This window comes from Trueperella sp. HMSC08B05, from assembly GCF_001808405.1.
In the GTDB taxonomy this organism is placed as follows: Bacteria; Actinomycetota; Actinomycetes; order Actinomycetales; family Actinomycetaceae; genus Trueperella; species Trueperella bernardiae.
Genome location: NZ_KV793230.1, coordinates 56,605 through 114,275 on the forward strand (window position 1 = coordinate 56,605; position 57,671 = coordinate 114,275).

Sequence of the window (57,671 nt, forward strand, 5' to 3'; positions counted from 1 at the left end):
TTGCCGGAGAACTCCCCGGCGCTCTCGTCACGCGCGGTGGTCGCCACCTGGAGCAGACGCACGCGGTCGGCGTCGGACGCGGCGATGTCCGCGTAGTACTCGGCCTGGCGGGCCACCTCGGCACCAGTGCCCACGAAAGTGGCCTCGGCGGGAAGCTCGGCGGCGCCGGCCGCGAATCGGGCGAGGTCCTCGCGGGCACTCGCCCAACGGTCGTTGAGGAGCACGGCCTTCTTCGCGTCGAAGGCGGGCGCCACCTGGGATACCCAGTTCGCGCCGAGCTCGGCGCTCACGGCCTCCACCACGGCCTCGTCGCTGGCCTCGTTAGCCGCAACGGGGGCGGCGTCGCCGAGGCGGGCCAGCAGGTCGCGGGCGTTGTCGGCGAGGATGGTGGTGATGTGGGAGGAGAAGGCGTCGAGTGCCGCGGAATCCACGACCCCGCCGCTCGCCCCGCCTGCGCTCGGCTTGACCACGTTCACCCCGCGCAGGGCGCCCACGCGTTCCACGGCGGCGTCGATGAGGGAGTCGACCTCGGCGGCTGTGGCGGGTGAACCGGGCAGACCGGCCAGCTCCCCGCCGCGGGCGGACTTGCCCTCGCGGGTCTCGAGCAGTAGCACCGCGGTGGTCCACGCACCCCAGCCGTGGCCAAGCGCCCATGCCTCGCGGACGCGGGCGCCCACACGGTCGGGCTTGACGCCGGCCGCGCCAAACAGCTTGCGCAACCTGTCGCCGATCGCATCGGACAGGACGGGCCCGAAGGGCTTGTAGTTGTGGGCGAGCTTGTTGACCGTGGCCGACAGCTCGGCCACGCTCGCGTCCGCCGCACCGTCGATGGCCGTGAGGCCGAGTTCGGCGGACATGTCCATGAGCACCTGGTTGCGCTTGGAGGACACGCCGTTCGTCAGCGACTCCACCGTGTCGGCCGCACCCACCTGGTCGAGGTTGATCTTGTTCGACTCCGCCAGCAGCACCGTAATCGCGTCCGCCGCCGCGAACGCCAGGTCCTCCGGCGACGCCGTGGCCGCACCTACCTGCGCGGGTGCGGCGTGCGGTTCGGGTGCGGGCTGGGTCGGCTCGGGAGCCACGGGGACCTGCGTTGCGGGGGCCTCGCCAGCCTGCGCCTGTGCCTCCGCGATCTCATCTGCCGCTTCGGGCTCGGCCGCGACCGCTTGGTCGGTGAAGTAGACGGGGGCGGCATCGCGCTGGACGTTGGCCACCGCCACGGAGGCCGAGGCGTGGCGCGGCTGGGCGAGGGTCTTGGCGGCGAGGTTAGCCAGCGTCGGTGCGGCCCCAAGGCCGACCTCCACGAAGCTCTCCACGCCGGCCCCGTCCGGGCGCGGGGTAAAGAGGTAGTCCTGGGTTTCGATCCAGCGCACCGGGGAGGCGAACTGCCAGGCCAGGAGCTCGACCAGCAGCTCGCGCGTGATCGTCCCCGCCTCGGAGGCGAGGTCGACGTCGTCCCAGCGCTCGCGCAGAGCCCGCACCGAGTCGGCAGGCACCACCTCGAGGATAGAGTCAAGGAAGTCGGCGGTCAGCTCGAAGGGGCGGGCCACGAGGTTGGGGATGTAGCGCCCCACGAGCACCGCCGGGTCGATCTGCTCCGGCAGGAGGCCCTGCAGGAGCTCGCGGAAGTCCGCCACCCCGCCGCGCAGCACACTGGAGTGGAACGGTACGTCGATGCCGGGCACGAGCATGAAGGGCCTGCGCCCGCCGGCCTCCTCGGTTCGGCGTTCGGCGTCGGCCGCGAGCGCGGCCAGGCCCGCCACCGTGCCGGCGATCGAGTACTGTTCGCCGGCCAAGTTGTAGTTGACGATCTCGATGAACTCCCCGCTCGCCTCGGCGATCGAGGCGACGTAGGCGGCCACGTCGGCGTCGCCCACCCCGAACTGGTTGGGGCGCAGAGCGGCCATCTGGTAGTTCGAGCGGCCCTCGGCATCGCGCGGCACGAGGTTGTGCATGGTCGAGCCGCGGTGGAAGACGATCTCGATGACGGTCTCGAGCGGGAAGATGCCGGCGTAGGCGGACAGGGCGTTGTACTCGCCAAGCGAGTGGCCCGCAAGGTAGGCGCCCTCCACGAGCACGCCGGCCTCGCGCAGGCGCTCGCTCTGGGCGAAGGCAACGGTCGCGAGTGCCACCTGAGTGAACTGGGTCAGGTTGAGCACGCCCTGCGGGTGGCGGTAGGCCACGCCGCCGGCGATGATCTCGGTGGGGTTGTCGCGCACGATTGTCAGGATCGAGAAGCCGAGCGCGGAGCGGGTGTGGGCATCGGCGCGCTCCCACACGTCGCGGGCGGCTGGCGAGGTGGCGCGCTCGTCGAGCGTCATGCCCTGGCTCTGCACTCCCTGGCCCGGGTAGACGTAGGCGGTGACGGCCGGGGTGACGTGGGCCGAGGCGACGGAGACCACGTTCTTGTTCACGCGGCAGGTCACCTCGAGGATGAGCCCGCCGGCGTCAACCACCCCCACGCGCTCCACGCTGATCTCCACCTCGTCGTTCAGGTCCACGGTGCCGTACATGCGGTAGGTCCACCCGGCGATGTGCCAGCGCTTGCCGTCCTCGCCCGTGGCGCTGACCGCGTGCTGGGCCGCGGCGCACAGCCACATCCCGTGCACGAGCGGCGCGTCCATGCCGGCCACCTTCGCGGCCCGGTAGGAGGTGTGGATGGGGTTATAGTCGCCCGAAACCATTGCAAACGGCGTCATGTCCGCCGGCGCGGTCACGGTGACATGGCGCAGCAGCGAGCGCGGCGTGTCACGGATCTCGCGCTCCACCTCGCCCGCGTACGGCGGGTCGGCGGGCAGGTCCGTGCCGAACACTCGCCCGCGGATCGCGAAGCGCTCGGTGAACGCGCCCACCCGCTCCCCGTCGTGGCTGAGCTCGGTTTCGACGACAACAACCCGGCCCGAGCTCGACTCGGTCAGCGACGTGCAACGCGAGCGCGCGTCAAGGTGGTCAAGGCCCGCGAGCCGATCGGTATCGAGGTCCTCGGTGTGGTCGAGGTGGACCGCGTTGAGCAGGCCCTCGATGACGGGGTAGTCCCCCACGAAAGCCGAGCCGAGGGCGGCGTAGATAGAGGGCCAACACATGCCAAGCACCGCCGAGGGCACGATCGGCGCGAGCTTGTAGCCGGGCAGGTCGGCAGTGACGCCGGCGTGCAGGGCGCCAAGTTCGGGGCGCAAGGAGAAGCGGTAGTGGGCCTCGCCGAACTGTGAATCAGCCGAGTCGGTGATGGCGGGCAGCTCGCCGATGTGGTCGCCCAGCACGTTCTGCGCCCCCACACCGGCCGTAACCGCGAGGAGAGCGAACATGGCCGCGGGCAGCCGCTCGTCGTCGACCACCGGGATCGCGCCGGTCGAGGCGCCGGCCGGGATGCGGAACGGCACGCGCAACTCGCGCACGGCGTGCTGGCGGACCCCGCTGCCATCCCACAGGGTGTCGAGGTGGATGACCATGTCATAGCCGGCGTCGGTGGCCACGATGTCGTAGTTCTCGACCACGCGGGCGGGGTTGGTGATGACATGGCCGTGCCAGGAGATCTTCTCCGCCCCGCGCAGGTAGTCCTCCACCGTGGCAAACGCGCGCGAGAAGCGGCGCTCACCCGCCTCGCCCCCGAGCGCCTCAATCGTGGCGTCCTCGTAGCGGGCGAGGATCGTGGCCACGGGCTCGTTGACCGTGGCGATGCCGGCCACCGACACCGGGCCGGGGATGATGCGCACCTGATCGGCGGTGTAGCGCGGATCGTGGGACTGCCACAGGCCGTCCGTGCCCCACGAGCGCAACAGATCAGCGTCAATGATCGACACGAAGGGCACCGGCTTGGGGTACTTGCGGCACAGCTCCACGAACCAGGCCGCATCGAAGGTGGTGACCTCCACGCGCTCGGCGTCGGGGTAGGCGGCCACAATCTTGTCGATGGCCGCGGCCGGGTCGGCGACCGCCTCCACGCTATCGAACATCGACACGAGCTCGCCGGAGTCCTGGGGCGAGAGGCGGGCCTCCACGCGCTGGGCCAGCTCGAAGAAGCGCTGGGCCCACGACGGGTCGGTGAACGGGTAGGACAGCTCGGCGAAGCGGCGCAGCACCTCGGCGTACGTCATGTCCTCCAGGTCGCCGAAGTAAGGCTTGGCGGTGGCGTCGATCGCCCCGATGATTTCGGCGCGGCGGGTGACGAGCGCCTCGGGGTCGGAGGCAACCTCCACGATGAGCCGGGCGGCGCGCGAGGCGGAGTTCTCGATCTCATACATGTCCGCCAACAGGTGCGACAGGCCGGAGGTCACCCCACCGTCCACGGCGCCCTGGCCCACCCATCCGGCGTTGCGATCCACGGGAACGCCGGCGGTGTCGACGAGGAGCTGCTTGACGTCGTCGTTGGTCTTGGCCTCACGCGCGGTCATCGCGGCAGTGCCGATCATGATCGCGTCCACGGGCATGGGCACCGGGCCATGCTCGAGCGCCCACGTGCCGGTGAGGAAGCCTGCGGCGCGTTCGGGCACGCCCAGACCGCCGCCCACGATGAGCACCGTGTTGTCCTGCGCGCGGATCTCGGCATAGGTGTCGAGCAGCAGCTGATCGAGGTCCTCCCACGAGTGGTGGCCTCCGGCGTGCCCGTCCTCGACCATGATGAGGATCGGGGCGGTGGTGGCGCGGGCGATCTTCAGCACCTGGCGGATCTGCCCGATCGTGCCGGGCTTGAAGGCCACGTACGTAAATCCTTCGCCGCGCAGGCGCTCGACCAGCTCCACGCCCTCCTCGGTCTCGGGAATGCCGGCCGAGATCACGACCCCGTCCAGCGGGGCTCCACTTTGGCGGTTACGGGAGACGATGTGCTGGGTGCCGAACTGGAGGTTCCACAGGTAGCGGTCCATGAACATCGCGTTGAACTGGGCGGTGCGGCCCTCCTCGAGCCCGGCAACCAGCCCGGCGAGGTTCTTCTCGAAGACCTCCTCCGTGACCTGCCCGCCTCCAGCCATCTCCACCCAGTATCCGGCGTTCGCGGCGGCGGCCACGATCTCGGGTTCCACGGTGGTGGGGGTCATGCCGGCGAGCAGCACGGGGGCACGGCCGGTCAGGCGCGTGAAGCGGGTGTCGACCACCACGCGCCCGTCGTCGATCATGGCGAGCTTCGGGGCGAACGCGGACCAGTCCTCTCCCGGCACCCAGGCATCCTTCGTGGCAAGCGCGTCGCGCGCGTCAGCAGAGCCCGCGTTCACGACGCCGATGCCCCGCCCACGCGCGTTGTCCCGCGTGATTCGGGCCAGGCCCGTGCCGGGGCCAAGGTCGACCACCCAGCCAACGCCCTTAGTTGCCTCGGCAAAGACACTGTCCCAGTCAAGGCGGTCGGTGAGGACGGCGGCGGCCAGGCGCTCGACGTCGTGCATGTCGATGGGATCGGTGGCATCCTCGGCCCAGCCGCAGGCCCGCACCCAGGCGAGCACCTGCTCGAGCGCGGGCGCGAGCAGGGCGGAGTGGAAGGGCGCGGAGACGTCGAGGAACTCGGTGATCGGGGTCAGGGCAGCGCCGCCGATCGTCTTCTCGGTGCGAGCCTTGGCCTCGGCACTGGCGAGGGCGTCGAGGTCGCGGCGCACTGCCTCAAGCGAGGCGGGCAAGCCGGCCAGGGTGAAGGAGGTGGCCGTGTTGCGGATGGCGATCTGGGCGCCGTGACGGGCGGCCACCTCGGACAGCACACGCTCGGGCACGTCGCGCACGGCCAACATCGGGGTGAGCTCGCCGAAGCGGGAGGCACCCTCAGCACGGGTGGCCTGGGTGGCCGCGGCGCCAATCAGGCGGGCCAGGGCGAGGACGTGGGCCTTGTGCTCGGAGGCGAGCATGTGAACGGCGAGCACGCCCTGCGAGTGGCCAACCACCGCCTGCGGCTGCGCGCCGAGCGGGAGGTCGAGGTAGGAACCATACTGGGCCAGCAAGATGCCGGGCACGGAGGCGAAGGCCTCGCCCGAGGTGGTGGCCAGCAGGTCGAGCGGGCCGGCGCAGATGCGGGTCAGCTCGGGCAACACCGAGGCCAGCAGCTCCTCGGCGCGGGCCTGAAGCCGCTCGAGGGTGTCGCGGATCGCCGGATCCTCGGCCGCCTCGGCGAGGGCGGCACGCCACGGGGTGGCCTGGCCGGCGAACTGGAGGACGTAGGGGTCATGAATCTCGTACATGTTTCTCCTTGGGCTACATCGGCATGTTGCCGTGTCGGGCAGGGCCCTGGTGGATGGTGGTTTTGGACTGGAGGGCCTCGAGCGAGACCGCGATGGTGGAGCGGGTGGCGTTCGGGGCAATGATGCCATCGAGCTCGCCGCGTGCCACGGACAGGTAGGGGTTGACGTTCTCGCGGGTGTAGCGGGCGGACAGCTCGGCGAACACCTCGTCGCCACGACCCTCAGCCTCGGCGGCCTTAAGCTCACGGCGGTGGACGATCGCCACGGCGCCGTCGGCCCCGAGCACCGCGATTTCGGCGCCGGGCCAGGCGTAGACGAGGTCCCCGCCCAACGACTTGGAGCCCATGACGATGTAGGCCCCTCCGTAGGCTTTACGCAGTATGACGGTCACCAGCGGCACCGAGGCGGTGGCATAAGACCAGATGAGCTTCGCGCCGCGGCGAATAATACCGGCTTGCTCCTGCTCGGTGCCCGGCCGGTAGCCCGGCACGTCCACCAGCGTGACCACGGGGATCTTGAAGGCGTCGCAGAACTGAACGAAGCGGGCCGCCTTCTCCGAAGCGTCCACGTCGAGCGTGCCGGCGTCGTGCAGTGGTTGGTTCGCCACGATCCCCACCGAGCGGCCCTCGATGCAGGCGAAGCCGATCACGATGTTGCGGGCGAAGAACTCCTGGATCTGCACGAACTCGCCATAGTCCACGATTGCTTCGATAACTTCGACGACGTCGTAGGGCACCTTCGTCGATTCGGGTACCAGGGCCGACAGGTCCGCGGGGGCCGCAGGCGCGAGCGCCAGGTCGAAGTCGTAGGCGGGGACCTGGTCGTCGCAGTTGGCTGGCAGGTAGGTGAGAAGCGTGCGGGTGTAGTCGAGCGCGTCCTCCTCGTCCTCGGCCAGGTAGTGGGCCACGCCGGACTGGAAGTTGTGGACCTGCGCCCCGCCGAGGTCGGCGAAGGAGACGTCCTCGCCCGTCGTCGCCCGCACCACGTCCGGGCCGGTGACGAACATGTGCGAGGTCTCGCGGGTCATGATAATGAAGTCGGTCAAGGCCGGGGAGTACACCGCTCCCCCAGCGCACGGGCCGAGGATCAACGAGATCTGCGGGATAACGCCGGAGGCGGCGCACGTGCGCTTGAAGATGCGTCCGTACTGGCCAAGGGCCACCACGCCGTCCTGGATGCGCGCGCCGCCCGAATCCATGATCCCGATCACGGGGATACGCAGGGACAGTGCCTTGTCAATCGTGGCGATGATCTTGTTACCCTCGGCCTCGCCGAGCGTGCCGCCCTGCACCGAGAAGTCCTGGGCGTAGACGGCCACGCGCCGCCCGCCGATCGTGCCCAGCCCGCACACCACCGCCGCGCCGGCAAAGCCCTGGGCCACATTCCCGCCCACGAACTGGCCGATCTCGGAAAAACTGCCCTCGTCCAGGAGGGTGGCGATGCGCTCGCGGGCCGTGAGCTTTGACTTGGCGTGCTGGCGCTCGAGCGCCTTGCCCTCCGCCTTCACCGAGAGCGAGGCGGCGTAGGCGATGAAGGCCTCCCGGTCGATCTCGCGCGAGGTAGTGTCAATCGTTAAGGATTCGTCAACAATGTGAGACATGGTCACTCCTTCTCTTCGGGGGTGATGGTCAGCAGGGCGGTGCCGGCCGCCACGTTCGAGCCGGCCTCCACGGCCACGTCCTCCACTCGGCCGGCCAGCGGGGCATAGACGTAGCTCTCCATCTTCATGGACTCGAGCACCACCAGCAGGTCTCCTTCGGCGACGACGGCACCCGGCTCCGTCACCACCCGCACCACGATCGCCTGGATCGGCGAGCGGACGTCGCCGCTGGCCGCCTCTCCAGCCTCTGGCACCGTCCTGGAGCGAGAGGAGCGGCGCAGGGGCTGAGGACGCGGGGTTTGGGGCGCTCCCTGGGCGAACATGCCTTTGGGCACGGTGAGGGTGGCCTGACGCCCGTCGATCTCGATGGTAAAGGTCTGCCGCTCGGCGGGCGCCTCCGCGGGGGCGGGCGCCGGCGTCGTGCCAGCGTGCTCGGCATGCTCGGCGTTCCAGGCGGGGAGGAAGGACTCCTCGAACCAGCGCGTGGAGTAGTGGAGGGCGGCGAAGTCGGGGTCGGCGATGATGTCACGGTAGAGCGGGACCGGGGTGGCCAGCCCGTCCAGGCGGAACTCGCCGAGTGCGCGCAGGGAACGGGCGATGGCGGCGTCGCGCGTGGGAGCAGTGACGATGACCTTGGCGAGCATCGAGTCGAAACCGGAGGTAACGACGTCGCCGGCCACCACCCCGGTCTCGATACGAACGCCGTGGCCGAGCGGCCAGGTGAGGGCCGCGACGGTGCCCTGCGAGGGTTGCATGTCGCGCGCCGGGTCCTCGCACGTGATGCGGAACTCGAAGGAATGCGCGCGCGGGGATGGGACCGGGCTGATGGCCTCGCCGCGGGCGATACGGATCTGCTCGGCCACAAGATCAAGGCCCGTGATCTCCTCGGACACCGTGTGCTCCACCTGCAAGCGCGGGTTGACCTCGAGGAAGAAGATCTCCTCCCCCACGAGGAACTCGCACGTGCCCAGCCCCACGAAGCCGGCCCCGTCGAACAGGGCTTGCGAGTAGCGCTCGAGCGTCGCCTCCTGTTCGGTCGTGAGCCCAGGCGCGGGGGCCTCCTCGATGAGCTTTTGGTTGCGGCGCTGGACCGAGCAGTCACGCGTGGAGACCACGGCGAAGTTGCCGTGGACGTCGCGCATGCACTGAGTCTCTACGTGCCGTGCGGTCTCGAGGAACTTCTCCACAAACACGCCCTGCGGGTCGGGGCCGGCGGCCTGGAAGAAGTGGTCGAGCCCGGCGTCGTCGCGAATGATGGTGATGCCGCGCCCACCGCCCCCGTCGGCCTTCTTCGTTACGACCGGGTAGCCCCAGCGGGCCACAAAGTCCTCCACCTCGGCCCGGCCGCTGATCTGCTCGGAGATACCCGGCACCGGCTGGACGCCAACGCGCTCGGCCAGCTGGCGAGCGCTGATCTTGTCCCCCAGCTCGCGCAGCGTGTCCGCCGACGGCCCAATCCACGTCAGGCCCGCAGCCACGACGGCCTCGGCGAACTCTGGACTTTCGGAGAGGAAGCCGTAGCCGGGGTGGACGGCGGCGGCGCCGGTGGCGCGCGCGAGCTCGATGAGCTTGTCACCGTTCATGTAGGTCTCGGCCAGCGTGTCGCCACCGAGTGCGTGGGCCTCACCGGACGCGCGCGTAAACGGGGTGTCGAAGTCGGCGTCCGCGTAGCCGACCACGGTGTCGATTCCCAGCTCCGTAGCCGTGCGGATCACGCGCAGGGCGATCTCGGAGCGGTTGGCGATGAGGATCTTCATTGAGGTCCTTTCTGTCAGCAGTTGTGCTCGGCGAACATGGCCACCTCGTGCGGGTAGACCCGAATGCGTGCGGGGGTGGCCACCTCGGGTCGAGCGCTGGGCGCGGGGACGCTGGTGGACGCGGGGGCGGTGGCGGCGGTGAGGATGAGCTCGCCGTCCGGCCCGATCTCGTCAACGACGCCGGTGCGGCCCGCCACGCTCACCTGCTGCCCGCGCTGGGCGAGGTGGACGTTGAGCTCGGCGATGATGGGCGCAGTGGCGGGGGCGTTCGGATCGGCGGCGAAGGCTTCGACCCGCGCCGCGAGCTCGGCAAGGTAGCGATCGAGGAGGATGCCGGCGGGGTCGGCGTCGTCGGGACGGAGGCCCTCGGCGGGAAGGAGGCCCTCGGCGGCAAGCGAGGTGGCGCCCTCAAATAGCTCGTCGCCCTCCTGGAAGACGTTGGCGCCCACGCCAATCGCGGCGCTTAGCTCCCCGCGCGCGGCGGACATGTCGGCGTAGAACTCCCCAAGCACGCCGCAGATCTTGCGGCCGCGGATGACCACATCGTTGGGGAACTTGACCTTCGCGGGCGCGCCGAAGTCGGCGAGGGCCGCGCGCATCGACAGCGCGCCGATGAGGGTGAGGAAGCCGCCGCGCTCGCGCAGGGCGGCAGTGGCGGGAAGAACCACGAGCGTGGAGGCGAGCAGCGAGCGGCCCGCGCCCGACTCCCACGTGCGGCCCAGGCGGCCGCGGCCGCGGATCTGGACGTCGGCACGGATCGTGGTCAGGTGCGGGGCGTGCGCGAGGGTGCCCAGCACGTCCTGAGTGGAGGTGACGCTCCGGCGGTGGTCAACGAGGCCAATCATGTGGACAGACTAACGCAAGTTACCCAACGGTAGGGTAAGTTAGCGACTCGTTGTCCATCGTGTGGTCGGGCACCTGACGCCCTGGTGCGGGAAGATGCGGGCGCCCGTGATCATTGTTACTAAACCGTAACTTGCGACGCGTCGGCGCGTTTTGGCACCAAGGGCAGGGGCTGCGGAGGGGCTACTCTCCTGGGCGCCCCTCATCGCTCGGCCAGATTAAAAAACTTTGGACGATTCCGGGGCGATCTGCGCATATACGAAGATCGCCCCGGAATCGTCCAGTGTTTTCAAACGCCCGGCGCTCCTACCCCTCGCGGTAGACCACTCCCATCGAGCTTGCCGGGTAGTGCCACGTCAGCGTCCCTGGCGGGGCGACCGCAAGGCACGTGCCGCATTCGAGACAGGCGGCGTATTCCACCGCAACCTCGCCGTTTTCTTCCGAGTACACGTGGGCCGGACACACGTTGACCAACAGCTTCGCCGCGCCGGTCTCACGCACGCGCTCCTGGTTGACCACGATGTGGGGATTGCCCTCGTCAATCTCGTAGACGTTCATCGCCAAACGATCATTGATCGTTCCCGGTTCGAAGCTTGCCATCTTACATCGACCTCACAGCACTGATACCGAGTTTCGCAAGCCCCGCCAGGGATAGGCGAGACCTCTTCACCGCGCCCATGACGACCTTGAGCAGCGGCTTACGCGGCGTGAGGTCGTGGTTGTAGACGCCGTGGAGGACGTCTGCGACCAGCTCCCCCACGTCCCCGTACATCGCCGGGTTTTCGAGGAAGTCCGGGGCCTTGGCATAGGTGTCCATGTCCTTGCCGACGAACGAGGCGTTGTACTCCTCGACATACTTCCCCAGCGCCTCGGCAGAGAAATCCTTGGCCTTGAGCGCGTCGGAAATCACCGAGGCCGCGGCGCGGGCCGAGCCTGCCGCGAGATCCATGCCGCGCACGGTAAAGCCCGTGTTCAGCGTGAATCCCGCGGCGTCTCCGATGACGAGGAGTCCGCGGTGGACCAGGTCGTGCTGCATCTTCTTCCCGCCCTCGGCCACCAGGTGGCACCCGTATTCGAGGAGCTCGCCGTCCTTGAGGAACGGCGCGATCGCCGGGTGGGTGAGGAAGTGGTCGTGCAAATCGGAGGAGCTCTTGCCCGACTTCTCGAGGTCGTCGAGGCGGGCCACGATACCAATCGAGATGGAGTCGCGGTTGGTGTACATGAAGCCGCCTCCGGCCACGCCCTGGGTGCAATCACCCACGACGGCGTACGCCGCGCCCTCGTCGCCCGTCAGGTTGAAGCGCTCCGCGATCACCTCCGGGTCGAGGGCGATGACCGACTTGACGCCCACGGCCAGGTTCTCCTTCGGCTCCTTGGCGCGGATGCCCGCATACTGGGAGAGGAAGGAGTTGACGCCGTCGGCTGCCACCACGACATGAGCGCGTAGCTCGTCCTCGCCGGCGCGCACGCCCACGAACTGGCCGCCGTCGCGAACCAGTTCGTCGACCTTGACGCCGGGCATGACGGTCACGCCCACGTTCTCGCACTGCTCGGCGAGCCACGGATCGAACTTCGCGCGAAGCACCGTCACGGCGTTGACCGGTTCGCTCAGTCGGCCGTCCCAGTAGTCAATGTTGACGAAGTTGTCCTTGTTGAGGAAACTCAGGCAATTGCGCGTGATGACGCGCTCGATGGGTGCCTCCTCGAGGAAGTTATCGAAGATCTCCTGCATGACGCGGCAGTAGAACACGCCGCCGGACAGGTTCTTCGACCCCGGCTCGACACCGCGCTCGATCAGCAAAACCTCATAGCCGTCTTTGGCGAGCAGGTAGGAACAGACTGATCCTGCCACGCCGCCGCCGACCACAATGACGTCGAAATCCACCTCTGCCATGGCTACAGCGCTTCGGTCAGGGCCGGCAGCACCGAGTACAGGTCGCCCACGATGCCGTAGTCGGCCTGCTCGAAGTAGGGTGCGTTCTTGTCCGAGTTCACGACGACGACCGTCTTGGCCTCGTTCATGCCCGCGGTGTGCTGGATCTGGCCGGAGATGCCGGCGGCGAGGTAGAGGTCGGGGGTCACGTGCTGACCGGATACGCCCACGTAGCGGTCGCGCCCGAGCCAGTTGTTGCCCTCGGCGATCGGCCGCGAGCAGGCCACTTCTGCACCCATCTTGGAGGCGAGGTCGAAGGCCAGCTTGAGGTCGTCCTCATTCTTGAAGCCGCGGCCCACAGCCACGATCTTCTTCGCCGCGCCGAGGTTGACCGACTTGGTCTCGGCGCTCTCGGTGGCGCTCACGCGCAGATCGGCGGCGTCGGCAGCCAGCGGATCTCCGGCCACGGGCTCGCCCTCAACCGGCGCGCCTCCCGAGACGAGGACGACGGCGGGGGCTCCGATCTCCTCCTCGACAATGCCGCCGAAGCGGGCGGCGAGCACCTTGCCATCGCGCACGCCCTTGGCGCCGGTGACGACGGGCAGGCCTGCCGCCGCGGCGATCGCGCCGGCAAACACGCGCCCGGCCGGGGTGGCGGGCAGGAAGACGAAGCCGGTGGTGTCGACGTGGGCGGCGAGGCCGGCAGCGACGGCCTCCTCCGGGACGCCCTCGCCCAGCGCCACGTCGGCGTGGGCCATCGGCAGGTCGGGAGAACCGACAGAGATGACGGCGGCCTCACCGGGCAGTTCGTTCGCCCAGGCAAGCATCGTCGAGACGTTGGAATTCAAAGCAATAATGGTCGACATGTGTTCTCTCCTTTACAAAATACCGTCGGCCTTGAGCGCGTCGATCAGCTGCGCCGCCGCGTTGTCTCCCTCAAAAACCATCTTCTTGCGCTCGCGCATCTCAGGCTGGCGAGCCGCCTGGACGTTGCGGCCCACCTCCGCCACCGTGAGGTCGGCCAGGGCAACGGTCTCCAGCGGCTTCTTGCCCGCCGCAAGGATCTCCTTCATCGACGCGGCCTTGACCTCGACCGCGTCCGTGGCCGCGCTCAGCACCACGGGCCCGGAGGTTTCGACCGTCCGGGTACCGGACTCGGTGCGCTGGCGGATCTTCACGCCGTCGCCGGCCGTCTCAACCGAGAGGACTTCGAGCAGGCAGGGCCAGCCGAGCGCGCCCGCGAGGAGCGGACCCATGACGCCGGCGCCCTCGTCCACCGAAGCGTCGCCGGTGAAGACGGCCTTGACGTCATCGACCCTCTTGACCAGCTCGGCGAGAGCCGCAGCGGTCTGCGTGTTCGACCAGTCCGCGGTCGCGTCGTCGGCCACCACGAGCGCGCGGTCGAGCCCCTTGGACAGGGCGTTCTTCTTGGCCAGCGACGAGGCGACGTCCGCCCCGCCCACGCACACGCCGACGACCTCGCCGGCGCCCTCGGCGGCGAGGCTCTTGGCGAGCTCCACCGCGACCGGGTCGTATTCGGACACCGCCTTCTTCACTCGCGCCCAATCGACGACGCCGTCGGAACTGACCTTCGCGTCCTGCGGATTACCCGCGTACTTGTATGCCACGATGATGGACATTTCCACTCCTTCTGTGATTTTCGGTAGTTGTCAGCACCCGCGAAGGTGCCTGTCTTGCTATTTGGTCTGTTGTCGGTTCTTGGTAAGGGTTAGACTGTCTGTACTTTTCCAACGACGGGAAGAAGGGAGTGACCTCGTTGTCGATAACGGCGCCTCAGGAAGAAGCGACGCTCTCTCTTCACGAGCGCGTCTACGACGCCGCCCTCCTGCTTTACGGCGAAACCGGCTGGAGCGGCTTTAATCTGACGAAGGTCGCCGAACGCGCACGCGTTGGGAAGTCCTCGCTGTACTCGCGCTGGCCTACCGCCGAAACCCTGTTGCTCACGGCGTTTCATCACGCCTATCCCCGCCGCCAGTTCACGGGGAAGACCCTGTACGACGTGCTCTTCGAGGAAATTGACGCGCGCATGCACGCCTACCTCGGCCGATACTCTGCCGCCATCCGCCGACTCATCGTCGAGGCGCCCACGGATGTACCCGTGGTCCAGCAAGCGTGCCGGTACGTCTGCACCGACCCGCTGGAGACCCTGCGCCAAGGCTTGTGGTACTACAAGAAGGCAGGCGAGATCCCGTCTGACGTGTCGATCGTGCGCTTGGTGGACGCCATCGAGGGTTCCGTGCTCCTGCGCTCCATCTGGCTTCCGCCCAACGATGTTGACTGCTTCCTGGAAAGGATTCCTGAGTACGCTCATGACCTGATCACTGACCTCCTTCCTCATCTTGACTTCGTGCCCCGGCCCGTCAGGTCGGCCGGCGAGCTTGGGGTGTATGACACCGGGTCGATGTCATACCAAATACGGATTTCGTAGCTTTTCTGTTCCCATCGTGGTTGGCTGCCCGTGCCCAGGGAGCACCCGGATGTCGTCGGGCAGGGTGCCCAGCTTCTTGAGCGACGTGAGCAGGTCGCGCCTGTTTGCCCGCGCGTACTGCGTGGAGCCGATCCCGTTGGAAAAGAGCGTGTCGCCCGTGTAGAGCACCTCGTTGTCGGCGTCGAGGAGGCAGATCGATCCTGGCGTGTGGCCCGGTGTGGCGATCACGTGGAGCCTGCCGCCCGACCAGCTGAAGATCGTCTCATCGTCCCACTCGGCCGTCACCTCCTCGACCGCGTAGTCCGAGCCCTCGTCGGCGAACCCGGACAGTCGGGGGTCAGCTGCGCCGACGGCGTCGTGCACGCCAATGTAGACGGGAGCCCCCGTGGCGGCGACCAATTCGTTGACTGCCCCGATGTGGTCGGAGTGGCAGTGCGTGAGGAGGATGGCCTCCAGCTTGCGCTCCCCCAGGGCGCGAAGGAGTACCTCGGGTTCAGCTCCCGGGTCGATCATGACGACGCCGGAGTCGGACTGCAACAGGTAGCAGTTCGCCTTCCACGAGCCCACCACCCGCACATCGATGCTGTACATTACCGTTCCTTCCACTCGCTCGAACCGGCCTCGGTCAGGGTGAGGCCGCGGGTCTCGGGCGCCCACGCGATCGAGACGATGAGGCCAATGAGCGAGATCAGCGCGCCGGCGACCATCATCGGGCCATTGCCGTAGGTGGACAGCAAGCCGGGCAGGACGAAGATCGAGATCACGGTAGAGATGCGTGAGAAGGCCATCGCCGTGCCCATCGCTGAAGCCCGAATTGAGGTCGGGAAGATCTCGTTCGGGTAGAGCCACTGCAGATTGCCGGGCCCGCCCGACGCCAAGGCGTAGATGCCGAAAACAATGATGACGAAGGCCATCGAGGTGGCGGGCACGACGCCCAGGATGGCGAGGGCGCCCGTCATGATGACGAAGGACCAGATGCACAGCGGGCGGCGGCCCCAGTACTCCGCGAGGAACATCGCAGGGATCGTTCCGAGCATGAAGAACGTGCCGATGACCAGCTCCCCGATGAGGGCAGCCCTGCCCTCGCCCAGACCGAAGGCGGCGATGATATCCGGGCCGTAGGTGTAGACCGCGAACATCGGGATGGCCTGGCACAGCCAAATGATCCCGACGAAGATCATGCGCTTGAAGTAGGGCCGGCGGAAGATCGCGGAGTAGGACGTATGCTCGGCCACCTCGTCCTCGATCACCACGTTCTGGCCGAAGGTTTCGCGTACGATCCTCGCCGCGTCCTCGTGGCGCCCCTTCGACATGAGCCACCGCGGCGATTCCGGGATCGACCAGCGGCCAAGAAGGATGACGACGCACGGGATGACCGACGAGCCGAGCATCCACCGCCAACCGTTGTCGATGTCAAGCAGGAAGTAGCCCACCAGGTACGAGGCGTTCGCGCCGAGGTACCACACGGCCGCGAGGAAACCCATCGTGATCGCCCGATACCTGCGCGGGGTGAATTCGGCGATGATGGACGTGGCAATGGGGTAATCCGCGCCAACGGCCACGCCGATAAGGAAACGCAAAAGGACCACCATGAGTGGGCCGCTCACGAACATGCACAGGACCGAGAGCACCGCAATGGACATCACGTCGATGATGAACATCCGCTTTCGGCCAATGAGGTCCGTCAAGTAACCACCGAAGATGGCGCCAAAGAAAAGACCAACGAGGGCGGCAACGCCGATCATTCCCTTCCAGGTATCGTCAATACCCAGGTCGGGAACCATCTTGAGCAAGGCCACGCCGATGATCGCGTGGACGTAGCCCTCCAGGAACGGGCCACCGGCAGAAAACGCGGTGAGCCGCACGAGGAATGGCGACATCCCGATATCGTCGAGGCTGACTTTTTGCTCGTTGTTCACGGTTACTCCTTTCTTTGGCTCGACCCACTCATGGGATCCAACGCGTTCTACCCTTCGAATTCGATGATTCCCCAGTTCAGGTGCGGCTTCGCGCCCGTCTCTTCGACGTCGACGTCGACCAGGCGGAAGCGCAGTTCGCCGGGACCGACCTTCCACAGCTGGGTCTTCAGCGTGGTGCCCGGGTGGACGGGCGAGGTGATGCGGGTCTTGAAACGCTTGATGCGCTCCGGTTCGCCCGGCATGAACTCGTTGATCGCGTGGCGCATGACAATGCCCGCATACGAGATCGCGTGGAGGATCGGGCGCGGTTCGCCGTTGGCTGCCGCGTAATCCCAGTCGATATGCTGCGGGTGGTAGTCACCCGACAGGCGGTAGATCAGCGCCTGGTTCTCAGGAATGCGCTCGGCCACCTCGACATCCGGCTCGCGCTCGGGCATGTCAACGATGTCCTTCGGCGCGGCCGGGCCGCCCCAGCCGCCGTCGTAAATGAGGCAGTCCCAGGACTCGTTCGTGAACAGGAGGTTGCCGTCCGAATCGTAGGTGTCGCCGATATGCTGGGCGAGCAGGCCCCGCCCCTCACCGCGGTCGTAGAGTCCTTCGAGCTTGACCTTGGTCTGCACGGTGTCGGCCATCTTCGTGATCGGCTGGTGGAAGCGGATGTCGAACCCCCAGTGCAGGGAGCCGGCGTAGTTATAGCCGTAGTCGATGGTCCGGGTCACTTCCGAATCAACAATGAGCATGGCTCCAAACATCGGCAGGACCTTGAGCTGCGGGTTGCGCTCGTCCTTCTCGTTGAGGTACTCCAGGCCATCGCGGCCGTCAATTCCCGCACCGCAACCCAGGGCAAATAGCTCAAGATCACGGAAGGTGTATTCGCGGATGAACGGACCAAAGGTCTGTCCAACCATCTCGGTCTTGATCGTCATTGTTCAATTCCTTTCACTGTATCTACTTGAGTTCTGACTTGAGGACTTTTCCGTACGTGCCGCGCGGAAGGGCGTCGAGGAAGGTGATAACGGTGGGGATCTTGAAGTAGGCCAAATAGCTCCGGCAAAACTCGGTGAGGTCATCGACGTCGATCCTGGCCCCGGGCTCGGCGACAATCGCGGCCTTGACGGCCTGATCCCTAATCGAGTCCTCGACGCCGACCACCGCCACCTCAGCGATTCCCGGGTAACGGGCGAGGACCGATTCGACCTCGGCGCACGAGATGTTCTCCCCCGAGCGCTTGATGATGTCGGTGTGACGGTCGGTGAAGTAGATCCACCCCTCCTCATCGACGTAACCGAAATCGCCGGTGCGCAGCCAGCCGTCCACGAGGGTCTGCGCCGTGAGCTCGGGCTTCTTCCAGTAGCCCGCCATGAGCGACACGCCGGGCACCCCCTGGATCTGGATCTCGCCCACCTGGCCGGGCCCGAGCTCGCCGTCGTCACCCATGATCCGCGCGTTGTAGCCGGGGCCGACACGGCCGATCGATGGCCAGTTGCGGGGCCCGGTGGGATAGTCCGTCACCACCCCCACCAGGTCCTCGGTCGAGCCGTAGTTGTTGAGCAGGCGCACGTTGAAGCGAGCTTCGAAACGCTCCTTGTCCGCGGCTGACATGGGCAGGAAGTAGTGGACCTCCCGCACGTCGTGCTCGGTCTCACCCGGGCTCACCGGCTGAGCCATCATGGTCTTCGCCATCATGGCCATGGCCTGCACGAGGGTCCCGCCATGCTTGCGCACCTGCGTCCAGAAGCGCCTGGCCGAGTATCGGCGCAGCAGGACCAGCGTGGCACCCGCCGTCACAACAGGTGCCAGCGCGCTGAGCTGCATGTTGACGTGGCTTGCCGCCATCGTCGTCACGTACCTGTCGGTTTCGCGCATCTGGAGTTGCCAGTTGACGTAGTACCCCGAGAAGACGAAGTTCTGCTCGGTGATCATCACGCCCTTCGGCGCCGACGTCGTCCCTGACGTGTAGAGGATCTCCATGATCGGCATCGGTTCAACGCGCCGAGCGGGAGCGGTGATGGCCTGGGTCTGCTTGAGCTGTGTGAAGCACACATCGACACAGTCTCCCCCAACCACGATCGTGTCGAGCCCCTCGCCGTAAGCCGGGTCGAAATCCAAGAAGCACTGCTCGATCACGAGCGTGTGCGCATCGCAATCGGCCATGATCGTCCTGGCTTCTTCCACGGTGTACTCCGGGTGGATCGGCACGTAGATCGCGCCGATCCGGCACAGTGCGAAGATGCACTCGATGAGCTCGGGGCAGTTGTTGAGCTGGACGGCAACCGCGTCACCGGCCCCGATTCCCCGGGACAAGAACAGATTGGAGGTGCGGTTGATCTCCTCGTCGAACTCCCGGTAGGTCCAGGTCCGCACGGTATCGCACGCGTGGTCTTCGTAGACGAGAAACTCCGCCTGCGGCCGCAACCGCACCTGGCTGTCCCAGATGTCAAACAACGTCAGCCCCTGCGCTTGAGTAATCACCTCACACCTCCAATCTGTTCATCGTGTCCGCGCTCGCTAGTTGGCGAACTTGACCTTGCCCGACTTCGCGAACCGCTCGATGTCCTCCTCGGAGAAGCCGGCCCGCTCGAGGACGTCTCGCGTGTCCCCGCCGAGCGGGGGCATCGGCCGCCAGAATCCGCCAGGATTACGCGCAAACTTCGGCACGGTGTTCAAGCCGCGCACCTTCACGCCATCCGCGTTCTCCCACTCGATGAAGTTCTCACGCTTGGCCACATGGTCTTCCGCGAGGATGTCTTCGAACTCCATCACCACCTGGGCGGCGATGCGGTGGGCGGAAAAGTCGCGCTCGACGTCGTAGCGCTTTTGAGTCTTGAGGTACTCGGTGAGGCGCTCCTGGATGAGATCCGCCTTCGGCCCGTCAAGCCACAGCGCGGAGGTATCCTCCGGGTACTCCTCGGTTCCCCACAGCTCGCCCAGGCCGATGGTCTCGAGCAGGTACTTGTTCTGGTCGACTCCGTAGCAGCACAGTCCGAGGAACCCGTCCTCGCACTCGTAGATGCCAATCGCGCACAGATTCTGATGGCGGCCACCCGGGCGCGGGTACTTCACGCCGTCGTTGAGGTAATCCATCATGTAGTAGGTACCCACGCGCAGCGCCGTCTCATACATGGCAAGATCGATCGATTCGCCCTGGCCCGTGATCTGGGCCTTGTGCAAGGCCGCGAGCGCGGAGGAGACCACCATGAGCGAGTTGACGTAGTCGGCAGTGTACGGGTGGAGGTTGGTGGGCAGCTCGGGAGTGCCGTTTTGGGCGACGAGGCCCGCGTAGGCGGCGACCGTCAGGTCGTAGGCCGCGGCGTTGACCTTCTGCTCATCACCCCAGTGCCCGAAGCCGGACACGTGAACGATGACGAGCTTGGGGTTGATCTCCCACAGCCACTCGTCGGTGATCCCCTTGCGCGCCCACGCGGGGCCCTTGGAGGATTCGATGAAGATGTCGGCGTCCTTGACGAGCCTGGCGATGATCTCCTTGCCTTCATCGGAGAAGGGGTGGAGGGAAATCGAGCGCTGGTTGCGACGTTCCATCTCCTTGACCCACTTCGTGTCGCGCACGGAATCACCGGTCCAGATGTTCTCCATCCAGGTGACGTCTGCTCCCCACTCGGCCATGATCTCGGCGGCGGACGGGGCTGCGATTTCCACGGCGGAGTACAGGACCTTGACGTCGTCAAGTACTCCGAACGAGGGCTTCACGGTTTCCATGATGACTTCCTTCCTCGGTCCTTTAGCGGTATTCCTTGAGAGCGGCGCGGCCGGCGGCGAGGATCATCATCTCGTCCGTGCCACCCGACACGCGGTCCACGCGGATGTCGCGGTAGAAACGCTGGACGCGGTGCTCGCCGGTGATGCCAACTCCGGACAGGATCTGCAGCGCCTGGTCGATGACCATCGAAGAGGCCTGCGAGCAGTAGTACTTGGCCATCGAGCAGTCACCCCGGCCGAGGCGGCCGTTGTCGTGCTTCCACGCGATTTCGTAGAGCATGTTGCGCATGTTGGTGATGGCGATCATCATGTCGGCCATCTTCAGCTGGATGAGCTGGGTGCGCCCGATGGCTTCCTTGCCCTGGATGCGCTGGTTGGCGTACTTGGCCGCGTCTTCGAATGCGCAGTAGGCCTGGCCGTAGTTGGTCAGGGCCACGAGGAAACGCTCGAGATCGAAGTCCTGGACGCCGCGCTTAAACGCGCCGCCCTCGGTGCCGAAGAAGTCGGACTCGTCGAGCTCGACGTCGTCGAAGTAGACCTCGGCGAGCGAGTCCATGCGCAGGCCGAGCTTCTTGAGCGGCTCGCGCGTAATCCCGGCCTTCGTCATGTCGACGAAGAACTCCGAGTAGACGGACATGTCCTCTGCGTTGCGCGCCATGACCACCAGGTAGGGAACCTTCATGCCGGAGGTCTGGAAGGTCTTGTGACCGTTGAGGTAGATCTTGCCGTCCCGGCGCGTGTAGGTGGTCCGCATGTCGTCCCAGTTCGAACCCGCGCTCGGCTCGGTCATGGCGTAGTTCAGCATCTGCTTGCCAGAGCCGAGGAACTCGAACATGGTGGCCTTCTGTTCCTCACTGCCCTCGCGGATGATCGTGCCCCAGCCCGGCAGCTGGTAGAGCACGTACGTGGGGCCGCCCATGCGCCCGAGCGCCTCGTAGACCGCGGTCAGCTCCTGCCAGCCGAGCCCAAGCCCCTCGTACTCCTCGGGCAGGAGGATGCGATCGAAGCCGAGTTCGCACAGGGCCTCAACCCACTCCTGCGGGTATTCCTTGTTCTCGTCACACTCATTGAAGTACGTCTCCCATGCGCGCGACTCCATGAGCTCGACGAACGTGTCGGCCATCAGTTGCTGTTCTTCTGTCAATGAGAAATCCATTGTTCCTACTTTCCAGTTGGGTGGGTTGGTGAAGGGATCGATGTAAAGAATGTGCCGCCATGCGCCATCACCTGGCGTGCCGCATCTAGCATTCGCCCGTGGTGGAGGAATGCGTGGATCACTCCGGGCACGACCTCGAGTTCGTGGCTCACGCCCTGCGTCTCGTAGATCTTTGCCAGCAACCGCGAGTCGTCGAGGAGCGGATCGAGCTCCGCTGCGCAGATGTAAGCCGGCGGAAGGCCTTCGAGGTCGGCGTTGAAGATGTTGAGGTAGGGCGAATCGAGGTCGGCCTCGCGCGTGATGTACAGCTGCTTGTACATGGAGAAGTCCTCCGGCGTCAGGCCGTCCCACACGCCTCCGTAGAGGCGGATGGACACGCTATCCTTCAGCCCGAACCAGCCGTAGTACAGCAGGAAGCAGCGCACGCCGCCGGCGTCGTTCATCACGTCGCGCAGGTAGAGGTAGGTCGCAATCGACATGTTCGCCCCGCCGGAATCGCCAGCGAAGGAGATGTCTCCGCTATCGAGGTCCCATGTCTTGGCGTGAGAGCGCACGTATTGGACCACCTGCGCGCATTCCTCGATGGCCTGCGGGAACTTGGCTTCCGGGGAGAGCGTGTAGTCGATCGCGACGACGGCCGCGCCCGCTTCGTCGGCGATGTTGCGGCAAATGCGATCGTGGGTGTCGAGGTTGCCGAGGGCGAATCCGCCTCCGTGGATGTAGAAGATGATGGGGAGCGTGCCGTCAGTGGGCCGGTAGATGCGCACCCCAACCTCGCCGTGCGACGTGGGGATGCCAGCATCCTCGGTCGAGGCCATCGCGGGCCCACCCTCGTTCCAGAACCGGCGTTCCGTGAGGTACCCTTCCCGCATCTGCGCGAGGGTTTGGCCGGGTGCGTACAGGCCAGCAGCAATCTGGTCCTGCTTGGCAATCGCCGCGCCCATCGCCTTGCTCCACAGAGCAGGCACATCGAGTCTTTTCATGACAATCTAGCCCTCGAGGTCCTCGCTGGCGTCCGCGACGACGCCCTCATCGACGCCGACCAGGTCAGCGGCTTCCTCCAGCGAAATACCCTGGGCCTCCGCGGCCGCTGTCAGCTGGGCGGCCTCAAGCTTCTTCTCGTTCTTCTTCACGTAGAAGTGGAGGAGGAAAGAGAACGCGGTGGCGAGAATCGCCGCACCGGCGAGGATCATGAAGATCTCCACGTAGGCATCGTTGCCCTTGTTATCGATGAGGGCTCCGAACCAAATGGAGGAGAACGTATCCGGGGCAAAGCCGATCACCGACAGGACGCCCGTCGCCGTACCGAAGATCGTGAGCGGGACCTTGCCCTCGGTCAGTGCCGAGGAAACGATGCCGAACACGCCGTTGGCAATGAAGCCGAGCAGGATTGCGATGATTGCGGCGACGACAGCCATCGCGGCTCCCGCCGGGAGGAAGGCGATCGTCACGAGGGCGATGACGGCGACCACCGAGCCCCAGCCAATAACGCGGGTCGGGCTACCCGCGCCCTTGGCAAGGAAGCCGAAGGCCGGGCCGGACAGGAGGGTGACGCCGTACTGGCGGACGATTGACACGAGCGAGACGATGCCGATCGAGGCACCCATAACCGAGGAGAGGTAGGGGGTGGTGTAGGTGACGCCCGTGTAGTAGAAGTACACGAAGAACATGATCGCCGCGGCCATCCACACCACGGGGCTCTTCAGCGCCATGCCCACCTCGGAGAGGTTGAATCCCTGAGAGCTGTCGGCAATCTCGCCTTCGAACTTGGGGATGAGGAAAGACAGAAGGCCGAGCACAAAGATGAGCACGCCCAGGAAGATGAGCATCCACCGCATCGAGTCCGTGGCACTGGCGATGTACTTGATAAACAGAAGGCAGATGAGGCCAACCGCTAGGCCAGCAGCGCCGTACAGGCCGTAGGAAATACCGATGTTCTTCGAGTACTCTTCTTCCTCCGAGATGAGGCGAACCAGCTTGAAGCGAATACCCCACCAGATGAGAATCGTCGAGATACCCATTCCCACGAAGACCATCATGAGCGTTCCCACCGACGGCAACGTGGCGTAGACGAAAGTCAGTGCCGCTGTCAGCATGAAGCCGACCCAGGACAGCGTGCGCACGCGCACCTTGTCCGCGATCACGCCCGAGGGGAAGTAGCAGATCAGCGCAGTGATCGCGTAAGCCGAGAGGAACTGGCCGAGCTGGGCATTTGTGACGTCAAGCGCCTCCATCAGCGGATCGTAGAAGACATTCTTGAGGTAGGCAGGGGTGTAGATGATCGAGCTACCCATGGAGACGAGGGTCAGGAGGAAGAACCGCCGCCCGCGGGACAAGTCCTGTGCTCGTACTTCGTTTTTCTTGTTCATTGTGTCAACTCTCTAGGCGATGGAGCAGGTAATAATTCCGGCCAACTTCACTGTTGGTGGATGACGAATCACCGATTGACCTGTGTACCTACGACCCTACGGGAGCAAAAATGTGATTAACGGCCCAAAGCTCCCAGGATTACGGACGGAACCCGTCCACCCCTAGAAACTCCTGCAATAAAGCCAAATTGGAGGCGTTCAAGACTTGGCGCAAAGCCAGGAGGCAGGATTTGACAAACACGCGTGTGGCCCCGAATCCGTTGCGGATTCGGGGCCACACGCGAGTAAGAAATACTCGCCCTAGAGTAAGTGTTCGGGCACCAGCTCTGCCGGGGAGACGTCGTCCGGAAGCGGGCGCAACACGCGTGCCGGGGTGCCCACCGCGATAACGTTGGCCGGCAGGTCCTTCGTGACCACCGCGCCGGCGCCCACCACCGTGTTGTCCCCGATCGTCACGCCGGGCAGGACGATGACGCCGGCGCCGAGCCACACGTTGTCGCCGATCGTGATCGGCCGGCCCGACTCCCAGCCCTCCCGCCGTGGGGTGGGCTCGAGCGGGTGCTCGGCGGTGATGAACTGGACCCGCGTGGCGATCTGGCAGTTCTTGCCGATCACAATATCGGCCACGTCCAGGAAGACGCAGTCGAAGTTGATGAACGCGCCCTCCCCGATGTGGGTGTGGGCGCCATAGTCGCAGTGGACGGGGGTGCGGATGGCGGCGCCGTCGCCGAACGTGCCGAAGAGCTGGCGGGCCAGGTCCGCGATCGCCTCCATGTCGCCGGTGGGCAGGGCGTTGATTTCGTCTTGAAGGCGCATCGAGCGCTCGAAGGCGACGTCGAAGGCGTGGCCCTCCACGCGGTAGAGCTGGCTGGCGCGCATGCGCTCAAACTGTTCCTCGGACCTGTCCACGTTCCCTCCGCTCTGCTGCGTGGCCCTGCCACGCCGATCGTCCTCACGCCCAGCCTACAGGCCCTCCCCCGGTAGGCAGGCATACGAAAACGGGCGACCCCGCAGGGCCGCCCATCTTCGGGTGTGGCTTACTTGATCAGGCCGAGAGCACGAACCGCGTCGAGCTCCTCCTGAGCAGCCTTGATGTTGCGCTCGATGCCCACGCGCGTGGCGTCGGAGATCTCCAGGCCGTCGACGATCTCCCACTCGCCGCCCTTGGAGATGGCCGGGAAACCGAAGATGAGGCCCTCGGGGACGCCGTAGTGCGAGCCGTCCGAGTAGACGCCCGGGGTGACCCAGTCGCCTTCCGGTGTGCCGTTGACCCAGTCAAAGACGTGGTCAATCGCGGCGGACGCGGCCGAGGCGGCCGAGGACGCGCCGCGGGCCTCGATGATGGCGGCGCCACGCTTGGCGACCGTGGGCACGAAGTACTCGTCCAGCCAGGCCTGGTCAACGAGCTCGAGGGCCGGCTTGCCATCGACCGTGGCCCAGGACACGTCCGGGTGCTGGTCGGCGGAGTGGTTGCCCCACACCGTCATGCGCTTGATGTCGGCCACGCGGGCGCCGGTCTTCTCAGCGAGCTGGGAGATCGCGCGGTTGTGGTCGAGGCGCATCATGGCGGTGAAGCGCTCCTTCGGCACGTCCGGGGCGTGCTGCATGGCGATCACGGCGTTGGTGTTGGCCGGGTTGCCCACCACGAGCACGCGGATGTCGTCAGCCGCGTTGTCGTTGATAGCCTTGCCCTGCGGGCCGAAGATGCCACCGTTCGCCTCGAGCAAATCCGCGCGTTCCATACCCTTGGTGCGCGGGCGGGCGCCGACCAGAAGGCCCACGGAGGCGCCGTCGAAAGCCTTGTTCGCGTCGTCGAAAATGTTGACGGACTCAAGCAGCGGGAACGCCGAATCGTTAAGCTCCATCGCGGTACCCTCAGCGGCCTTCAGGCCCTGCGGGATCTCGAGGAGGTTGAGGCGAACCGGCACGTCATTGCCGAGCAGCGCGCCCGACGCGATGCGGAAGAGCAGCGCGTAGCCGATGTTGCCAGCTGCGCCGGTGACGGTAACGGTAACTGGTGACTTTGCCATGTAGATAACTCCTTCATTGGATTCACGCGCCCGTGCGCGCACAGTCCCAATTCTACCCGCTGGCTTTCCCAAAATGCCGTCTTATGTCCCAAGCGAATCTAGGAGACAAGCTTGGATGCCGCGAGCAACATTGCCGGCATTGCCCGGTCCAGCTCCCACTCAATCGCCATCGGCTTCGAACCGCTGTGGCGCACGTAGCGCGCCCTCCCGAGGCACGTGTAGGGCTCGGTCCCGATCTCGCCCACCTTCGTCTCGCGCACGAACAGCACGACGTCGGTCCCCCGGCTTTCGTGGGTGATGTAGCGCTGGCCGGTGGGAGAGTTTTCGCCCGTGGTGGACTGCGACTCCCAGTGGAAGAGGTTGGGGGTGAGGGCGTAGTCGCGGTAGAGGGTGGTAGGCGAGTAGTCGGCCTCGGACTTGCGCAGCGTGACGAGCAAGATGTCCACCCCGAGGTGGCGCACGTACTTCACACCCTCGCGCACGTTGCCCGGCTTTTCTTCGTCCTGAGTCCCGACGCCGAAGCCCGCCAGTAGCTCCTCGCGCGTGTAGCGCCCGTGGCTGAGCACCGGCACGCCGGCGAGCCTGCCCGGAAGCGGGCGCGCCACGGTCCGCAGCGCGTCCTCGCGCACCTCAAGCACCTGCTCGAGCTCGGCGCGGAAGACGCCCGAGCGGACCGCCTCCCACAACTTGACGGCCATCTCGCCGGGGTCGCCCGTCGGCCACAGGGAGAAGTACAACATCGGCGCGTAGGCCGCCTTCTCCCCCAGGCCTGCCAGGCCCTCCTCCGCCTCCGCCGGCGTCTCCGCAAGCGCAAGCGCCGCGAGGATGCGCCGGTAGGCGGCGATGCGCGGGCGGTCGTTGACGTGGGTGAAGGCACGGATGCGGCGCAGCAAGTCGAGCTCGACCACGCTCGCCTCCCCGATCTCCTTTCCCCCGCCGAGCGCCAGGCCGGCCAGGGCTTGCCACGTGCGGGGAATCTTGCGCCCCCGCACAGTTGCCGTGGGGTTGCCCGCGTAGATGTCGGCAAGCGAGCGGTCGGCGTCGTGAAGGTAGGAACGCAAGGTGTAGGGGCGGACATCGCCGGCGTGAACGCGAATGTCAGCAACGAGCTGGGCAGCTCTGAGCTTGACCGTCTGCGTCAAGTTCTTCAGCACCTCGTCTTGCGTGACGCGGTCAAGCTCAATGTGGCAGCCGGCTGGGAGGAAGGGGAAGCCGGCCTCGACAGCGGTGCGCAGCTTGCGGCGGCCGAGGCCGGTGAGCGCGCGGAACTTGACGTCGAAGCGGAAGTCGGCGTGCTGGTGGCCCACGAAGTCAAGCACAGTGAGGACGGCTTTGGTGGGCGTGCGGCGCAGGCCGCGCCCGAGTTGCTGGAGGAAGATCGTGGCCGACTGGGTGGGGCGGGCCATGATGACCGTGTCGATGTCGGGGATGTCGAGGCCCTCGTTGAAGAGGTCGACCGTGAAAAGGGCCTTCACCTCCCCGGAGCGTAGCGCCGCGAGCCCCGCCTCGCGCTCTGCCCGGCTCGAGCCGCCATCAAGTGCCAGGGCCGGGATACCGGAAGCGGTGAAGTAATCCGCCATGAAGTGGGCGTGCTCCACGGTGACGCAGAATCCGAGCGCCTTCATCCGTCCCACGTCCGCCACGTACTGTCGCGTGTTTTCCACGATCTTGGCGGCGCGGGCGCGGTCGGCCAGGTAGAGCCGGGAGAGTTCCCCCTGATCGTACTGGCCACGCCTGAAGCTCAACCGGCGAAGGTCCGTGCCATCCGCAATCCCGAAGTAATGGAAGGGAACCAGCAGGTCGGCCTCGAGGGCATCCCACAGCCGCAGTTCGGAGGCGATGCGCCCGCCGAAAAACGCGTCCGCCACGCTCACCCCATCCCCACGCTCCGGGGTGGCCGTCAGACCAAGCAACTCCTTGGGGCGGAAATGGGACAGGACCTTGCGGTAGGAGGCGGCGTGCGCGTGGTGGAACTCGTCAATGACGACGACGTCGAAGCGCTCCGGCTCGAAAACACACAGATCCTGCAGAGACTGCACCGAGGCGAAGACGTGATCGCCGCGGGCGGGGCGCTGCCCGTCCACGAACATCTCGCCGAACGAGCCGTCTTTAAGCACGTCGCGATAGGTGCGCAGCGCCTGCTGGAGGATCTCCTTGCGGTGGGCGACGAAAAGCAGGCGGGGCAGGACGCGCCGGCCGTCGCCGTTCAGGCGCTCAATGAGCCGTGCGTAATCGAGCGCCGCCACCACGGTCTTACCCGTGCCCGTCGCGGCCACCAGCAGATTCGCGTGGCGCCCGCCCTCGCGCTCAGCCTCCAGGTCCTCGAGCATGAGCTGCTGGTGCGGGTAGGGGCGCACGGTCAAAGCCGTGACGGTCGACGTCGTGCCCGGGCCGGGCAGCCCGCGCGCGTCACGCAGGGCCTCGTCGAGGCGCGCGGAGTCGGTGGCCGGGTCGTAGGGCTGGTAGTCGGGCGAGGACCAGTACGTCTCAAATGTCGCCGCGAACTTGGCGAGCACGTGCGGGGTGGCCACCTGCGAGACGCGGACGTTCCACTCCACGCCGTCCGTCATCGCGCTACGCGAGAGGTTGGACGAGCCGATGTAAGCCGTGGAATAGCCGGAGTTGCGGTGGAAGATCCAGGCCTTGGCGTGCAGCTTCGTGGAGGCAGAGAAGTAGTTAACCCGCACCTGGGCGCCAAGCCCGGCGAGCGCGTCGAGGGCCTTGCGGTCGGTGGCGCCGATGTAGGTGGTAGTGAGCACCCGGATGGGGACGCCGCGGCGGGCGAGGGGCTCCAGACCGGGAAGGAGCGTGCGCACGCCCGTCCACTTGATGAACGAACCAAGGAGGTCGATGCGGTCGGCCGAGCCCATCTCCTTGACGAGCTCCGCAGCCAGGCCCGGGTCCTGCGGGCCGTTCGTCAACAGGGCGACGTCGGCCAGTGGGATCTCCGGGCGCCCGGGTGCCTGATCGAAGCCGGCCGGCCACAGGGATAGGAGCTGGTCTGGTGAGGGCTCCTTTTTCGGGTCCACCTCGGGTCTTTCCTGCAGTGCGCTGCCGTCCGGGAGGAGCGCGAGGAGACGATTGGCAAGCTCGAGGCGCTCGCGCCCCTTCGCTGCTTGGAGGGCTCTCTCGATCCGGGCCGCCAGGTGGGTGGCGAGGACGTGAGGGGCATCGGCGCTATCGACCTTGCCGCTGACCGCGCGCAAGTCCGAAGCCGCGAGCGCTTCGGCCAGTTCGGCGTCGATGAGCCGCTCGTAGAGCCCCGGCGTCAGGTGCGCGCCGACGCCGCCCGGCCCCGGCCAGTGATATCCAGCGGTGTTCGTCACTGGACCAGGTTAGCAGCCGGGCCCGCAATCGCGGGCCCGCGGGCGCAAGTCCCTGTTGAGTTCCGTTTTCGGCTTGCGGGGGGGGGGGAGACCTGCTTAGCTTATTCTGACGTTATTTCGCACTAATAGATCGGACAACCATGACTAGCACAATCGCCAACACGCAGCGCTCATGGATCGGTCAGTACAAGATTCTGACCGCTATCATCGCCCTTTTTGTTCTCGGCTTCACCGCGATCCTCACGGGGTGCTCGAGTGACTCTCCGGAGACCGCCCCCGCCACCACCGCGTCCGAAAAAACGGACAATCCTGCTAAGGACACCGCCGAGGCCGAAGAAGAGGAAACGAAGTCCGCCGAACCGGAGGAGACGACCACCCCCGAGGAGCCCGCTGCGACCATTGGCACGCCGGTCGAGGTCGGCGATTTTACCGTAACAATTGAAGGCATTGAGCCTGGCATTGCCGAAGTCGGTAACGAGTACTTTGGCGCCCAGGCCCAGGGGCAGTTCGTCATCGTGAGCGCGTCCATCCTCAACAACGGCAACAAAGCCGAGAGGTTCTTTACCGACTCTATGAAGCTCATCGACGAGCAGGGCCGCGAGCACTCCTACTCGAGCGAAGCTGCACTTCACATCGAAGGCTCGTGGGGTTTGGACGAGATCAATCCGGGCAACACGCTGTCCGGCAAGTTCGTCTTTGACATTCCGGCAGACAGCACCCCGACGAAGGTTCTCCTCGAAGCAGGCTTCCTTGGCAAGGACGTCGAGGTCGCACTCAGCTAAACGACGACGCGGCGACCAGTGCCTTCACCGCTGCGAAAGGGGCACGATCCCGCGGGTCCGAGCAAACGCTCAGCCGGGGACCGTGCCCTTTGGGTACATCACCCTCACCGGCTTAGGCAGATTAAAATATTTTGGACGATTCCGGGCCGATCTCCTCATATATGAAGATCGGCCCGGAATCGTCCAGTAAATTCAAATCCGCGGAACGCTCCGGTCCCGCGGCACGGCCCGAGCCGTGACAGACGCGACGGGTGGGCCGATTGTGGCTGGTGTGAAACAGTGACTGGTAGCCTGGCGCCTGCGCTTGCGACCTGAAGCGAAAGTGCCCGCCGGCGAGCCGGCGGGCACCCCGATCGGTGACGTTCTACTTTCGGTGCGCCCGGTAGTACTCGATGAGGCCGCGGGTCGAGGAATCCTCGGCAGCGATCGCCGCCTCGTCGCCCTCAACGGCGCTGGTCAGCTCCTTGGCCATCGCCTTGCCGAGCTCCACGCCCCACTGGTCGAAGGAGTCGATACCCCACACGATGCCCTGGACGAACGTGATGTGCTCGTACAGCGCGATGAGCTGGCCAAGCACTGACGGGGTCAGGGTCGGGGCCATAATCGACGCGGTGGGCTTGTTGCCCGGGAAGACCTTCGCGGTCACCAACTCCTCGGCTACGCCCTCCGCGCGGACCTCGTCGGCCGTCTTGCCGAAGGCGAGCGCCTTGGTCTGGCCAAAGAAGTTACCGAGGAAGAGCTCGTGCTGGTCGGCATCCCCGTCCTTGAAGTCGAAGGTGGGGTTGGCAAACGCAATGAAGTCCGCCGGGATGAGCTGCGTACCCTGGTGGATGAGCTGGTAGAAGGCGTGCTGGCCGTTCGTGCCCGGCTCACCCCAGAAGACCTCGCCCGTGGCCGACGTGACCGGCGTGCCGTCCCAGCGCACGCGCTTGCCGTTCGACTCCATCGTCAGCTGCTGGAGGTAGGCCGGGAAGCGGTGCAGGTACTGAGAGTAGGGCAGTACGGCGTGCGTGGGGGCGCCCACGAAGTTGACGTAGAAAACGTTGAGCAGGCCCATGAGCAACGGCACGTTCTGCTCGGCCGGGGCATCCGCAAAGTGGCGGTCCATCGCACGGAAGCCGGCCAGGAAGTCCTCGAAGTACTCCCGGCCCAGCGCGATCGCTAGCGACAGGCCCACGGCCGAGTCGACCGAGTAGCGCCCGCCCACCCAGTCCCAGAAGCCGAAGGCGTTGACCGGGTCAATCCCGAAGGCCTCCACCTTGTCCAGCGCCGTGGACACGGCCACGAAGTGCTTGGCCACGGCGCCGTCCGTCGGCGCCCCCTGCTCCTCGAGCGTGCCGAGCAGCCAGGAACGCACCTGGCGGGCGTTGGTGAGCGTTTCGAGCGTCGTGAACGTCTTGGACGCGACGATCACCAGGGTCGTCTCCGGGTCGAGCCCCTTGAGGGTCTCCCCCACGTCCGTGGGGTCAATGTTCGAAATGAAGCGGCACTCCAGCCCGTCCTTCACGTACGGCTTGAGCGCCTCGTACGCCATGACCGGGCCCAGGTCCGAGCCGCCGATGCCGACGTTGACCACGGTCTCGATCCTCTTACCCGTGACGCCCGTCCACTCACCGCTACGCACCTTGTCCGCGAAGTCGAACACGCGCTCGAGGACCTCGTGGACGTCGTCGACGACGTTGCGCCCGTCCACATCTACCTCCTCACCCTTCTCGCGGCGCAGGGCGGTGTGCAGGACTGCGCGGTTCTCGGTGACGTTGATTCGCTCGCCACTGAGCATCGCGTCACGACGCTCGGCCAGGTTCACTTGGTCAGCCAGCTCCAGGAGCGCGGCCTTGACTTCATCGGTAAGGAAGGTCTTCGACAGGTCCACGTACAGATCCGCGGCCTGGAAAGTGAAATTCTTCGCACGGGTTTCATCCTTAAACCACGCGCGGAAATCGACGTTGAGGCCCGCCTCAAGGTCGGTCAGGCGAGCCCACGCGGGCGTCGCAGTTGCATCAATCGGCGCTGTCATAACTCTCCTCCTGAAAGCTAACAAGTGCCCCCCATTCTACCCAATCGCGCCGGGGCAAATATGACAGAATTGGGCGTGACGCAAATGTGAAGGAGATGTCGTGGATAGCAACACAAGCGCCTCGGAAGTGAAGATAGGAATCCTGACTTCGGGTGGTGATGCACAGGGCATGAACGCGACGGTTCGCGCCGTTGTTCGCACCGCGCTCCAGCTCGGCGCCACGCCCTACGCATTCCTCGAAGGCTGGCGCGGCCCCGTCGAGGGCGGGCATCTGATCAAGAAGATGGGGTGGTCGGACGTCTCCTCCACCATCAACAGGGGCGGCACCGCCATCGGCACCGCGCGCTGCGACGAGTTCCGCGAGCGCTCGGGCATGAAGAAGGCCGTGTACAACTTCGTGAAGAACGGTATCGACCGCCTGGTCATCATGGGTGGGGACGGCACGCTGACGGGCGCGGACGAGCTGCGCGAGCTCTGGCCCGAGCTGCTGGCTGAGCTCGTGGCCGAAGGGGCGGTGTCGGAAGAGGAGGGCCAGCGCCACGCGAAGCTGCTCATTTCCGGCGTCGTCGGCTCGATCGACAACGACCTGGTGGGGACCGACATGACCGTGGGCACCGACTCGGCCCTCACCCGCATCATCGAAGCGATCGACGCGATTGCGGCGACGGCGGCCTCCCACCAGCGCACGTTCATCATCGAGGTCATGGGCCGACGCTGCGGCTACCTCGCCCTCATGTCCGCCATCGCCGGCGGCTGCGACTACGTCTTCATCCCCGAGCTTCCCCCGGCCGACGGCTGGGAGGATGAGCTGGCGGAGAAGTTGCGCCTGGGCCGCGAGAACGGCCGGCGCGACTCGCTGATCGTCGTCGCCGAAGGAGCCTCCGACCGCGCCGGCAACAAGATCACAGCGGAGGACGTTCGCACCGCGATCAAGGATCGCATGGGCGAAGACCCACGCATCACTTCGCTCGGCCACGTCCAGCGCGGCGGCACTCCCTCGGCCTACGACCGCTGGATGCCCACCCTGCTCGGCTACACCGCAGCCTGGGACCTGGTCCACGCCACCCAGGAGACCGAACCCGTCATCATCGGCACCCGGCGCAACAAGATCGTCCGTCTGCCCATGATGCAGGCGATCCAGAACACGCGCGCCGTCAAGGAACATCTCTCATCTGGCGACTGGGACGCCGCCGTGACCTCGCGCGGCAACCACTACCAGGAGATGATCGACCTCTTTGCCACACTCTCCTCTCCCGTGGCCCCCGAGCGCCCGGAGGGTTCCAAGCGCATCGGCATCCTCCACGCCGGCGGCCTCGCGCCCGGCATGAACCCGGCGGCGCGCGCCGCCGTGAAGTTCGGCATCGACCGCGGCTACACCATGCTCGGCATCGAGGGCGGCTTCCCGGGCCTCGTGGACGGCAGGATTCGTGAGCTCAAGTGGCACGACGTCGAAGGGTGGGCCGAGGACGGCGGCGCCGAGCTTGGCACCCGGCGCACGATCCCCGACGTCGACCAGTACTACGCCCTCGGCCGCGCGATCGAGAACGCGCAGCTGGACGGCCTGATCGTCATCGGCGGTTTCAAGGGCTACAAGATGGTCTACGAGATGCACAAGGAATCCTCACGATACCCGGCGTTCAAGATCCCGATTGTGCTGGTGCCCGCATCGATCGACAATAATTTGCCCGGCTCTGAATTCTCGATCGGCACCGACACGGCGCTGAACTGGAACACGGAGACGATCGACCGCATCCGCCAGTCCGCCTCCGCCTCCCGGCGCTGCTTCGTGGTGGAGACAATGGGCCGCAAGTGCGGCTACCTCGCCCTCATGTCCGCGCTCACGACGGGCGCCGAGCAGGTCTACCTCTACGAGGACGGGATCACGCTCAGCCAACTCGCCGCCGACACGCAGAAGATGATCCGCTCCTTCGAGGCCGGCCGCCAGCTCTACTTGGTGGTGCGCAACGAGGACGCTTCGGAGTACTACAACGCCGACGTCCTGGCCAACATCTTCGAAGAAGAGGGCGGGGACCTGTTCGACGTGCGCTCGCTCCTCATTGGCCACGCCCAGCAGGGCGGCAACCCCTCACCGTTCGACCGCACGCTCGCAGTTCGTCTGGTCAACACTGCGATGACCGTGCTAGATCGGGAGCTTGCCGGCAAGGGCGGCTCCTACCATGTAGGCATGGTGGACGGGCACATCGAAGCCCAGCCGGTGGCACACATGGACGAGCTCATCGACATGGAAGACCGCCTCCCCTTCGAGCCCTGGTGGCACCCGCTGAAGGAAGTCCTCTACGTCGTGTCCGATCCCACGGCCGATCTGGAGCTGGCCCAGTTGCCGATCGTCATCGACGGGGCGGAGTCCTAACGAGCGCGCCGCTGGTCCGGGCTTCGGCCTACAGGACCGGCGGCGTGTTTCCCCACGCGGCCAGCATGAACAGGGCCGCGGCGCACAGGCACAAGATGGTGGCGTCGTGTGCCTTGGACCGCACGCGCGGTACCGCTCCGTCCGGGAGCGTTACGCGGGCCACGGCGATCGCCACGCACGAGGCGCTGAGCGCATAAACCGCCCGCTGCACGTCGAGCAGGAAGCCAGTGGCGATGATCGCGCCCACCCATGCCACAAGGAGCACGTAGACGATGGCGGGCGGGAACTTACCGCCGGCGTACTTGTCCATGTCTCTCCCTTCGGCTCGCGTGACGATCATACTCTAGCCGCCGGGCGAGACGCGGACTCAGTGCGCGAAGTGACGCGTGCCCGTGAGGTACATCGTCACCCCGGCAGCCTTCGCCGCCGCGATGACCTCCTCGTCACGGATCGAGCCGCCGGGCTGGACCACGGCACGGACGCCGGCCTTGGCCAGCACCTCGAAGCCGTCGGCGAAGGGGAAGAACGCGTCCGACGCCGCCACCGCGCCACGCGCCCGCTCCCCGTCCCCGAGGGTGTTGGCGCGCTCGACGGCCAGCTTGCACGAGTCGACCCGGTTGACCTGGCCCATGCCCACGCCCACCGTCGCACCCTCGCGCGCCAGCAGGATCGCATTGGACTTCACGCAGCGCACTGAGCGCCAGGCGAACTCGAGGTCGGCCGCGGTTTTGGCGTCGGCGGGCTCTCCCGCCACAAGCTCCCAGCTGACGATCTGGTCGCGTTCACCTAGCGTGTCGCGCTCCTGGACCACCGCGCCGCCGCTGATCGGGCGGATATCCAGCCCGCCCTCGGTCGGCGCCACGCGCAGGATGCGCAGGTTCTTCTTGGTCTGGAGCAGGGCGAGGGCGTCGGGATCAAAGTCGGGCGCCGCCACCACCTCGGTGAAGATCGGCCCCAGCTGTTCCGCCATCGCGGCCGTCACCGGTCGATTCGCGGCCACCACGCCGCCGTAGGCCGAGAGCGGGTCGCAGGCGTGAGCGCGGGCGTGAGCGGCGGCGACGTCGCCGGCAATCGCCACACCGCACGGGTTAGCGTGCTTGACGATCGCCACAGCCGGCTCGGGGTGGTCGTAGGCGGCGCGCAGGGCGGCCTCGGTGTCCTGGTAGTTGTTGAAGCTCATCGGCTTGCCGCCCAGCTGGGTGGCGTGGGCGAGCCCGGCGCCGCTTGCGTCCTCGTAGAGCGCGGCGGCCTGGTGCGGGTTCTCGCCGTAGCGGAGGTCGGCGGCCTTGGTCCAGCGCGGGGCGAGCTCGGCGGGAAGGGCATTCGCCCCGGCCTGGCCGGCGAACCACGCCGCGATCGCCGAATCGTAGGCGGCGGTGTGGGCGAAGGCGACGGCCGCGAGCTCGCGCTTGAACTCGACCGTCAGCCCGCCGGCAGCAAGCTCCTCGGCTACGCGCGCGTACTGGGCCGGGTCGGTCACCACGGCCACGTCTCGATGATTCTTCGCGGCCGCGCGGATGAGAGCCGGCCCGCCGATGTCGATCTGCTCTACGCACTCCTCAGGCGCGGCGCCCGAGGCCACGGTCTGCACGAACGGGTACAGGTTCACGACCACGACGTCGATCGCCTCGATCCCCAGCTCCGCCATCACCTCGTCATCGGTGCCCCGGCGTGCGAGGATGCCGCCGTGGATGAAGGGGTTGAGGGTCTTGACCCGGCCGTCGAAAATCTCGGGGAAGCCGGTCACCTTCTCCACGGGCGTGACGGGCAGCCCGAGCTCCGCGATCACCTTCGCGGTTGAACCAGTGGAAATCAGGTCATATCCTGCCTGCTGCAATACCTGGGCGAACTGCGCAATGCCGCTCTTGTCCGAGACTGAAATCAGGGCGCGGGCCATGAAACCTCCTTGAGTCGATGGCTTCAGCCTATCGACGCCCCCTAGTCCCGCTCGGAGCCGTCCACTCCTAGAGCACTTTCTGTCTCACCTTCCGATACGGCGACGTCTGAGCTGGTCGGCGCGTCCTCGCCCTCAGTGGCGTTCGGCTCGGCTTCCGTCTGGGCGGGCTCGGCTTCACTGCCCTCGACGGCCGGTGGGTTTGCAGGCTCGTTGCGCTCTTCCGTGTTCGCGGCAACGCCGTCGTCGCCGGAAAGCTCGTCCTGCCCGGCACGCTCATCGTCCTCAGCCCGCTCGGCCGCGCGCTCCTCAGCGCGGTCCTTGACGGCCTGGCGGCGGTCGGATGCCCATTCGGCGGTCGCCTCGCTGCGGGCCCGCAGGAAGGTGAGTGTCTGGGGATGAACGAGCGCGCCCAGGAGGTAGGGCAGGCCGAGCACGAGCAGGGCCATGCCGAACATCACCGGCGGCACGGGGCCGGTCTGCGCCAGCCGCTCCGGGCCGATCGCGCCCGTACCCATCGCCGCGAGGGCCGCCACCACGAAGGCACCGATCAGCGCCGCGAGGGCCGAATCAAGCAAGGAAGCTGGGAGCGACTTCTTCTCCCGCCGCGTGACCAACGCCCCCACGATCAAGAAGATCGCCGCGAGGACGCCGAGCACCCACGGGTACCCATCCCCCACCGACGGCAGCGCACCCAGTAGCGGAATTGCCGGCAGCGGCGCCGACTCCACGCCCAGCACCGAAAAGTGCGTGCCCTGCCCCACGGAAAACCCCGGGCCGAGCAGCCACGCCAGCGCCCAAATAAACGCCGTGGGAAGGTAGGCCAGCTGGACGAGGAGAAGCCCGGCCGTGCCCACGGCGCCGGTCAGGTAGTAGCCGTGAATCTGGGTCATGCGCGACCAGCCGCCGACGAACGCGACCGCCACGGTCGCCGTCGTGAGCACCGCGAGCACGCCCAGGAACACGCCTGTGCGAGGAAGGGCCCGCGCGAGCCACGGCCAGACCAGAAGCTCATCGCGCCCGGCCCAGGCAGCCGTGACGCCACCCATGATCGCCCCGCCGATAATCGCCGGCCACCACACACCTTCGGGCCGGACGGCCACACCGATGAGCGCCACCACGGCCGCCTGCGCAATCGCCGCGGCAGCCACCTCGCCCCAACGCGCCACCAGCCGACGCCGAAATACCGCCACGCTCGCATAGACCATGATGAGCGTCATAAGCGTGGGCATGAGCGAGATCGCCACGCCCTGGATCTCAGTCTGGCCGCCGAGCGTGGTCATCCACCACCCGGTGCCCATGCGCGCCACGTCGTGCCACGTCGTCTCACCCAACGTGGGTGCCGAGGCCGTCAGCGTGTAAAACACCGTGGCGATCACGGCCATCGCCAGCCAGCCGAAGGCCAGCGGGGCGATCGCACCGCGGGCGACGGTCAGTTCGCGGGAAAGGTCAATGGTCTTCACCCTTCCATCGTTGCGCGAAGTTTCGGGGCGTGCGCCACGTGGGCCGGGCGTGTTGCCCACTTGGCCTACTCGGGCGAATGACAAGGCCAGCCCACACGCCGCAAGCCAGCGGCCGGCCGAGGCATCCGCCCCGGCCGGCCCCACGAAAAAGCTACGCGCTACTTCAGCAGCTCGCGCGCCAGGTTCGCCGTCTCCGTGGGGGTCTTACCCACCTTGACGCCTACGGCCTCAAGGGCCTCCTTCTTCGCCTGCGCAGTGCCCGCCGAGCCGGAGACGATCGCGCCCGCGTGGCCCATCGTCTTGCCCTCGGGGGCCGTGAAGCCGGCAACGTAGCCCACGACAGGCTTGGTCACGTGCTCCTTGATGTAGGCCGCCGCGCGCTCCTCGGCGTCGCCGCCGATCTCGCCAATCATCACGATCAGCTCGGTCTCCGGGTCCTCCTCGAAGGCCTTCAGCGCGTCGATGTGGGTGGTGCCGATGATCGGGTCGCCGCCGATGCCGATGCAGGTGCTGAAGCCGATGTCGGACAGCTCGTACATCATCTGGTAGGTCAGCGTGCCGGACTTCGACACCAGGCCGATCTTGCCCGGGCCCGTGATATCCGGGGGCGTGATGCCCACGTTCGACTGGCCCGGCGTGATGATGCCCGGGCAGTTCGGGCCGATGAGCTGCACGCCGCGCTCGTGGGCGTAGGTAAAGAACTCCGCGCTATCCTTCACGGCGATGCCCTCGGTGATGATGACAACCAGGCGCATGCCGGCGTCGACCGCCTCGATCACAGCCGCCTTGGCAAACGCCGGGGGCACGAAGATGACCGACACCTCGGCACCCGTGGCCTCCTTCGCCTCCGCCACCGTGCCGTAGACCGGGATGGAGACCGTGCCGGCCTGGCGCTCCTCGGCACCGTACCCGATCGGCGTGACCTCAAAGTCCACGGATGTGCCCGCCTTGCGCGGGTTCGTGCCGGCCACAATCTGGGTCCCCGCGCCGAGCATGCGGCGCGTGTGCTTCTGCCCCTCCGAGCCGGTCATGCCCTGGACGATAATCTTGTCTGACTTATCAAGAAAAATAGCCACGTTGCTCCCCTACTTCGCTGCCAGCTCGGCCGCCTTGACGGCGGCTCCATCCATCGTGTCCACTAAAGTCACCAGTGGGTGGTTCGCCTCGTTGAGGATCGCCCGGCCTTCCGCCACGTTGTTGCCATCGAGGCGCACAACGATCGGCTTGGTGGCCGCGTCCCCGAGGATCTCGAGCGCCTTGACGATGCCGGTGGCCACCTGGTCGCATGCCGTGATGCCACCGAAGACGTTGACGAACACCGACTTCACATCCGGGTCTCCGAGGATCACGTCCAGGCCGTTCGACATGACGGTGGCGTCCGCGCCGCCGCCGATGTCGAGGAAGTTCGCCGGGCCCACGCCGAACTTTTCGCCCGCGTAGGCGACGACGTCGAGCGTGGACATCACCAGGCCCGCGCCGTTGCCGATGATGCCCACCGAGCCGCCCTCGAGTTTGACGTAGTTGAGGCCGAGGGCCTTCGCCTTGGCCTCGAGCGGGTTCTCGGTCTGCTTGTCCACGAGCGCCTCGTGCTCGGGCTGGCGGAAGCGGGCGTTGTCATCCACGGTCACTTTGCCGTCAAGCGCGATGATTTGACCGTCCGTGGTCCTGACCAGAGGGTTGACCTCCACGAGCGTGGCGTCCTCGCCCGCGTAGACCTCGCCGAGTTTGACGATGACGTCGGCTACCGCCCCCTTGAGTTCCTCCGAGAAGCCGGCCGCGTCCACGATCTCACGCGCCTTGGCCGCATCCACACCAACGTTCGGGTTGACCGGGACCTTCGCGAGCGCCTCGGGGCGCTCCGCCGCGAGCTGCTCGATCTCCATGCCGCCCTCGACCGAGCACATGGCGAGGTAACGCCGCTCGGAGCGGTCGAGGAGGATGGAGAAGTAGTACTCCTCGGCAATGTCCGCGCCCGACGCGATGAGGACGCGGTGAACGGTGTGGCCCTTGATGTCCATGCCGAGGATCTCCTCGGCCTTCTCCCTGGCCTCTTCCGCGCTGCGCGCGAGCTTCACGCCGCCCGCCTTGCCGCGGCCGCCCGTCTTGACCTGTGCCTTGACGACCACCAGGTCGCCGTCCTTGAGCAGCTCCGTCGCCGCTTCAAATGCTTCATCCGATGTTGCCGCAACTCTGCCCGCCAACACGGGCACTCCGTGCTTGGCAAAAAGGTCGCGTGCCTGGTACTCGTAGAGATCCACGAAGTGTCCTTTCGCTTGGCGAACGTCCCCGATTGTCTCGACGCCGAGACATCTCTTTGAGCATAGCGAAATATCTTCTCCGCCGCTCACTATTTGGCGTACTTTCCTACTTCCCTAGCTCGGCGAGCGCGGCTCCCTTCCCGAGCGTCAGTTCCGCGGAAAACTTCTCTATGGATTCCTTCATGAGGTTGCCATAAAAATTCGCGCCCTCGATCGAGGTATGCGTGGCGTCCACCTGCAGCAGGTTCGGGTTCTCGGAGGCCGCCTTGTGCCAATCGACCAACATGACGTTGGGGTACTCCCCGGCCACCTCAGCCAGCGCCTCGTTCGAGGAGTCGATGAACGTGGAAGGCGAATACAGGTTGACTAACAGGACCATTCGGTCCGGGCCGAGCGCCTGGATGACGGCGCGCACCACGTCCGCATCCGACACGCCCGCGTTCGTGCCGTAGTGGAGGATGACGACGCGTCCGATCGAGCCGTCCGCGAGCCCCGCCTGCACCACCCCGAGCGCCTCGGACCACTTCAGGTTCGAGCGCGCCAGGAACGTGATGCCCGGCATCGCGTACTCCAGGCCCGTCTTCGAGGCCGCCACCATCGAGTCCCCAATCGCGGTAACTTCCGGCCACGTGGGCATCGAGGTGTCGAGCGTCGGCGAGAGCGAGGTTTCCGCAGGGTTGAGCGGGACGTCCGCCTGCGGCGTCATGCCCTCCCCAATCGTCGTGTCCTCATTTTGCTCGATCGTGAGCTGGGTCTGGCTCTTCGCCGGCGCGACCACCAGCCCCACACCCGTCGCCACGAGCGCGATCGCCACGACACCGGCGCCCACCTTCCCTGCTACCGTCTGCCACACCTCACCATAGGCCCATGCCAACGATGCACGGATGCCCCGCTTGCGCACCGGGGTCTCGAGGTAGCGGTAGGAGACCTCGCAGATCGCGGCGGTGAGGGCCACCGCGACCAAAGAACGTAGCAGGTAGGCCACCGACCCGAAGGCCACCGGGTAGGCAACCCCGACCATCACGAGGACCGGCCAGTGCCACAGGTACAGGCCGTAGGAGCGCGTGCCGATCCAGCGCGGCACGCGCCATTCGCCCATCATCGCCAGCACGGAGCCCGGAACGAGCATGGAGGCGATGAGCACCACCGTCAGTAGGGAGGCGAGGAGCATCCCGCCCACGTAGGCCCACGGCCCGGTGTCCGGCAAGATCAGCATGAAGACGAGGAGCAGGGCGAGGGCCGCCCACCCGTACCAGGCGGAGAACTGGCGCCAGTGGGCTCGCCCGAGCAGGCTCCCGTCCGCCCACAGGAACGCCAACCCGATGCCGATCGCGATCCCGAACAGGTGGGTGTGAGTGCCGTAGTAGACCGTGGTGGCGTTGGTGCCGTTGTAGAGCACCATCATGAGCCCGGCCGATCCGAGGGCCAACCCGGCCGCGAGGGCGACGCGCGACCGCCAGCCGGGCAGTAGCGCCAGGACCACCAGCATGAGCAGCGGCCAGAATAGGTAGAACTGTTCCTCTATCGCCAACGACCAGAAGTTTTTGAATAGGTTGGGCGTGGTCTGGTCGAAATAAGAGGAGCCGTGGGCAATCTCCAGCCAGTTCGTGGAGAAGGTCAGGGCGCCAAGCACCTGGCGCCGCACACCCACCAGCAGGTCCCTGTTGATCGCGAGCGCGACCGGCACCACCACGAGGATGAGGGCCACGAGCGCAGGGATGAGGCGCCGCAAGCGGCGCTGCCAGAAGGCTTTGAGGTTGATGTAGTTATTCTTCCGGTCCTCGCGCAGGAGCAGGGTGGTAATAAGGAAGCCGGATAGGACGAAGAACACGTCCACGCCCAGGAATCCGCCCCTGACCAAGCCGGGGAACAAGTGGTAGGCGATGACCGCCGTCACCGCCAGAGCGCGCACGCCGTCCAGGCCGGGAATGTAGCCGCCGTGGTCGGACATGGACGAGCCGAGGTCCGCGGCCGACGCCGGCCGCGGACCGCCGGAGGCGCGCCCGCGCCCAGCCCCTCGATCCGCACCCCGCCCGGTCCCCGGCGGCTCAGAGGCTTGCCTCGCATCGTGCGCGGGGCGAGGGGTATGCAATCCGTAACTCATGAGACCTTCTCCAGTGGTGCGAAGCGCAACATGAGGCGCTTGGTGGGCCCCGACTTGAACGTCACCTTCGCAATCGTGGACCTGCCCTTGCCCTCGAACGCGATGATCCTGCCGACCCCGAAGGACTTGTGGCGGACCGTGTCGCCCACGGCCAGCCCGCCCGTCTCAGGCACGTCGCTCGAGCTCGGCGCCTGACCGGAATCGGCCTGCCGGTCCGCCCCGCCAGCGCCAGCCGCGCCTGCCGAGCCAGCCGCGCCCGACGTCGTCGTGCCTCCGCCCTGCCCCACTCCGCTCTCCTGGCCGAACTTTCCGGGCACGAACGCGCGCCCGTCGCCGGCGCCGAAAGCCGGGGCGAAGTCGTCATCGAAAGAATCGGAGTAGCGCGAAGTGCGCCGCGAGCCGGACCAGCCATTCCCCCAGCCGGTACCGTGGCGCAAGGTCTGCATGGCCGATTCGTCCCGCCGCCACTCGATCACGCCCTCCGGGATCTCCTCCAAGAAGCGCGAGGCCGGTAGCTCCTGGGGCGCGCCCCACTGCGAGCGCGCCCCCGCGCGGGTGACGTACAGACGCTGGCGGGCGCGCGTGAACGCCACATAGGCCAGCCGACGCTCCTCCTCTAGCTCCTCGGGCGAGTTCATCGCGCGGATGTGCGGGAACGTGCCGTCCTCCATACCCGTGACAAACACGACCGGGAACTCCAGACCCTTAGCGGTGTGAACGGTCATGAGGATGACCTCCCCCTCGCCCCCGTCCTCATCCGGAATCTGGTCCGAGTCAGCCACAAGCGAGACCTGGTCGAGGAAATCGCCGAGCGTGCCGCCCTCATTGACCACGAGGAAATCGGAGGCCACGGAGTGGAACTCGGCCAGGTTCTCCACCCGCACCTCGTCCTGCGGGTCATTCGACTTCTGCAACGTCGCCAAATACCCGGAGCGGTCCATCACCTCATCGAGCACGTCCGCCGGCGCCGCACCCGCCTCCGCCTTCGCGCGGATCTCCTCGAGCATGAGCGCGAACTCCCGCATCGCGTTGATGGCCCGCGCCTGCAGGCCCTCCACGGGCGCGCGCCCAGCCTCGAGGGCGGAATCGGGGTGGGCGACGTCGGCAAGCGCCGCTCCGAACGAGATCCCAAAGCGGGCGGCGTGTGCCGCCACCGCGTCCTCCGCCTTCGCCCCCAACCCGCGCCGCGGCTCGTTGAGGATACGGCGGATCGAGACCGTATCATCCGGGTTGGCGATCGCGTGGAGGTAGGCGATCGCGTCCTTGATCTCCTTGCGCTCGTAGAACTTGGTGCCGCCCACCACCTTGTACGGGATACCCGAGCGGACGAACATTTCCTCCAGCGCCCGCGACTGAGCGTTCGTACGATAGAACACGGCCACCTGGCCGTAGGTGTAGCCCTTGCCGCGTAGCGAGTCGATCTCCTCCACGATGAAGGAGGCCTCATCCGACTCCGCGTCGGCCACGTAGCCCACAATCTTCTCCCCGCTACCCGAATCCGTCCACAGCCGCTTCGGCCGCCGCCCGGCATTGTTCGCGATCACCGCGTTCGCAGCCGACAGGATGTTCTGCGTGGAACGATAGTTCTGCTCGAGCAGGATCGAGGTGGCGTTCGGGAAGTCCTGCTCGAAGTCCTGAATATTGCGGATGGTGGCGCCACGGAAGGCGTAGATCGACTGGTCCGCGTCCCCCACCACGGTCAGCTCCCCGTGCGGATCGTCCCCCTCATCCCCCACAAGCACGCGGATCAGTTCGTACTGGGCCACATTCGTATCCTGGTATTCGTCCACCAGAATGTGGCGGAAGCGCCGCCGGTAGTACTCGGCAATCGCCGGGTTATCGCGCAACAGGTTGACCGTGAGCATGATGAGGTCATCGAAATCCACCGCGTTCGCCGCCGTGAGCCGACGCTGATAGCCGGCGTAAGCCTGGGCGAGGACCCGCTCGTCCCGGTTCAGGTTGCGCCGCTCGAATTCCCACGCCGTGACCATCTCATTCTTCAAGTCCGACACCTGGCGCAGTAGCTTCTTCGCCGGGAACTGCTTCGTGTCAATGTTCTCCTCGCGCGCCACCATGGTCATCAGCCGGTTCGAATCCGCCGCGTCGTAAATCGTGAACGTGGAGCGCATCCCCAGCGCCTCGTGCTCCGCGCGCAAAATCCGCACGCACGCCGAATGGAAGGTGGAGATCCACATCCGCGTGGCCGACGGGCCGATCATCGCCTCCAGACGCTCGCGCATCTCCTTCGCCGCCTTGTTCGTGAACGTGATCGCGAGGATCTCCCACGGACGCACCTTCCCCGACGAAATCAAGTGCGAGATGCGGGTGGTGAGCACCCGCGTCTTGCCCGAGCCCGCACCTGCCACCACGAGCAAGTGCCCGCCCTCATGCACCACCGCTTCGCGTTGCTGGGTGTTCAGCCCCGCGAGTAGCGGATCCTCGGTAGTAGGGGCGATCAGCCCGGGAGGCGCGGCTACCGGACGGCGGACATCATTGGCTTCCTGCGCTGCCGCGACACGGGCTCGCAGGCGCTCCATAGCGTTTTGATAAGCATCAGACATAACGACTTCAGCTTAATTGACCCCTCCGACAAACTTGTCAGGCGCCCCGTGCGCCGCGGATTTCTGCGCAAATCCCGGGCTTGTGCGCGAAGTGTGCCACGGCGTCGTTCACGACGCCGTGGCACGCCCCGCTGGGTGCACGATCCGACCGACCGCGCGCCCACTCGCCCTAGCTCAGGTCAACCATGCGGCCCCAGCCGTGGCCGACCTCGGTGGCTGGCCCCCAATAGCCCGTGCCCGTGTTCTTGTAGAAGAACAGCTTGCCGTCGTCACGGACGCCGATCAGATCATTCAGACCGTTGCCGTCCCTGTCGCCGGGAACCGTGACGTTGACAAACGGCTCCCAGCCACCGCCAATCTGGCCCGCGCTTACCAGCGCCCCGCCGAACGTGCCGGCGTAGGCGAACATCTTGCCATCCGAACGGATCGCCACCACGTCCGAGTTCGCATCGCCGGTTAACTGCCCCGTGCCCACGATCACGGTCATATCCGACCAGCCGTGGCCGATCTTCGTGCCGTTCGACAGGCCCGCGCCGCTGATCTGGTAGCGGTACAGGTCGCCCGTGGCCTTCTGCCGCGCGATCACGTAGTTCGTGGACGAATTGCCGAGCTTGCCGGCGAAGGACACGTTGTCCATCGACGTCCACCCGTGGCCCACCTGGGCACCCTTCGACAGGAACCCGTTGCCGGTCGAGTAGTAGTAGAAGGCGTCGCCGTCGGCGGTGATGGCGAGCAGGTCGGCCCGCCTATCGCCGTTGACGTCCGGGATCGCGGTGATCTCCGCCAGGTCCACGTCCGGGCAGTGCACCACGCCCTGGTGCACCATCCCCGCCCCGCGGCTGGCGTAGAAGTGGATCGCGCCGTCGTCGGACAGCGACCACATGTCCGCCAGGAGGTCGCCGGTGGCCTCACCCAGCAGGTTCGTGGCGCGCGCCGGCCGAACCGGCCCCGCCATCGCCTCGCACTGCGGCGGGGTGGGGTTCTCCGGCTCCTCCGGATCCACCGGACCGCCGGGGTTCTCCGGATCCTCCGCGACCACCAGGGTCACCTGCGCGCTCACGGCCTTGTCCGTATCCCCGCCCACGACCATCGTGATCACGCCACCGTGCGTGCCCGCGGGGAGGGCGGCCGCCGCGTCGTCGGGCAGGGCGAACTCCCACAGGCCCGCCTGCGCGCGGTTGTTGTTGTTCGCATCGTTCGCCGGCAGGTACGGCCGCATCGACGTTGCCGTCAGCGCCATCGGCTCAAGCCCGTCGAACGTGACGGTCGCGCTCACGCCGTCGGCCGGCGTCGCGGGCGAGTACCCGTAGCCGACGACGCCGTCGGGCACGGCCACCGCACGCACCAACGGCTGGTGGTTGATCCCGTAGGCGTAGAAGTCGGCGCCCTGAACCGTCAGCGCCGGCATGGTGTCCGCGAGCCGCGTGCGCAGGTTGTTGATCCGGCCCGTGCGCAGGTTCTGCGGGGTCCACCCGACCTCGGCCGCCGCCATTGCGCGCGGGAACGCCGGGAAGAAGAAGTCCTGGATCGAGCGCACGTGCTCGTTCCACATCGCGCCCTCGATGCCGAGAAGCTGGCCGGGCTGCAGGCCCATGTCCGCCTCGGGATCGTAGTTGTAGAACTGCTCCAGGCCACACGCGCCGCCGCACGCCCAGGTCGCGCCCCAGATCCCCGGGCCGGCCTTCTGCGGGAAGTACAGGTTGGAGGCGTGCGAGAAAATGGCCTTGCCGCCGGACGCGGTGAGCCCCGCGGCGAAGCTCGCCTTGGCGCCGTTCCACAGCTGCATAACGTCACCCTGCTGCGGCACGTTGCCGTTCGGCGCCCACTCGTTCCACCCGATCGGAGTGACGTCGAACTCGCGAACCATCGCTGAGGCCTCGCGCAGGAATTCAACCGCGGCACCCGGGTTGGCCTGGTCCATCTTGTGCGTCTCGTCGCCGCCGATGTGGAAGTACTCGCCGCCAACAATCCCTTGCACCTGACCCACCACGTGGCGCAGGAACTGCCACGTGTACTCCGAGTTCGGGTCGAGGTAGGACTCGCCCACGTCCGAGGTGTTCTGCGGCGGCGCCGTCACGTACTGGGACGGGTCGGTGATCGGCTGGCCGTCGTCGCCCACCGTGCCGTCGTGCGACGAACCGGGCGTGTTCAGCTGCGGGATCGCCTGGAGGATGCCCTGGCTGTGGCCGGGCATGTCCACCTCGGGCACGATCGCGATGTGCCGATCCGCCGCGTAGGCCACGATGTCACGCAGGTCGTTCTGCGTGTAGAAGCCGGTCACGCCGGGCTTCGAGTTCCGGTCGGTCGGCCCCATCGCCGTCTGGCCGCCGACGGCCGTCAGGCGGGTGTAATCGATGGTATCGCCGTCCTCGCGTCCATCATTCGTGATCTCGATGCGCCAGCCCTGGTCGTCCGTCAAGTGCAAGTGCAGGTAGGAGAACTTGTACATCGACATGACGTCGATGGCCTGCTTGACCTCGTCGACCGTGTAGAACGAGCGTGCCGGGTCGAGCATGATGCCGCGGTAGGCGAAGCGCGGGGAGTCCTCGATCGCCACGCTGGGCACCTGCCACGGGCCGGCCATCGGGGTGGTCATCAGCGCCCACGGACCCAGCAGTTGCAGCATCGTGCGGCCGCCGTTAAAGGCGCCGTGCGTGGTCGAGGCTGTGATCGTGGCGGCCTGGGCCGTCGTCTTGAGCGTGTAGCCCTCCTCGCCCAGACCCTCGGCGGTGTCAAACATGATGTCCGCGGCCGGGTCTACCGACTCGGCGACCACCGGCAAGTCAAAGCCCGTGGAGGCGCGCAGGATCTGCGCCACCTTCTCCGCCTCGGCCTGCATGTCCGCCGCGGCCACGATGTCAGAGGTGGAGGTCAGCTCGAAGGTTCCCGCGTCCGCGGCCTCGTAGCTAGCCGGCAACGGGACGAGCGCCGGAAGTTGCTCCGACTCGCCGACCGTGCCCAGCACCTCGATCTCCCAGATGCTGACGGGCCACTCGCTACGGTGACCGAGGGTGGTCATGCGCAGGTAGCGGCTGGTGACGTTGAGCTCGCTCGAGACCTTGTCCTGGAACTTGCCCTCGTACACCCCGTCGACATCCTGCCAGGTGGTGCCGTCGGCCGAGACCTCGAACTTGTACTTGGTGGCGAACTGGCGACCCCACGTGATGTTGACCTGCTGGATGTCCGCCGGCTGGCCGAAGTCGAAGGCGAGCCACACCGGCGGCTCCTTCTTATTCGCCGACCACCGCGACGCGTCCTGCGCGAACCACTTCGCCTCGCGGGTCGCATAATCCGTGCCGTCGTCGCCGTCAACCGCACGATCCACGGTGAAGCTACTACCGGACTCGTAGCCCGACGCCGTCACCACCGTGTCGGCAAGCTGTGCAATATTGACCAGTTGATCGTCATCGACCTCGGCCGTCGCAATCGACGTGGTGCCGAATGTCAAGAGAAGGGCCGCTAACGCCGCGAGAACCCGCATTTTTCCTCATTTCGCCATTGAAATAGTCAGCTCGAGGATATCAGGAAGGTGATACAAGCGCTGTCAATTGTGCGAAGTTGCAGATCGCGGGCGGTACGGGTGCCCGCCGGTTGGGCTACCGTCCGCCTTCAAACGGGAACGGCTCGAGCGGCGCAGCACCCCACGGGCAACCCCGGACGCACATTGATGTGCTTTGGCGTTAGGTCGCCGTTCTTCGCGGCGAGGACGGTACGGTCGCGGTGCTCGGCGAAGAAGCGCTCGAACTCCCGGACAGGTTCGGCTAGCTCATTCTCGGCGCATCCTCCCCACATGGCTACCGTGACGCCCGCACCCGCGATGAATTCCTTCGCGAGGTCAAGGGCAAAGGCGAGGGCCCACTCGCGGTCGCCGTCGGGCAATGCGGCCCAACACTCACGCACCTTCCCCCAGGGTCCAAGCGCCCTCCAACGACATGGCCGGATTAAAACAATCTGGACGATTTCAGCGCGATCTCTTCATATGCGAAGATGACGCCGAAATCGTCCAAATTATTCTAAAACGCCGCCGCCTGCCGCGGGCCGACGGCCACCAGGCCCCTGCCCGCAGGCGCCTACTCCCACTCGATGGTCCCCGGCGGCTTGCTCGTCACGTCGAGCACCACGCGGTTGATCTCATCCACCTCGTTAGTGATGCGGTTGGAGATCTTGGACAGCAGGTCGTAGGGGATGCGGGTCCAGTCGGCACTCATCGCGTCCTCGGAGGACACGGGCCGCAGCACGATCGGGTGGCCGTAGGTGCGCCCGTCGCCTTGCACTCCCACCGAGCGCACGTCCGCCAGTAGCACCACGGGGCACTGCCAGATCTCGCGATCGAACCCGGCGGCGGACAGTTCCTCGCGCACGATCGCGTCCGCTTCGCGCAGGATGTCGAGCCGTTCGCGGTTGACGGCCCCCACCACGCGGATGCCCAGGCCGGGCCCGGGGAAGGGTTGGCGCCACACGAGCTTCTCGTCCAGCCCGAGCTCCAGGCCGATCGCCCGCACCTCGTCCTTGAACAGGTCGCGTAGCGGCTCCACGAGCTCAAAGTCCAGGTCGTCCGGCAGGCCACCCACGTTGTGGTGAGACTTGATGTTGGCCGTGCCGTCCCCGCCGCCGGACTCCACCACGTCCGGGTAGAGCGTGCCCTGCACAAGGAACTTGATCTCCTTGCCCTCGGCGCCCGCCTCCTCAACCAGCGCGCGCTGGGCGGCCTCGAAGGAGCGGATGAATTCGCGGCCGATGATCTTGCGTTTGGTCTCCGGGTCCGTCACGCCCTCGAGTGCGGAGAGGAATCGCTCCGACTCGTCCACCGCCACCACGCGGATGCCGAGCGATCCAGCGTAGTCGCGCACCACCTGCTCGGCCTCACCCTTGCGTAGCAGCCCGTGGTCCACGAACACGCACGTGAGCTGGTCGCCAATCGCCTTGTGTACGAGCGCCGCCGCCACCGACGAATCCACGCCGCCGGACAGCGCGCAGATCGCGTGCTTGTCTCCCACCTGTTCGCGGATCTTGCGCACCTGGTCCTCGATCACCGACGACGAGTCCCAGTTCGGCTCCAGCCCCGCGCCCTCGCGCAAGAAGGCTTCGATCTGCTCCTGGCCGTACTCGCAGTGCTTGGCTTCGGGGTGCCACTGCAGGCCGAACAGGCGCCGCTCCACGTTTTCCATGGCCGCCACCTGCGCGCCCGGCGTCGTCGCCGTCACGGTAAAGCCCTCCGGGGCCCGCGTGACCGAGTCGCCGTGGCTCATCCACACGCTCGCCATGCCGCCGGCCGGGCCGGTCACGACGCCGTCCGCCACCATCTGCGCCGGGGCGTTGCCGTACTCCTTGTCGGCCCTGCCCACCACGCCGCCGAGCGCGTGCGTCATCTGCTGGAAGCCGTAGCAGATGCCGAGCACGGGGATGCCGGCCTCGAGGATTGCGGGGTCGAGCTGCGGGGCGCCCTCGGCATACACCGACGACGGCCCACCCGACAGGATGATCGCCACCGGCTCCTTCTCCAGCACCCGCTGCGCGCTCCACGAATGCGGGACCAGCTCGGAGTAATAGCCGGCGTCGCGCACGCGGCGCGCGATCAGTTGCGCGTTTTGCGCTCCATTATCAATAACCAAAACTGGGCGTAGTTCACTCACCCCACCAGACTACCGCGTCAACAGCTCCAGTGTCCTGCGCGTTCGCACCACCACGGGCTCATCGTCCATCGGGTCGGAGAACTCCAACCCCGCTGCCAACAGTTGCGTGGGGAACGGCCGCCGCGCGGTCTCCTCCAGGCTCATCACGCGCGGGTAGAGCGGGTCGCCCGCGATCGGCACCCCGAGGTAGCTCATCGTGGCACGCAGCTGGTGCAGCCGCCCCGTCACGGGTCGCAGCTCGTACAGCGCCAGCCCGTCCGTGAGCTCCCGCTCCTTCGCGACGAGCGTGCGCGCGTTTGGCACGCCCTCCCCCACGCGCACCGCGATCTCCCCCGGCTCCCGGGTCAGGTGCAGCTCCACGTTCACGACGCCGTCCGCGCCCCTCCCGCCCAGGGCCGCGGCGTGCCCAGGCCCGGCTTCGACGACGCCCGCCCGGCCCGCGAGCGCGCCCAGGTCGATCGATGGCGCCACCGCACGATAGACCTTGCTCACCTGGCGGGCGGCGAACATGTCCTGGTAGGGGCCACGCCAGCGCGGGTCAAGCGTGAGCAAGACGAGACCGGCGGTCTCGGCGTCGAGGCGATGGGCCGCGGAGACGTCGTCGTTGGCAAACTGGCGCCGGGCCGCGACGGTCACGGACCGGGCGACGTAACTGCCGCGCGGGATGGTGGCGATGCCGTGGGGCTTGTCGACGATGATGAAGCGCTCGGCGCGGTGGACCACGTCGAGGACGATGGGGCGCTCGGGCTCGTCGGGGACGGGGCGGAAGATGTACAGGCGCGTGCCGGGACGGTACGTGTCGGCGGCGCAGGCCGGCACGGAAAAGTCGTAGAAGGCGTCCCCGTCGAAGATCCCGGCGCCCTCCGCTCCGAAGCGCTCCGCCGCCCACTCCCCGAGCGTTGCAAACTCACGCTCGGGAAGCACCACGGGCGAGGCGTTGATCCCGCCACGCAGGGCGGGCCGGGTGGCACGCTGGTACGCCGAGCGTCGTTGCGATCGTGGCCTGCGCCCCACGGCCCCTCCTTTTCCCTTGCGCTTTCCCTTGCGATCCGGCCGGAATCCCGGCCGGTGTCTCGCCCTTTGGTCCTGCACTTCCCGTGCACGGCTTCATATGGAATTATGCCGAAATTTGTTCATCCCCTACCCAAACGTGGGACGATAGGAACACGGCTCGGCCGTGGAACAAGATCATGAGAGAGGATGACATGACCAAGAGCGTCTACTTTACCGCAGCAGAGGGCAACTCCGGCACCCGCCCCGTCGTCCGCGCGGTCATCGAACAGCTCACCCAGGACTACCCCAAGCTCGGCCTCTTCCGCGCCTTCACCAACGGCCCGATCGACACCGACGATGAGTTCATTGACCTCATCAAGCTCGTGGGGCGCGAGGAAGACCTCGACATCGCGTGGGGCACCACCCGCCAGGCCTACGTGCGTAACGAAGAAGCGGCTATGACGGACCTCGTCAAGCGCTATACCGACTACGCCCAGAATTTCGACGCCGTCCTCATCCTCGGCCTCCTTGATGGCGATCCGGTCAACCCGGGTATGCTCGCCCGCACGGGCCGCGCCGCCGCCAACCTCGCCACCTCGGTGTTCGTGGTGGTCTCCGGCGCCCTGCGCACGCCCGAGCAGGTGGTCAACCTATCCCACCTCGTCTCGCGCGAGATCCAGGGCGAGAACGCGCCGATCTCGGCCGTGGCCGTCACCTCCGCCGAGCACCGGGTGGAGCAGGAGAAGAGCCCCGAATACGCCCACATTCCGATCGTCTACTTCTACGACGGCGAAGCCGTGGAGCTGACGGATACCGACAGGGCGATCGTGCGGGCGTCGATGGAGCACGGCTCGGACGTCATCACGCCGCTGAGCTTCACCGCCTCCCTCATCTCCCGCGCCCGCGCCCAGCGCAAGCGCATCGTTATGCCCGAGTCGGCTGATGACAGGATCCTGCGCGCGGCCGACGAACTGATCCGCCGCGAGGTGGCCGACATCGTGTTGCTCGGCGAGCGCGAGGACGTGCTGGCCCGCGCCGCCCACCTCGGCCTCGACCTCGATGGGGCCGACATCGTCTCCCCCGCCAACCCCGACCTCATCGCGAAGTACGCCGCCGAGTTTGCCCGAGTGCGCGAGAAGAAGGGCGTCACCTACGACCAGGCCGTGGAGACGATCAAGGACCTGTCCTACTTCGGCACCATGATGGTCCACATGGGGGATGCCGACGGCATGGTTTCCGGCGCGATCAACACCACCGCCAACACGATCGTTCCCTCCTTCCAGATCATCAAGACCAAGCCGGGCGCGGCTCTCGTCTCCTCCTGCTTCCTCATGCTCATGGAGGACCGGGTCTACGTCTACGGCGATTGCGCCGTGACCACCAACCCCACCCCCGAGCAACTGGCAGGCATCGCCGTGTCGTCGGCCGAGACGGCCGTGCAGTTCGGCGTCGACCCCAAGGTCGCGATGCTGTCTTACTCCACCGGCACCTCCGGCAAAGGCCCGGACGTGGACGCCGTCGTAGAGGCCACGCGCATCGCCAAGGAGCAGCGCCCCGACCTCCTCATTGAGGGCCCGATCCAGTATGACGCCGCCGTCGATGCCAAGGTCGCCGCCACCAAGCTGCCCGGCTCGCCCGTGGCCGGCCAGGCCACCGTGTTCGTCTTCCCGAACCTCAACGCCGGCAACATCGGCTACAAAGCGGTCCAGCGTTCCTCGGGCGCCGTGGCCGTGGGCCCGGTCCTGCAGGGCCTGAACAAGCCCGTCAATGACCTCTCGCGTGGCGCGCTCGTGGAAGACATCGTCAACACGGTTGCCATCACCGCTATCCAGGCCCAGAACTAATCAAAGGAGAATCCGTGACAGTACTCGTCATCAACTCTGGATCGTCGTCGATCAAGTACCAGCTCATCGAGCCCGATTCGGGCACGACGCTGGCCAAGGGCCTCGTGGAGCGCATCGGCGAATCCACCTCCCACCTCGAGCACGAGGTCGAGGGGCAGACCTTCGAGCTCGACCAGCCGATTGAGGATCACGCCGTGGGCCTGTCGCTGGTGATCGACATGTTTAACACCCACGGGCCGGCGCTCGCCGACGCCGGGATCCGCGCCATCGGCCACCGCGTGGTTCAGGGCGGAAAGTACTTCGACAAGGCCGTGCTCATCACCGACGAGGTGGAGCAGATCATTGAGAATCTCATCCCGCTCGGCCCGCTCCACAACCCCGCCCACCTCAAGGGCATCAAGGTGGCGCGCGAGATGTTCGACGTGCCGAACATTGCCGTGTTTGACACCGCGTTCTTCCAGTCCCTGCCGAACGAGTCCGCCACCTACGCCCTCAACCGTGACGTGGCCGAGAAGTACCAGATCCGCCGCTACGGCGCGCACGGCACCTCCCACCAGTTTGTTTCCGGCGCGGTGAGCGAGCTGCTCGGCCGCGATGACCTCAAGCAGATCGTGCTCCACCTCGGAAATGGCGCCTCGGCGTCGGCGGTAGTGGCAGGAAAGGCAGTGGACACGTCGATGGGCCTGACCCCTCTCGAGGGCCTGGTCATGGGCACCCGCACGGGCGACATCGACCCGGCGGCCGTCTTCCACCTTTCGCGCGAGGCCGGGATGAGCACCGACGAGATCGACACCCTGTTCAACAAGCAGTCCGGCCTCAAGGGCCTGGCGGGCGACAACGACATGCGCCAGGTGCGCGCGCTTGCCGCGGCGGGCGACCCGCACGCAACGGAGGCCCTCGAGGTCTACGTCCACCGCCTGCTGCACTACGTCGGCGCCTACACCGCCGTCATGGGCGGGCTGGACGCGATCACGTTCACCGCCGGCGCTGGTGAGAACGACGCCGACCTGCGTGCTGAGGTATGCGCGCGCCTGACGCCGTTCGGCGTCAAGCTCGACCTGGAAAAGAACGCGGTGCGCTCGAAGGAGGCCCGCGTGATCTCCACGCAGGACTCGGCGGTGACCATCTGCGTGGTTCCCACCAACGAGGAGCTCGCCATCGCACGCCAGTGCATGGAGATCATTTAATCTGTTACCTTTCGCGGGGCGACGTCGCCGGACACGGCCGGTATCGCCCCGCGAAAGCAATTGTCTAGGAAGAGGACCTCATGTCTATTGAACTTGCCACGTCAGCAACCCCGCAGCTCGAGGCCGCGTTCGCTCGCCTCATCCCCCAGCTTTCCTCCACCGCGGCGCCGATGGACATCGAGCAGATCGACCAGCTGCTCGCCCAGTCGTGCATCGACCTGTTGCTGTTCAAGGACGAGGGCGAAATCCTCGGCATGCTTACCCTGGTGACGTTCACCATCCCCACGGGCACGCGGGCGTGGATTGAGGACGTGGTGGTTGACGACGCGGCGCGCGGGAAGGGCGCTGGTCGGGCACTCGTGGAGGCAGCGTGCGACCTTGCAACGACGCGCGGTGCGAAGAGCGTGGATCTGACGTCCCGCCCGTCGCGCGAGGCCGCCAACCGTCTGTACCGTCGGTGCGGATTCGAAGCGCGCAAGACCAACGTGTATCGTTACGGCGGGAAGTAACGGTTTTAGTGCCCACCCGCCTCCCCCTGCGGGTGGGCATCGGCGAGCTTTCGGGGGAATAGGCTAGAGGCATGAGGTTTTTTCGTAGCAGTTTGGCTCTCGCGCTCGCGCTCGCGCTGACTGGATGTACCTCCTCTGTACCTCCCGAGCCGTCCGCCGCGCAGCCGCTCGATTTTTCCAAGGCGCCCACGTCCGGGTATGAGATCGACAACGATCCGGAGTTCGCCCCGCCGAACACGTGGGGACCGCGCGGCACGGCGAGGCCCGGCGTCGGACCCGGCGGGCTCCCGCTTGCTCCCGGGCCGAATGCGAACCGCGCCGCCGCGCCCAAGCTGGAAGACGGGCGGGTGGACTGTTCGCAGGCCCGGTGTGCGGCGCTGACCTTTGACGACGGTCCCGGCCCGTACACCGATCAGCTGCTGGATACGCTTAAGGACAGGGGCGTGCCTGCCACGTTCTTCCTGGTGGGTTACAAGGTCGAGGGCGGGGCGGCCACCGTACAGCGCGCCGCCGCCGAGGGCCACGCGATCGGCACCCACACGTGGAGCCACCCCGTCCTGCCCAAGCTCGCCGAGGGCGCGATGCGGGCGGAGATGGCCTCCCCCATCGACGCGCTGACGGCCATCGGCGTTCACACCGACATGATCCGCCCGCCCTACGGAGCCCGGAATGCCACCGTGGATGCCGTGGCCGACTCGCTCGGGCTGGCCGAGGTCCTGTGGTCGGTCGACACGCGCGACTGGGAGTCGCTCTCCACCCCCTCCGTCATCAACGAGGCCGTCACCGCAGCTCACCCCGGTGCGATCATCCTCATGCACGACATCCACCCCACGTCGGTGGCCGCCGTGCCCGACATCATCACCAAGCTCGAGGCGCAGGGCTACGTGCTGGTCACTGTCCCCGAGCTGCTCGGCGATTCCTTCGGCACGGGCAGGACGATCTACTCCCAAAACCAAGTCAAGGCCCACTAGCCCGGCCCTGCGCGGGCGACGCCTTGTCACGACGCCGCCCGCGCGGCCCGCGTCCACAGTCCGCGTCTGCTCGGCGCTTCTTATTCGGTGCGGTTGACCGCGAGCCGTGTCATCTTCTTCATCGAGGGCAGGATCGCGACGATAGCGAGGCCGGCCGCGATGAGCGCCCCGATGAGCGCCGCCACATATGTACCGGTGAAGCGCGCGTCGAGCGTGTAGGACACGGCGTGCATGAGCACGAAGCCGGCGCCGATGCCCGCGGCGGTGGCGATCGTGGACATGACCACCAGCGGTACGAAGGACTCCACCAGAACCATGGCGCCCAGCTGGCGCAGGGTCATCCCGCACAGGCGCAGGCTGAGCAGCGATCGGCGTCGTTCGAGCAGGCCGGAGTAGGTGGAGACGACGAGCGAGATGACTGACACGACCAGCGTGACCGCGATGCCGGCATAGGTCAGTTGCGTAAAGAAGCGGACTGTCGTGTCGGGGCTCTTCGTGGCCGACTCGATGAAGATGTCCTGGGCCCGGCCGGCCACCACGTTGCGTAGCGCCTCGATGTCGCCCGCCTCGCGCAGCTTCACGAGCGCCACCACGGACGTGACGGGCTGGCCGCCATCGTACTCGATGTAGGCGCCCGCGTTCGCCTCGAGCTCCCGGGCCACTTCGGCCACGTCGACCCCGTAGTAGTCGGCCTGGGCGCCGGACGCGTAGGGGTTGATGGCCACGACGCCGTCGTCGCACGCCACGTCGTCAACGAACCGGGCGGCGTCGGCGCAGGGCATGACCATGTAGGCGCCCGCGAGCTGGGGGTAGTCATGTACCTCGCTCGCCCAGGGGGAAAAACGGATTTGGGCCACCTCCGCCGTGTTCATGCCGTCCACGCGCACCACGCCGGGGGCGAAGCCGTCGGAGCGCTGGTCGAAGAGATCCTCGGGCACGTCGGAGACGGCGGTGAGGAAGAAGCTGCCCGCAAACAGGGCGAGCACCACACCGACCACCGAGCGCGACACGCGGCTGGCGTGGGCACGCACGTAGGAGGAGCCGATGAAGAGGTCGGCGGAGCTGGTGAGGCGGCGGACCAGCCCGCCAAGTGCGTAGGTGAACCACGGCCCGGCCAGCACCAGGCCGATCATCGTGGCGATCACGGCCGCCATGAGCTGATAGACCGTGTTGCCGTTGCCCTGATTTTCGTCCACGGTTGCGTAAATGTGGACGAACGCGCCGATGCCGGCTGCGAGCGGCAGGAGGCGCAGGGCGCCGGGGCGCGCTTCGCGCTTCTGGCGCCGGGCCACGCCCAGCGGCGATAGGCGTAGCCCGCGCATGCCCCAGGCGTTGGAGAGGAAGATGAGCGCGATCGTGGCAAGCGCCACCGCCACCCAGTGGAGCGGGGTGACGTCGATGCGTGAGGGCCACTGCCGCCCACCGCCGAGCGTGAGTTCAAACAGGGCCGGGCGTGCGGCAAAGTAGGCAGCCGCGCCGATCACCAGGCCGCCCGCGGCCGCCACGAGTGACTCGAAGGTGACGATCATGAGGATCTGCTTGTTCGTGGCGCCCACCAGGCGCAACGCGGCATAGCGCTGCTCGCGCTGCACGCTGCCGAGTTTTGCCGCGATCGAGATGAGGATGAGGACGGGGAAGAGCACGATGGCCACCCCGAGGTAGACGACGGCGCCGATCACCTGAAACTCGAGGTCCACCAACGGCTCGTTGAAGCGGTAGACGGCCACAGAGTCGGGGATGTCGGCCTTGTCCACTCCCATGATGACCAGCTGCTCGTCAGGCCCGGCCACCATCGACTCTGGAAGAACCCCGAGCTTCGTGGTACCAAAGCGCATCCCGACATCGTAGGCGCTGGTCTCCATGATATCCGAGACAGCGGGCGAAACCCAG

General features: G+C 66.7%; 39 protein-coding genes (2 of these 39 only partly in view). 7 read left to right on the forward strand and 32 right to left on the reverse strand.

What is annotated here, in order from left to right:
• The 8 genes from HMPREF3167_RS00970 to HMPREF3167_RS01005 form a co-directional block, all read right to left on the reverse strand.
• A protein-coding gene (locus tag HMPREF3167_RS00970; protein ID WP_070444947.1) for a type I polyketide synthase crosses the window boundary here: on the reverse strand, positions 1-6,155 show its 5' portion. It extends 2,875 nt beyond the left edge of the window; the window shows 6,155 of its 9,030 coding nt (coding positions 1-6,155); its start codon is at positions 6,153-6,155; its stop codon lies off the left edge, out of view.
• Between the two features lie 13 nt (positions 6,156-6,168).
• Positions 6,169-7,755 (reverse strand): acyl-CoA carboxylase subunit beta, encoded by a 1,587-nt coding sequence (locus HMPREF3167_RS00975; protein WP_070444950.1) that lies wholly within the window; start codon positions 7,753-7,755, stop codon positions 6,169-6,171.
• A gap of 2 nt (positions 7,756-7,757) precedes the next feature.
• Positions 7,758-9,512: an acetyl/propionyl/methylcrotonyl-CoA carboxylase subunit alpha gene (locus tag HMPREF3167_RS00980; protein WP_083281007.1), complete on the reverse strand. Its 1,755-nt coding sequence runs from the start codon at positions 9,510-9,512 to the stop codon at positions 7,758-7,760.
• 14 nt (positions 9,513-9,526) lie between these two features.
• Positions 9,527-10,357, reverse strand: a complete 831-nt coding sequence (locus HMPREF3167_RS00985; protein WP_070444953.1) for a biotin--[acetyl-CoA-carboxylase] ligase — start codon at positions 10,355-10,357, stop codon at positions 9,527-9,529.
• Positions 10,358-10,661: 304 nt separating this feature from the next.
• Entirely contained in the window at positions 10,662-10,955 is a 294-nt protein-coding gene (locus HMPREF3167_RS00990; RefSeq protein ID WP_070444956.1) for a ferredoxin family protein, read from the reverse strand.
• A gap of 1 nt (position 10,956) precedes the next feature.
• Positions 10,957-12,249: an FAD-dependent oxidoreductase gene (locus tag HMPREF3167_RS00995; RefSeq protein WP_062613905.1), complete on the reverse strand. Its 1,293-nt coding sequence runs from the start codon at positions 12,247-12,249 to the stop codon at positions 10,957-10,959.
• 2 nt (positions 12,250-12,251) lie between these two features.
• On the reverse strand, positions 12,252-13,094 hold the full coding sequence (locus HMPREF3167_RS01000) for an electron transfer flavoprotein subunit alpha/FixB family protein (RefSeq protein ID WP_062613904.1): 843 nt from the start codon (positions 13,092-13,094) through the stop codon (positions 12,252-12,254).
• Between the two features lie 12 nt (positions 13,095-13,106).
• A complete protein-coding gene (locus HMPREF3167_RS01005; protein ID WP_070444959.1) occupies positions 13,107-13,868 on the reverse strand; it encodes an electron transfer flavoprotein subunit beta/FixA family protein in 762 nt (253 codons plus the stop codon).
• Positions 13,869-14,005: 137 nt separating this feature from the next.
• On the opposite strand from HMPREF3167_RS01005, the gene HMPREF3167_RS01010 reads away from it, so the two are divergent.
• On the forward strand, positions 14,006-14,677 hold the full coding sequence (locus tag HMPREF3167_RS01010) for a TetR/AcrR family transcriptional regulator (RefSeq protein WP_168160814.1): 672 nt from the start codon (positions 14,006-14,008) through the stop codon (positions 14,675-14,677).
• Here the strand turns inward: HMPREF3167_RS01010 and HMPREF3167_RS01015 are convergent.
• The 11 genes from HMPREF3167_RS01015 to HMPREF3167_RS01065 form a co-directional block, all read right to left on the reverse strand.
• Positions 14,654-15,268 (reverse strand): MBL fold metallo-hydrolase, encoded by a 615-nt coding sequence (locus tag HMPREF3167_RS01015; protein WP_070444965.1) that lies wholly within the window; start codon positions 15,266-15,268, stop codon positions 14,654-14,656. The genes HMPREF3167_RS01010 and HMPREF3167_RS01015 overlap by 24 nt on opposite strands.
• Positions 15,268-16,596, reverse strand: a complete 1,329-nt coding sequence (locus HMPREF3167_RS01020) for an MFS transporter (RefSeq protein ID WP_246783040.1) — start codon at positions 16,594-16,596, stop codon at positions 15,268-15,270. The genes HMPREF3167_RS01015 and HMPREF3167_RS01020 overlap by 1 nt, the downstream gene beginning before the upstream one ends.
• A 47-nt stretch (positions 16,597-16,643) precedes the next feature.
• Positions 16,644-17,522 carry a MaoC/PaaZ C-terminal domain-containing protein gene (locus HMPREF3167_RS01025; RefSeq protein WP_070444968.1) on the reverse strand — a complete coding sequence of 293 codons (879 nt, stop codon included), beginning with the start codon at positions 17,520-17,522 and terminating at the stop codon, positions 16,644-16,646.
• A 22-nt stretch (positions 17,523-17,544) separates the two neighbouring features.
• A complete protein-coding gene (locus tag HMPREF3167_RS01030) occupies positions 17,545-19,068 on the reverse strand; it encodes an AMP-binding protein (RefSeq protein WP_244899195.1) in 1,524 nt (507 codons plus the stop codon).
• 36 nt (positions 19,069-19,104) lie between these two features.
• Positions 19,105-20,313 (reverse strand): L-carnitine CoA-transferase, encoded by a 1,209-nt coding sequence (gene caiB / locus HMPREF3167_RS01035; protein ID WP_062613900.1) that lies wholly within the window; start codon positions 20,311-20,313, stop codon positions 19,105-19,107.
• A gap of 22 nt (positions 20,314-20,335) precedes the next feature.
• A complete protein-coding gene (gene caiA, locus HMPREF3167_RS01040; protein ID WP_070444971.1) occupies positions 20,336-21,469 on the reverse strand; it encodes a crotonobetainyl-CoA dehydrogenase in 1,134 nt (377 codons plus the stop codon).
• Positions 21,470-21,474: 5 nt separating this feature from the next.
• Positions 21,475-22,452 (reverse strand): acetyl esterase, encoded by a 978-nt coding sequence (gene aes, locus HMPREF3167_RS01045; RefSeq protein ID WP_062613898.1) that lies wholly within the window; start codon positions 22,450-22,452, stop codon positions 21,475-21,477.
• Positions 22,453-22,458: 6 nt separating this feature from the next.
• A complete protein-coding gene (locus HMPREF3167_RS01050; protein WP_062613897.1) occupies positions 22,459-23,838 on the reverse strand; it encodes an MFS transporter in 1,380 nt (459 codons plus the stop codon).
• A gap of 300 nt (positions 23,839-24,138) precedes the next feature.
• Positions 24,139-24,747 carry a sugar O-acetyltransferase gene (locus HMPREF3167_RS10120; protein ID WP_285347427.1) on the reverse strand — a complete coding sequence of 203 codons (609 nt, stop codon included), beginning with the start codon at positions 24,745-24,747 and terminating at the stop codon, positions 24,139-24,141.
• Between the two features lie 128 nt (positions 24,748-24,875).
• Positions 24,876-25,868 (reverse strand): malate dehydrogenase, encoded by a 993-nt coding sequence (locus HMPREF3167_RS01060; protein ID WP_062613895.1) that lies wholly within the window; start codon positions 25,866-25,868, stop codon positions 24,876-24,878.
• A 98-nt stretch (positions 25,869-25,966) separates the two neighbouring features.
• The gene (locus HMPREF3167_RS01065) at positions 25,967-29,194 is read right to left on the reverse strand and encodes a DEAD/DEAH box helicase (protein WP_210382955.1); all 3,228 of its coding nucleotides are present in this window, start codon (positions 29,192-29,194) and stop codon (positions 25,967-25,969) included.
• 140 nt (positions 29,195-29,334) lie between these two features.
• Between HMPREF3167_RS01065 and HMPREF3167_RS01070 the strand changes: the two genes are divergently transcribed.
• Entirely contained in the window at positions 29,335-29,976 is a 642-nt protein-coding gene (locus HMPREF3167_RS01070) for a DUF4352 domain-containing protein (protein WP_068538488.1), read from the forward strand.
• A 364-nt stretch (positions 29,977-30,340) separates the two neighbouring features.
• Here HMPREF3167_RS01070 and pgi read toward each other — a convergent pair whose 3' ends face one another.
• Positions 30,341-31,993: a glucose-6-phosphate isomerase gene (gene pgi, locus HMPREF3167_RS01075; protein ID WP_070444974.1), complete on the reverse strand. Its 1,653-nt coding sequence runs from the start codon at positions 31,991-31,993 to the stop codon at positions 30,341-30,343.
• A gap of 100 nt (positions 31,994-32,093) precedes the next feature.
• On the opposite strand from pgi, the gene HMPREF3167_RS01080 reads away from it, so the two are divergent.
• Positions 32,094-34,364 carry a 6-phosphofructokinase gene (locus HMPREF3167_RS01080; protein ID WP_070444977.1) on the forward strand — a complete coding sequence of 757 codons (2,271 nt, stop codon included), beginning with the start codon at positions 32,094-32,096 and terminating at the stop codon, positions 34,362-34,364.
• A gap of 28 nt (positions 34,365-34,392) precedes the next feature.
• On the opposite strand, the gene HMPREF3167_RS01085 is transcribed toward HMPREF3167_RS01080, so the two are convergent.
• The 11 genes from HMPREF3167_RS01085 to HMPREF3167_RS01135 form a co-directional block, all read right to left on the reverse strand.
• Complete coding sequence (locus tag HMPREF3167_RS01085; RefSeq protein ID WP_062613891.1) at positions 34,393-34,674, reverse strand: hypothetical protein; 282 nt, start codon at positions 34,672-34,674, stop codon at positions 34,393-34,395.
• A gap of 57 nt (positions 34,675-34,731) precedes the next feature.
• Positions 34,732-36,261, reverse strand: coding sequence for a bifunctional phosphoribosylaminoimidazolecarboxamide formyltransferase/IMP cyclohydrolase (gene purH / locus HMPREF3167_RS01090; protein ID WP_070444980.1), 1,530 nt, complete (start codon positions 36,259-36,261; stop codon positions 34,732-34,734).
• Between the two features lie 41 nt (positions 36,262-36,302).
• Positions 36,303-37,721 carry a cell division protein PerM gene (locus tag HMPREF3167_RS01095; RefSeq protein WP_070444983.1) on the reverse strand — a complete coding sequence of 473 codons (1,419 nt, stop codon included), beginning with the start codon at positions 37,719-37,721 and terminating at the stop codon, positions 36,303-36,305.
• 158 nt (positions 37,722-37,879) lie between these two features.
• A complete protein-coding gene (sucD, locus tag HMPREF3167_RS01100; protein WP_068538493.1) occupies positions 37,880-38,797 on the reverse strand; it encodes a succinate--CoA ligase subunit alpha in 918 nt (305 codons plus the stop codon).
• 9 nt (positions 38,798-38,806) lie between these two features.
• On the reverse strand, positions 38,807-39,979 hold the full coding sequence (gene sucC, locus HMPREF3167_RS01105; protein ID WP_062613887.1) for an ADP-forming succinate--CoA ligase subunit beta: 1,173 nt from the start codon (positions 39,977-39,979) through the stop codon (positions 38,807-38,809).
• Positions 39,980-40,085: 106 nt separating this feature from the next.
• Entirely contained in the window at positions 40,086-42,083 is a 1,998-nt protein-coding gene (locus HMPREF3167_RS01110) for an acyltransferase family protein (protein ID WP_083281010.1), read from the reverse strand.
• Entirely contained in the window at positions 42,080-44,620 is a 2,541-nt protein-coding gene (gene pcrA, locus HMPREF3167_RS01115; protein WP_246825725.1) for a DNA helicase PcrA, read from the reverse strand. Before pcrA ends, HMPREF3167_RS01110 begins: the two co-directional genes overlap by 4 nt.
• A gap of 193 nt (positions 44,621-44,813) precedes the next feature.
• Entirely contained in the window at positions 44,814-48,125 is a 3,312-nt protein-coding gene (locus tag HMPREF3167_RS01120; RefSeq protein WP_070444992.1) for a family 20 glycosylhydrolase, read from the reverse strand.
• A 128-nt stretch (positions 48,126-48,253) separates the two neighbouring features.
• A complete protein-coding gene (locus tag HMPREF3167_RS01125) occupies positions 48,254-48,544 on the reverse strand; it encodes a hypothetical protein (RefSeq protein ID WP_070444995.1) in 291 nt (96 codons plus the stop codon).
• A gap of 170 nt (positions 48,545-48,714) precedes the next feature.
• Entirely contained in the window at positions 48,715-50,277 is a 1,563-nt protein-coding gene (gene guaA, locus HMPREF3167_RS01130; RefSeq protein ID WP_062613882.1) for a glutamine-hydrolyzing GMP synthase, read from the reverse strand.
• Positions 50,278-50,286: 9 nt separating this feature from the next.
• Positions 50,287-51,291, reverse strand: coding sequence for a pseudouridine synthase (locus HMPREF3167_RS01135; protein ID WP_070444998.1), 1,005 nt, complete (start codon positions 51,289-51,291; stop codon positions 50,287-50,289).
• Positions 51,292-51,467: 176 nt separating this feature from the next.
• Here HMPREF3167_RS01135 and pta point away from each other — a divergent pair, with 176 nt between their 5' ends.
• The 4 genes from pta to HMPREF3167_RS01155 all read left to right on the forward strand — a co-directional run bounded on the left by pta (position 51,468) and on the right by HMPREF3167_RS01155 (position 55,781).
• Positions 51,468-53,114 carry a phosphate acetyltransferase gene (gene pta / locus HMPREF3167_RS01140; RefSeq protein WP_246825726.1) on the forward strand — a complete coding sequence of 549 codons (1,647 nt, stop codon included), beginning with the start codon at positions 51,468-51,470 and terminating at the stop codon, positions 53,112-53,114.
• A 14-nt stretch (positions 53,115-53,128) separates the two neighbouring features.
• Entirely contained in the window at positions 53,129-54,301 is a 1,173-nt protein-coding gene (locus tag HMPREF3167_RS01145; protein WP_068538500.1) for an acetate/propionate family kinase, read from the forward strand.
• 80 nt (positions 54,302-54,381) lie between these two features.
• The gene (locus tag HMPREF3167_RS01150; protein WP_070445004.1) at positions 54,382-54,810 is read left to right on the forward strand and encodes a GNAT family N-acetyltransferase; all 429 of its coding nucleotides are present in this window, start codon (positions 54,382-54,384) and stop codon (positions 54,808-54,810) included.
• A 71-nt stretch (positions 54,811-54,881) separates the two neighbouring features.
• Positions 54,882-55,781: a polysaccharide deacetylase family protein gene (locus HMPREF3167_RS01155; protein WP_082661204.1), complete on the forward strand. Its 900-nt coding sequence runs from the start codon at positions 54,882-54,884 to the stop codon at positions 55,779-55,781.
• 80 nt (positions 55,782-55,861) lie between these two features.
• On the opposite strand, the gene HMPREF3167_RS01160 is transcribed toward HMPREF3167_RS01155, so the two are convergent.
• Positions 55,862-57,671 carry the 3' portion of an FtsX-like permease family protein gene (locus tag HMPREF3167_RS01160; protein WP_070445007.1) on the reverse strand. 359 nt of this gene lie beyond the right edge of the window, so only the last 1,810 of its 2,169 coding nucleotides appear in the window; its start codon lies off the right edge, out of view; it ends in the stop codon at positions 55,862-55,864.

What these genes read in the sequence shown, in the direction of transcription:
- pta (WP_246825726.1), top strand. Translation starts at nt 51,468, where the DNA reads ATGAGAGAGGATGACATGACCAAGAGCGTCTACTTTACCGCAGCAGAG.
- HMPREF3167_RS01005 (WP_070444959.1), bottom strand. Translation starts at nt 13,868, where the DNA reads ATGTCCATCATCGTGGCATACAAGTACGCGGGTAATCCGCAGGACGCG.
- caiB (WP_062613900.1), bottom strand. Translation starts at nt 20,313, where the DNA reads ATGGAAACCGTGAAGCCCTCGTTCGGAGTACTTGACGACGTCAAGGTC.
- HMPREF3167_RS00990 (WP_070444956.1), bottom strand. Translation starts at nt 10,955, where the DNA reads ATGGCAAGCTTCGAACCGGGAACGATCAATGATCGTTTGGCGATGAAC.
- HMPREF3167_RS01155 (WP_082661204.1), top strand. Translation starts at nt 54,882, where the DNA reads ATGAGGTTTTTTCGTAGCAGTTTGGCTCTCGCGCTCGCGCTCGCGCTG.
- HMPREF3167_RS01150 (WP_070445004.1), top strand. Translation starts at nt 54,382, where the DNA reads ATGTCTATTGAACTTGCCACGTCAGCAACCCCGCAGCTCGAGGCCGCG.
- HMPREF3167_RS01120 (WP_070444992.1), bottom strand. Translation starts at nt 48,125, where the DNA reads ATGCGGGTTCTCGCGGCGTTAGCGGCCCTTCTCTTGACATTCGGCACC.
- HMPREF3167_RS01085 (WP_062613891.1), bottom strand. Translation starts at nt 34,674, where the DNA reads ATGGACAAGTACGCCGGCGGTAAGTTCCCGCCCGCCATCGTCTACGTG.
- HMPREF3167_RS01025 (WP_070444968.1), bottom strand. Translation starts at nt 17,522, where the DNA reads ATGACGATCAAGACCGAGATGGTTGGACAGACCTTTGGTCCGTTCATC.
- HMPREF3167_RS01060 (WP_062613895.1), bottom strand. Translation starts at nt 25,868, where the DNA reads ATGGCAAAGTCACCAGTTACCGTTACCGTCACCGGCGCAGCTGGCAAC.
- pgi (WP_070444974.1), bottom strand. Translation starts at nt 31,993, where the DNA reads ATGACAGCGCCGATTGATGCAACTGCGACGCCCGCGTGGGCTCGCCTG.
- HMPREF3167_RS01070 (WP_068538488.1), top strand. Translation starts at nt 29,335, where the DNA reads ATGACTAGCACAATCGCCAACACGCAGCGCTCATGGATCGGTCAGTAC.
- aes (WP_062613898.1), bottom strand. Translation starts at nt 22,452, where the DNA reads ATGAAAAGACTCGATGTGCCTGCTCTGTGGAGCAAGGCGATGGGCGCG.
- purH (WP_070444980.1), bottom strand. Translation starts at nt 36,261, where the DNA reads ATGGCCCGCGCCCTGATTTCAGTCTCGGACAAGAGCGGCATTGCGCAG.
- HMPREF3167_RS01050 (WP_062613897.1), bottom strand. Translation starts at nt 23,838, where the DNA reads ATGAACAAGAAAAACGAAGTACGAGCACAGGACTTGTCCCGCGGGCGG.
- pcrA (WP_246825725.1), bottom strand. Translation starts at nt 44,620, where the DNA reads ATGGAGCGCCTGCGAGCCCGTGTCGCGGCAGCGCAGGAAGCCAATGAT.
- HMPREF3167_RS01015 (WP_070444965.1), bottom strand. Translation starts at nt 15,268, where the DNA reads ATGTACAGCATCGATGTGCGGGTGGTGGGCTCGTGGAAGGCGAACTGC.
- HMPREF3167_RS01110 (WP_083281010.1), bottom strand. Translation starts at nt 42,083, where the DNA reads ATGAGTTACGGATTGCATACCCCTCGCCCCGCGCACGATGCGAGGCAA.
- HMPREF3167_RS00975 (WP_070444950.1), bottom strand. Translation starts at nt 7,755, where the DNA reads ATGTCTCACATTGTTGACGAATCCTTAACGATTGACACTACCTCGCGC.
- caiA (WP_070444971.1), bottom strand. Translation starts at nt 21,469, where the DNA reads ATGGATTTCTCATTGACAGAAGAACAGCAACTGATGGCCGACACGTTC.
- HMPREF3167_RS00980 (WP_083281007.1), bottom strand. Translation starts at nt 9,512, where the DNA reads ATGAAGATCCTCATCGCCAACCGCTCCGAGATCGCCCTGCGCGTGATC.
- HMPREF3167_RS01000 (WP_062613904.1), bottom strand. Translation starts at nt 13,094, where the DNA reads ATGTCGACCATTATTGCTTTGAATTCCAACGTCTCGACGATGCTTGCC.
- HMPREF3167_RS00985 (WP_070444953.1), bottom strand. Translation starts at nt 10,357, where the DNA reads ATGATTGGCCTCGTTGACCACCGCCGGAGCGTCACCTCCACTCAGGAC.
- HMPREF3167_RS00995 (WP_062613905.1), bottom strand. Translation starts at nt 12,249, where the DNA reads ATGGCAGAGGTGGATTTCGACGTCATTGTGGTCGGCGGCGGCGTGGCA.